Genomic DNA, 57,671 nt, shown 5'->3' on the forward strand with positions numbered 1-57,671 from the left:
GGCGTAACCAGCATGCCGGACCTATCCGGGACTTCGCGGTCGGCTCGAAGATCCGGCGCCCGGATTACCTACCCAACGTTGCTTGACGCGGCACTGGTTCCTTGCGACGTTCGTGCATGAGTGCAAGATTGCATATCGCCGCCAGATTTCCGGCGCTTGCCGCCTGGCGAAAATACTCCTCCGCTTGGTGCCCGTCTCCAGTGACGTCGAGTAGGGAGCCAATGGCATTGATAGCGGGCGGGTAGTCACCATCAGCTGCGCGTTGATACCACTCTGCGGCTTCAATGAGGTCGCCGCGAGTTTCCGCTAGACCGCCGAGCGTTGTTGCGGCGAGTGGGTCGCCACAATCGGCCGCGCTCCGATACCAACGCATGGCTTCATCTGTGTCGCCTCGTCGAAGGAGCAGCGAGGCGAGATTGTTCATCGCTAAATGCAAGCCCGTGGCAGCGGCGTCGCGGTAATACTGCTCGGCCTCGCCGACTTCTCCGGCCTGTTCCGATATCGCACCGAGGTTGTTGATCGCGAGCGGAAGCCCCAGATCCGCGGCGCGTCGGATAGCTTGTGCCGAAGCAGAGGTGTTTCCGCGTTGATACGCCGTGATCCCCACGGCAAGCACCGTGCCGGAATCTTCACTCTGGACCGCGACCTGCCACATGAAGTCCGAGATCGAGCGAGGCTTCCTTGACTGGCCATCATCCGCAGCAAGCAAGTAATCGAATGGCCGGTAGCCACGAGCGTCGCCGGTCGCGCTACGCAGAATCGGTGCGATACGGCCAACCCCAGCAGGTGGCTTCCGCGCGGCCATGATTGCGGCAACTACGTCATTGTCGGTGACGTCCAGGTCGGGCCGAATCTCGAGCAGCGTCCGCGGGACAAGCTCCGCTAGTAGGGATTCCGGAATCGGCTCTGGCCGACCCACACGCGCCCAGTCGATCACCGTCCGGATCACGGCATGTTGAACGACACCGTCGGAATCTCGCGCGTCGTCGTAGCGCTGCAGCAGTTCACGGGCGCCGGCGAGGACCTCGCCGATGCCGTGCACGGCGAGCCGCTCTTCCGGGTACAAGGCGGCCGCATTTGAGCGCTCGGTTTCATCGGCACTGCTGTGATCAAGAGATATCTCACACGACTGCTCCAGCAGCAGTCGGGTTTCCCGGTTTAGCTCACCGGCATCAGCGCGCAAGCGGTCTCGTTCGGTGGTGCGCAGTGTCGAAACCACCACGGTTCTGCCTTTCCTGGACAGAAGTCGTCGCAATAGTTTCGGAGTCAGAGGGGCGTCATGCGTCACGAAACGCTGCAGGTCATCAAGCCATATAACGAGCGGATCGGAGGAATCACTGATTCGTGGATGCTTCGCCAACTGCACTATTGCGCCAGGAAGCGGAACCACCACGCGCGCGTCGGACAGTCCACGGCGAACGACCTCGAACATCGTGCGAGTCTTGCCCGCCTTCGATGGGCCAACGAGGAGAACCAACTGGCCCAGTGCCAGCGCCGATTCCAGTCTGGAGTCAACCTGATCACCGGTACGGGGCAGGTAAGGATCGCTCTGCCCGCATTGGCCGACGCGGCCGTATGCTGTCGAAGTGGCACCGAGCACATAAGGGTCCAGTTTGCCTACGATTGGAAAATCGCCAGCCGGAAAAAACTCGACGAGTTCCTCCGGATGCGGGAGCGTTGCTGACATGCCAGGACCTGCAGGGTACTGGTGGATCGTCACGTCTTGACGGATCGTGACGTCCCGGCCTCCAGATACGGAGTGGAGGTCGGCACGAAATTCTGGCGATGCCATCGGCGGCGCGGCTGGGTCGGCGGCTACGGCCGCACCACGAAAGGGACCGGCGACCTACCGACTTTCACATCCGAGATATCGATGGCTCCTACAAACGACGCCTCCGATACCCGGACTCCCGCACCTGCAGAGTCCACGCCACAGATCCGCAACGACTCGGCATATACTCGTTTGATTCGCACGGCCACGAATTCCCGCGCCTCCTGCGAATCAGCAGAGGCCAGCAATTCCTCGACGGCTCCGCCCAATCCGTGTTCATCGGTTGCATCGATGAGAGCCCTGGCCACCTCCAGCAACTGGCGGTCACCACCTGCGCCCGCGGCAGACAGGTCTTCGGCCAGGCGATCTCGAACCTCGATTGCGCCCGGGTTCCCTTCGACTGGATCGAGGTCGACGTTGTATCGGCGATCTATCAACTGCTTCAGGTTCGTGTACGCGTCAGCGACGGCACCTTGCGCCGAGGCGGTTAATCCAGCCTTGGCCCCCACCGATATGGCCGTGACGACAACCGCGAGCAATGGTTCCACACTAATTCCCCCGTTCGTGATCCCGCCCGCGTACTCTGCCCTCCCACATAGTAGGCCACTCTTCCAGAGGAGGAAGGTCGCTTGCCTCGACGCACGAATTCCCCTTGCGCCCAAGGGCTATCCCCGGCACGTCAGTAGTGGGTACCGACCCCGTAGCCGCAATCGGGCCATCTGGTACGGCTCGCCGAATAGTGCTGGAGGAGTGTCGAGTTCAGGACATCCAGATCTCCAGGCGGCCCGTCCCGTGTGCTCGGCGACCGACCAGGGGCCCTGCAGTCGGCCACCAACGGTCCGAAAGGGTCGAGATTCAGGTGCGGTCAGCTTGTCTTACTGGCAAGATTGTGGAATGGATCCTGTGACGGCACTGGTAGTTTCGGCGATCGCAGCAGGTTCGGTGGAAGGGGTGAGTGATACGGCAGGACAGGCAGTCAAGGATGCCTACGCCTGGTTGAAGAACGTGATCTCACGCAAGTACACCAATGTGGACGTCTCTGCACTAGAGCGGAGGCCGGAGTCAGAGTCAAAGCAAACATCGTTGGCAGAAGACCTGGAAGTCGCTGGCTCGCAGGCGATGCCGAGCTTGGTCAGGCAGCGGTCGCCGTACTGAAGGCGATCCGCGAGCACGATCCACACCTCGTGATCGGCGTCGACGTCAACGGGTTGGCGGCGGGGGCGTTGAAAATCTCCGATGTTGCTTCGACTGGTGACGGCGTACGGGTGACTAACAGCGAGATCGCGGGATCAGCTGAGATCATCGGAGTGCGCGCGGGGCTCTCCGATTCGCCGGACCCTCTTATGCGCGGGGCTGATTCCCTGCGGTAGCTCCGTGCCTTCCCTCCCACCGGGACAAGCATCGCACGAACCACATTTCATGGTCCCGTCGCTTTCGGCGCGCGGCAAATGTATTCCGCGCCGCGACGGCATCAACGCGAACGCTGTCGCCAACGCCAAAGGGTCCCTGAACCGGGCGATGGACACGCTCGACCTTGGTCTTCGACCAGGGGAGAGCGCGGAGTTCGGACTGCTGCACGAGTAGCTAGGAGAGACCGGTAACGTGCTGCGGCGGTTTTGTTCGGGCTGGTCACAGCTCGGCCCCGGGATAACGTATTGGAGGATCGCTGAACGTCGGCGGTTGCATGAGCGGGTCTTGGTCAAGGTCCCCGGTCTGCCGCATTGCAACCTCGACAGCTTCAGCGATCTGGGCGCCTGATGTGGGCACATCGTGATGGGAAATGTGGTCGATGGGGCCAACACCCTCAGCACGCATCGCCGCAATCGCGGTGTCAGGCCGGGGCGGCCCGATGGAGGGGTCGGTGTCGATCCCGGCTTCGCCCAGCGCGGTCGCCTGGATCCGGTAGCGGGTCATATCGACATGGACAATCGCGCGCCATTGTTCTGTGATCTGTTCACCGAACAATCCCTGCCGAGTGATAGCGTCTGCAGCAGCCTCTACCGACTTGGCCCACCGGGTTTGGGATTCACCGGCGGTCACGTCCAGAAGTGCCGCGACCACGCATGTCCGAGTCCACAGTGCCCGCAGGTTGCGCGCGACCGTCGTCGTGGTGCCGACCTCGCCGCCGCTGCCGCCACGGGCCGCGTGGAGTACTGTCCACGACGCGAGTCGAGCCACATCGGTGTCGAGCGCGGTCAGTAGCTGTTCGCGGTCAACCGGTGCTGCAGTGCGCAGGAACATCCCCGCCCGCCACCGGATCCCGCGGGTGCCACGTTCGTGGGCCTGTGCAATCCATTCTGCCGGGACTCCCCCGGCGTGGGCCGCGGTGGCGAGTTCTGCGTGGGCCAGTCCACGATCCTGGAACTGGCGCAGTTGCCGGACCGATCGTTCCAACCCCGAGGTACGTTCACGCTCGAGCATCACCTGCACGGCCGCCGCCCCGTTCTGCAGAGCCTTGAGCACTTTCGCCTGGCTCGCGGTGGCGGCGCTCATGACCCGACTTCCGGGGCGAGGCTGCGGAAGTCAGGGCCGAAGCCGAGGTGCTCGGTCGGGATCGTGGTGCCCGGCGGCCCGAACCAGTTGACTGGGACTCTCGCCCAGGCCAGACCTGTTGTGTCGGTGTGTTGGTCGGGTATGCACCGATGTAGTGGGCCGTTGGCTGCGTCGAGGATGTAGCGCAGTTGCGGGTCGATGTGGCGCACGAACAGGGCGCTCATCGCCATTTTGTCGTCTGCTTTGACCGCTGCTTCGAAGCAGGCATGTAGCGCGGCGAATCGGACGGCGACGGCTTGGTGGCGCCACCACTGTCGACACCACGTGGACTGGCCTTCCCGGTGGTTCGCGGCGATCTTCACCGATGTGGCCGGCAGCAGCCATTGTTCGACGAACTCGGTGTAGTGGGCGAACTTCTTGGGCGGATTGTCTTGGGCGGGTGGTTTGTTGCCGAACCAGGCTGGCGGGACCGGGTCGAACGAGAGTGAGGGTGTGGCCTGGTGGTGGGTGCGGGTGCAGCGGTGCAGCGGGCCGTTGGCTGCGTCGAGGATGAGGTTGACGTGTGGGTCGAGGTGGGTGAGCAGGAAGGTGTTGAGGCTGGATCCGGTTTTGGCTCGGCGCATCGCCTCGAAAGCGCTGTGTAGGTGCGCAATACGCACAGCGACGGCGCGGTGGGCCCACCACTGGGTGCACCAGGTGAAGGTGTTTTCCCGGTTCGCTTCCGCTAGTCGAACGCTGACCGTTGGCAGCATCCAGGATTCGGCGAATTCGGTGAAATGGCGGAACTGCGGCGGTTTCAGCACCTTTGCCGCAGGAGCCGCGCTCGCGGTGCTCACGACTGCCACTCCCCCACACCAGGTTTCGGATCGGCGCGTTTATCCAGGGATATCGGCCCGTTCCCGAACCGGGCCATCGACGCGTAGACCAGTGAGGCGTATGCGGTGTCGGTCCAGGGGATTTTGCGGACCACGACTGGTCCGTGCCCGGGTAAACGGACGATGGCGCGGTCTTTGGGTAGCGCGGCGAGGGTGGCGACGTCGAGGATCGGTTCGGGACGCCAGGACAGGGTTCGTTGGATTCCGCCTGGTCCGTAGCTGCGGGACCGGTCGGCGACGTCGTGCAGGCCGGTCATCGCTGACCAGTGCTCGAGGTAGTCGGTCGCGGCGATGGATCCGCCGTACACCTCGATCGATTGGGCGCGCATCGTTTTCAAACCAGCTACGCCCCACAGGGTTTCGCCTTGTTCGAGGACCTGGAGGATGGTCATCAAGATGATTCCGCAGCCTGCGGCGTAGGTGTAGTAGGAGGGCAGTTCCGAGATCCTGGCACAGTTGGCGGCCTCGTCCAGCACACCCAGCAAGGGAATCTTCAGACGTCCGTCGGGGCGCGCTCTGGCCGCGGTCAGCGCGGCTTCGAGGACCTGCCCGACCAAAGCCGCGGTCAGGGCTGTGGCACTGTCAGGCCCGGCCATCGACAGGGCATAGAGGGTGTCGTTGGAGGTCACGAACCGTGCGGGTTCGAACTCGGGCAGATCGTGGGTCGGACCAAGCTCGGTTACCTCGACGACCACTCCGTTTCGTCCCGCGACGTCACTGGCACCAACTTCTCGGGCGCGCAGCACTTTTCGGGTGGGCGGCGTGATCATCTGGGCGTAGCCGGCGTCGGAGAGCACGTTGAGAAATCGTCGGGCCATATCGAAGAGTCCGTCGCGTTGGCGGCTGTAGAGGCCTTGGCATTCGACAATGCGGGCCGCGGGGCGGCCGTGGCCGTGGTGGCGCAGAATCAGTGCTGGGGTGGGGTCTTGGTCGCGGCCTAACCATTCCGCGACATGGTGTAGGTCCCCGCCAGTGCTTGCGGCGGCGAAGATGTAGAGCGAGAGCAATTCCTGCGCACCACCGTCGAAGTAGGAGTCGGTTTTGGCGTTCGCAATATCGCTGGCCGACCCCGCGGCGCCGGAGATGAAGAACCCGGCGAGCTTGCGGGCGGCGGGCAAGCCGGTGACCTGGGTGAAGTAGTTGACCCAGAACCCGCACTGCACGGTCCCGGTCACCGCTTGCAGGTCCGAGAGCCAGATCCGTCCGGCCTGTTCACGGCCGTACACGGTGTGCCGGTACAGATCTGGTTTGTTGCTGGTCGCCAGGCATGGGCCCCAGGCAGACAACACTGCGGGGATAGCCCAGGCGACTGTTTTGCCGGTTCGTTGACCGGCGGTGGCGGTGACGCCGAGTTCGGCGGGCACGTGCAGGGCAATGTCACCGATTACGGTGCGCCCCAGCAACGGTCCAGGATTGGTCCGCACGCGCGCGGGTGCGTCTCTGAGCAACCGAACGTTGTCGGCGATGTTATCTGCGGCGCGGGCAATGCGGATCCTGTTGGGCCGCTGCATGGTTCGTGCGGCCGCGTCGATCTCGCGACGACTGCCCCACCGTCGAAAACCCCACCCCGCCAACGCGGCTGCGACGGCAGAGAGCGCGAAGGCGATCGGGGTGGACTGCCATGGCCACCGTTGATCACCGGCGAGCACCGAAAGCAGTGCGAGAAACGGGTTCCACGATGTCGGTTGTCCGGCACACCAGCTGCCCAGTTTCAACGCGGCCCATAACAGGACAACCACGGCGAGACAGATCAGCAGGATGACGAGCAGGCCGGCCTCCTCTCCCATGCCGGACTTCGTGCGGCGGCGAGTTTGCCTGGTGGAGAACATGATTCACGTGCCCTTTCAGAACTGAGGGTCGACGGCGGGTTGGTGGCGTGGGGCGTCGATGACGCCGGTGATCGCGGGCGTGGCCCACTGCGCGTCGAGGTCGAGTTCGGGTAGGGCAGCGTCCACGGCGCCGGAGATCACCGCGCCGGCCGGATCGGCCGGGCTGTAGGTCGTTTCAGCGCCCGCGGCCACAGCGAGCCCGCTGACAGGGGCTTGGTCTGCGCCGAGCACGGTTCGCATTGCCTGGATCTCGGCGAGCGCCGTATCGCGGGCGGTGATGACCTGATCCAGTTGGCCGAGTCGAGGGGCACCTGGTTGTTGTGACCACCAGGTGCCCTCGAGTCCGGCGTGGTAGGCGGCGGTGATCTCCTCGCCGGGAATGCCGAGGGCGACGGCGTGGTCGCGGGCGTGGCGGGCGGCGTCGATCAGTGTTTCCATGCGGGCGATCAGCGACTGCCCGCCCTCGGTGGTCCCGTCGAATTCCCCTGCCAGCCGCAGGTGTTCGGCGGTCAGGTCTTGGAAGCGGCGCAATGCGGCGATCTGGGCTTTGTGGTGGGCGAAATCGGTGGAGTAGTCGTGGGTGATCGGTGCGGTCCGCTGGCTGGCGGGGATCAGTGCGGTGAGTTCATCGGCTCCGGTGTCGAGGTCCCCAGCCCGCTCTTGGGCGTCGAGGAGCTCGTCGGTGGCGGCGATGAGCGCGTCTATCTTGTCGGTGGGCAGCAGTTCAGCCGATCGGCCGCCCAGCGCGCGATCAGCGGCGCTGCCTGATCGCGGGCTTGTCGGACCGAGGTCGGGGACCACGCTCAGGTGCCGTGGTCGCCAGCGGGCACCGTCTTGGGTCGAGTCGGTGGTGACCGGTTCGGTGTGGCCGGTCAGTTCCGCGGCTTGGTACAGGGTGCGCACGTGATTCGAGTCGAGGTTCGCCTCACCTGCGGTGATCGATCGTTGGAGGCGACCGAAGCTGACCCGTGCTGATTCTGGATTGCTGTTCCAGGACTGCACCGCAGCGTCGAGTTGTTGCCACAGTTGGCGGTGTTCGTTGGAAGCGCCGTGTTCCCATCGGCGCGCGATGTCGTAAGCGTTGGCTGTGAGTTCGACAGTGCGCGACGGTGTTTCGGCTTGCGGGGCGACCTGTCGCAGCTGGTAGTACATTGCGAAATCGGCGCGTAGCCGGGCTTCGGTGTGGTCGGCGGCGTCGCGGTAGTAGTCGGGGTTGGTGCAGCTGGTTCCCCGGGTTACCCAGCTCATCGCGACTGGCTGGTCGACGAGATGTGGGTGCGCGGTGCGGGGATGGGGAGAAGGACAGGGATGGGCATCGGGGGTCCTCGCAGAGCGAAGCCATCACACCCAGGGTGAGGGGTGTGTCGAGATCCCAGCGGTGGCGGGTTCGGTCGCTTCGGTCCAGTCCCCCTAGCCGAAAGCGCCGATAAGACACGGTTTTTCGCGGGTTTTACAGATCAGGTGTGCGGTCGACTTCGAACCCGGTGATGCGCATGGTCACCGGGTCAGTTTCTGGCTCCCACGCCAGGTCGTTGCCGGAGGGCAGCGCCGCGTCGACGACCCGGGTGATCGCGGTGCTCTCTGCGGCCAGATCAGGCTCGGTGTGGGAGTACATCGAGTCCGCGAACTGCGCCCGCAACGCCGACGTCGCGTCAGCGATCATCTGCTGCGGTGAGCGAGGCACCACGATCGCCGCGTCCGTCGGTGCACCGCTGAAGGGATCGGAGGGCACGTACGGCGGCACCCGCAGCCCAGGATCTGAGCGTGCGTAGGCGTTCCACTCGGCCACCACCGACAGCTCGTCGGCTGCTTCGATCGCGACCGCGTGCACCCGACGGATGCCCTCTACCGCGCTACCCCACAGGTTTTCACCTTCCGAAGGACTCAATTGTGCGGCGGCGGCGAGCACACTGGCACGGTGGTGGCGGGCAGCCATGTTCTGCCCGAAGTGGCGCGAGGAGATCGGGTCAGCACCGAAACTCCATCGCCCGGAGTCGATGCGGTCGCGGCGCGCGGCCTCGAGACTGGCCATCCGCTCCAGATGCCACAGATCGACCTCGAGCATGTCCACATAGAACTCCTGCACACCGGTGGCGTTGCCTGGATGTTGACGCACGACGGCCAGTTCCGGCCCGCGGCTGGCACGACGGCCCAGTTCGCGGGCATCCGCGACCCAGCCCGGGTCGACTCCCGACAGCAGCGCCGCGTCCTCGGCCTGCTCTCGTTGGATCTCGAGCTGGTCCAACCGTTGCCGCCACACGGTGTTGCGGTCACCGGATATCCCGTCCTCGAAAACCTGCGGGCCTGCCTGTTCCAGGCGACGGTATTCAGCGGCCAAATGTTGGATGCGCCGCAGCTGGGAGCCTTGCCACTGCACCACGCTCTGCGGTGGTTCACTGCTGGTCATCGCTCATAGCCCCATGCCGAGATCACGACCCCGATACGCAGGCGCCGGCCCCGGCCCGCTTCGTTCGAGCTCCCAGACTGTTTCGGGATCATCAGGTAACGCCGCGTCGACCGCGGCGGCCATCGTGTGCTCATGACGCGGCTGAACGCGTTGGTCGATGTTGACCATGTCGAGCGCGGTTTCCGCGCGCTGGACCATGGCGATCGGGTCGGGCGGTCCGACCGCCAGACCCGGTTCCAGGACAAGGTTTTCGGCGACCTGGTTCGCTTGGCGTTCGATGCCCGGCCAGGCGAAAACTCGCCATCGCTCGTGAAGTTGCGCGTCGGTGTAGGACGCGGCGGTCAGCACGGCCAGCTGCTGCCACCCGGCGGAATCACGTTCCCACAGTTGCGCACGTTCTAGGTCGGTGAGGTGCACCGAAGCGGCGGTCGTGATCGCTCGGGTCCACAGGGCAGCCATGTTGGTCTCGAGCTGGCTCAGGGCAGGCTCCTCGTCGGGCAGTCGCGATTCCTGGACACGATGGAGATGTTCGGCACGAACCAAGGCCATGTGCTCGAGCTGCCACACATCCGCGGCGATACCTTCGATCCACTGAGCGCGGGTGGTCTCCTCAGGGGTTCGTAACATCAGGACCTGGTCCGAGGCCTGATCCTCGCCCCACCGAACCCCGCGCGCACCGAATTCGCGGGCATGGTCGATCCACCGTTGCGGGACACCCACCGCCGCTGCGTGCAACGCGATCTCGGCACGGTCGCCTTCCAACGCACGCAGATGGGTTCGCCAGGTCTGGACAGCCATGTCACCGGTCCCGGTGGTTGCCGACCACCGGGGATGCCCTGCAATCACCACGCGCGTGTGCTCGACACTGATGTTCTGAATTCGTTCGAGCAGACGCAATTGCCACGACGACAACTCCTCAGCTCCAGACAGAGGTGAGTTCATCGAGATACTCCAATTCTGTTCAATAGAAAGTGATTTCGAGTCGAAGGCGACGATCTACACAGCCCCGAGCAGTTGCGCCCGCGCCGGGATGGGGCGAACATCTCAGCGACCCCAGTCCGCACCTGGATCGATCCCGTTCTCCCGACTCGGCGCGAACCCCGCCGGAACGGTGCCGCCATCAGCGAGGCCAGGATCAGTTGCGGCGGTGTCGATGTCATGCACCGCGGTCGCCGAGACGGCGGTCTCGATCAGCTCACCAGTGTCGACGACCTCGGCGTCGATGACGGCATCGTCGAGATCGGTTGGGTGATCGAGATCGTCTATGCCGAAACCGAACTCATAGCGCAGGTGCGCGGCCGCGGTCAGCCCTTCAGCGAGGCCGGCGACGTCGTCGAGCCCGTTCGACCAGCTGTCCGTTACAGTGGCCGACTCTCCGGCGTCGAAAACATCTTCGGGGTTCATGCCCGTGTCGGCGGTGAACCGTTCGCGGTAGGCGTCGGCCTCGGCCTGCAGGTCCGGCGACAGACCTCGAGACGCGTCCGCGGCGGCGAATTGCGCTGCCGCGGCCATGCCACGGCCGGTGTCCTCATCGTCGTGATGCAGGGTTTCAGTGAATCCGGCCGCGCGACGGCGGATGTCGATCAGGAGCTGCTTGTACTCGAGGTCGAGGGCGTGGAGCTCGGCCGCGCGTGTCTCGCGATTGGTGTAGCCGTCGATCCGGTGTTTGTGGGTGTCAGTGCTGTGTGTTCGTTCGAGCTCGGCGGCTGACTCACGCCGCGCCAAATCAGTATCGGCCCGGATGATCTGGCCTTCTTTGTGCCGAACCTCGATCTCGCGAATCTCACCGGCACGCTCGACACGGGAACCGATCTCCTGCATCCGTGCGGCAGTCAGTTGCTGTTGCCCACCAGCGGCGACAATGCTCTGGGCAACGCGGAGCCGGTGTTCGATGTCGGAGCGTCGGTCCTTCGCCGCGGCCAGCGCCAAACGCTGTTCGGACTCGGCGCTGGACCGCGATTCGCCACCTCGACTACGCAACAGTGCACTGGTGGTATGCGCGGTCTGCAACGCCTGCACGAACCCTTGCCGGACCGCTTGGCCGCTTTCCTCGACCGGATCCCCATTCACAGCAGGACCTGGACATCGGCGAGCAGCCACGCACGTTCAGCCGACAGGCGGGTCGATCGCGCGTACACCGCGAAAACGATCGGCGTGTGGTCTGCCGGGGTGAGGCGGACCGACAGCACCCGGCTCGACGAGGTCGCGGTGTCGGGCGGATGGTCATCGTCGGTGACGCGAACATCGGTGCGCAGCGGGACCCTGCGGGCGACCCAGTCCTGCCACTGCACGGTAGTGATCGGTGCCCACATCGATACTGCGACACGAGCATCGGCAGCGAACGCTGCTCGCATCAGAGGCTCGGCTGCTTCGAACATCGACCGGGCATCCAATCCCGCGATCGGATCCAGCTGATACAGCGTCGTCACCGCAGCGTGCAGGACTTCGGGTGCCGAACACGGCGAAACCTCGGCATACGGCGGCGGAAACGGATCTGCACCGCAGCCCGGTTCGATCACACGCTCGGGATCCGTGCTGCATCCCGCTGTGGCGGCGACCAGCGCAGCAAACACGGTGGCGACAACGACACGCTTCATGACGAAGTTTCCGGTCGCTGCCAAAGTTCGTGCAGGTCAGTGGTGTACCACACCACTGGATCGGGGTGAGTGCATTGTTCGGCAGCCGGGTTGTGCACCGCGACAGTCGCCACACCGAGCACTAGGCCACGCGAGCTGGCGAAGCCATGCAAGCGGGCAAGATCCACACCCCGGCTGCGGGCCAGGTTCAATCGCAACACCCCGGCATCGCCACCCCATTCACGGACGGCGTGACCAGCGAGCTCGATCGCCTTCTCCGCCGAGACTGTCGCGGCCGCAACGCCATCCACAACCTCGTCGATATCAGCGAAAGGTTCGTGCCAGATCAGCCGACCGTTCGCGGCGCAGACAGTGAAGGCCTGCATTGTCGCGGCAGACCACACCATCATTTTCGGGCCGGTTGCTGCTTGCCGAGCAAGGTGGCCATCGTCGGCGGTGCGGGCGTTCTCGATGCGTGCCAAGCCTTCGTAGTCGATGCCGACGGCGAGCAGTGCAATTACGAAACGATCTTTCAGGTGGCCGGTGGCGAACCCGTATTCGATAGCGAGCCTGTCGAATTCGGCTGTGGAGGTGAGGTTCAACAGTTCAGCGGTGTGGTCGCGGACCATGTCCTCGGGCGTGATCGGTGCGGAAGCACCGGATAGGGGTGGGTTGGCTGTCATCGAGATTCTCCTGGGTGGGTGATTCACGGCTCGGATTCGGCGTGCAGTACCTGCGACAGACTCGGTGGTGGCAGGTCGTGTGGATCGTCGAGACCGAAGTGCGGGGCATCGTCGATTCCGGTGGCAACGATCGCGGCCCCGATCCGCGCCCCTGCGGCGGTTTCGACCGCGTGCTGGCTTTGCCACACGTTTTCGGCAGTTGCCTCGAGTAGATTCCGGGTGGGTGGCAGCTGATGCGGTGAGCCGTCGTCGACGTTGATGCCGACCACACGCATCGCCTCGACCCGGCAGCGTGCTTCGCGCACGGCGCCCGGTTGGGTGAAGGCACGCCACTGTCGACCCCGCTCGGGCTCGACCTGGGCCTGCAACAGTGCCAATCGTGGCTGCCACGTCGACGAATCGGTGGCCCACCAGCCCTCTACTTCGTTCTCGGTGACATCGAGGGCGGTAGCGACCATTGCCACGCGCAGCCACTGCGCCGTCACATGCTCGCGCAGACGCTCGACGCTGGCTCTGTGCACGTGCCCCTGGCCTCGGCGGACTGCTCCGATCGCGGCGAGGGTGTAGAGCGTGTCGACTTGGTGGCGTAGCTGGGCGACCAGCGCAATCCGTGGCACTTCGGTCGATGGCGGTAGTGGGGCTTCTGCGGTGCTCTTCTGTCCGAGGCGTCCAGCGTGGCGTGCGTGTTCGATCCAGGTCTGCGGTACGCCGATCGCGACCGCCTGCTCGTGCAGCACCCGACCGGCGAGCGACAGATCACGCACGGTCGCACGCCACTGCGGGAACCCGTCAGGCCGCTGCCTGGCCAGGACAGTGAGGTCGGCGGTGACGTTCTGAATCGCTGCCGTCATCCGCCGGTGAACCAACACCTGACCTGGACTAGAGCTGTTGTTTTCCTGCAATGCGGTCACGTGCGACCTCCCCCAGCACTGTCGGAGTTGCCGGTGGCGCCGAAGCGGCGGACGTTCATCTGCTCGCCGTCCCACGCGCTGAGCGGGGTGATCGTGACCGTCTGCCCCGTCTGCGGAGCATGTAGTAAAAGGTCACGGCCTTGCTCGTCACGCCCGTAGAACACCCCGACGTGATGAGAATCAGCGTCACCCGGTGCGGTGAAAAAGATCAGATCCCCAGGAGCGCGGTCGGCGAAGGCAACCACCTGCGCACGCGAATCATCCTGTTGGGCTTGGGTGTAGTGCGGGAGCCGGATACCACCGCCGGAGGCCTGATACACCGCGTACAACGTCAGACCGCTGCAATCGAAACCCCCGTTGGTGGGTCCCTCGGCGTCGCCGCCGCCCCACACGTAGTCGGTGCCGATCCACCGCTGCGCGTGCGCGATCACCGCGCGCCCGAACTCGCTGGCCTCCGCGGCGGTCAGCGGGACGTTCGAGTTGCTGCCACCGCAGCCCGCTGCACCGTTCGCGCCAACAGACAGGGAATTCGGGTCGATGTCAGCGAATTCGGCGTACAACGTCCGTGCCAAGTCCAGCTGTTCGGCGTAGGCGTTGGGCTCGGAGACCTCGATCAGCTGGGCGAGCTCCGCCGGTGGGATGGATTCCGAGCCTGGGATCTTCTCGGCTTGGTCGTAGAACCAGTTGATCTGATAGATCGGGTCCATCAACGTGGCGATGCCGACCGATCCCCAAATGCTGTATCGCAACTGATGCGGTCCGACGGAATCGTGATTGCTACCGACGCCGTCGTTGGCGTAGCGCAACGACTCCGGCACAGTGGAGTTGGCCAGATTCCGCAGCGAGGTCTCGGTGGCTTGGGCCGCCAGTTCGGACACGATCACCGACTCGGGCATCCCCCGCTGGATCCCGATCGCGACCCCGTTGCGCGCCAACAACAACTGCGACTCCGACAACCCCGCCACACTCGACCCCGGTGCACCCTCGACCCCGGCGGCATGCGCGGACCCCACCCCCGACGCACACGACGCTCTGTTCGAGCCTGCGCCAACGACGAGCAACAGCAGCAACATCAGCATCCCGACCGGGGTCACCAGCATCAAGGCTGCTGCGGTACGTGTTCCGGCATCCATCGCGTATCACTCGCCCGCACCGGTGTTCAGACTTTCGAACCGCCGATTGGTGTTGTGAACATCCGCGGCACGTTCAGTGGGGGTGAAAACCATCCTGAAGGGGATTCCGGGCTCTTCGGCTTCACCAGTCTTGAGCAGGAAACACCCTGTACCCGGCGGGATTTCACGCCGGGCGGGGTCGAGGTCGTCGTCGCTGGGTGGACGCGGCGCCGCCCACGACGTCACAAGGAGTCTCTCTGTGTTGGTCATCCCGGCGACCGCGCCGATCCGGCTGGCTTCTTCCGGGCCGACCGGACCGATGATCTTCGCCCTGGCGCGCTCGAAGAACCCGAGCGCTTTGGCTTGTGCAGCAGGAGAATCGAACGCGGCAAGATCCTTGATGGTGTGCGAGCACATGATCAAACCCGTACCCAGGCCGCGATTGAGTCGAGTGAGGGCATCGACACGGTCGACCATGAACTCACCGACGCCCAGGACCCGCCAGATCTCGTCCATCACGACCTCGAATGTGCGCGCCGGCTCGAGACCGGCGTCGGCGAGAGCGTGCGCGGCGGCCACGGCACCGAATCCATCCGACCAACAGGTCATCAATACCGCGGCCAGTAGTTTGGTGTCGCCTTCGGGGATGCGGGAGATGTCGACGCAAATCGCAGGACTGGCCAGATCCAGGCGCGTGCTGGTGGGTCCGTTGAAGATCGCCCCGAACGGTCCTTCCACCAATGCGCGCATCGAGCGACGCAACGCTTTGGTCGCGGCACGGTAGGAGGTCTCGTCGTCTTCCTCGGCGAATTCTCGCAATCGGTCGGACCCTTGAGAGATCACCGCCAGCAGATCCTCCAGCAACGGCGGCCGCTCATGGGTGAATCCGCCAGCGGGACTGTAGAGCTCACGCAACCCCGCCGCGAGCAACACTTCCTCGTAGTCGGCGACCCGCGCCCCGCGCACGAGCTCGATCAAGCCCGCGACGATATTGATCTGGCCGGCCTCGACCCTGGCCACGACCTGACGACGCTGATCTGCATCGGGCAGACGCTCGATCACCGCACCCAGCGCGCCGACGTCGAGGGGGTTGATGGTGCCGTGCCCGTACCCGACATCGACGATCTGACCACCGAGGTGCTCGATGAGGTCGCGGTAGTCGGGCTTGGTATCGCCCATGCACAGCACGGTCTCCCCCGCCGCGACTGCCCCGGTCACGATCCGTCGGATCAGCGAGGATTTTCCGAACCCGTTGAGTGCCAGCACAAACGCGATCGGTGCGGTGATGAAACCGCGCAGAAACCAGCTCATCGGATCGAAATGCACTGGTGCACCGGTGATGTAATGACTGCCGACTGGCACACCGACCGTGGGCGCGGTCGCACCAACGCAGAACGGCCACAACCCCGCGACCTGAACCGTGGTCGCCCGCCACTCCGGGGTACGAGGCACCACCGACGCGCGACCACCACCGGGCCCCGCATAACCACGGTCGGTAAAGGCCGGCGCGGTCAGGTCGAACCCGTCACCGACGGTTGCGTCCCGGCGCCGTGATGCGGTCGCGCGGCGATGGTCATCGCTGGACAACGTCATCCGAGCACGCCAACCCCGGAACCCACCGAGGCCAGCGGTCTCTTCCATCTGCGCCCTGCGCGCACCGGTCAGAAGCCGAATACCGTCGATCGCAACGGTTTTCGAGTTGTGACGGGCTCGCGGTTCAGCGGTGTTCATCCCGAGACCCGCTGGGAAATGGAGGCGTGTTCGGGCAAGATCAGCCCGATTCCCAGTGACGCGGCAAAGCCGGCGGCCTGGGAGCCGTAGCAGCGGCGAACCGTCAGCCGTGACGCGGCCGCCATGCCTTTCACCGACGCTTCGATCCCGGGCAGGTCCCCGTCGAGGTGATCGGTGACCGTGACCAACACCCCGAACCGGGTCAACCCCGCACCCCTGGCCTGTTCTTCGCGAGCGGCTTGGGTGTTGCCGACCCGGATCCGCGCCGACGCCGAGGAGATCCCCCGTTCGGTCTGCTCGGCCGCGACCGCGTCACGAAAGTCCGAGTCCACCAACGACGTCGCTTCCCCCGCGGAATGCAACCGATAGATGATCGCGACGCGTTTGCGTGGTACGTCCGAGCGCGGACGCAACAGATCTTCCAGGACGGTCTCCATCACCGCACCGCGTGGCGCACCGTCCATTTCCCAGGTAATCGACCTGGCACCGTCGTGAACCAGGTGATCCCACCGATCTTGATGGGCCAGCGGCCCGACCGAGTCCCACGACTGCGACTCCACGATCTGGGCGCCCGCGGCTTCGACGTCACGCTGGGAGGCGAGGTCGTATCGGCTACGGACCAGCCCCAACACTTCCCACGCTTGGAGCGGGGTGGCGGGCAAGCCGGCGCGAGCGAGCTGCGATAGCACCGACTGCAGGCGTTGGCCTATCTCACGGGCTTGTTCGGCCTGATCACGTCGGCCCTTGCCGATCGCCCGGTAGGTGATCGCGATGCGGGCCTCGATCCGGACGCCGACCCCGCCACTGTCGGCGGCGGCTTCACGCATCACCGCTTTCGCGAAATCGGGAGCCTTGTCCCGGATCAGGCGAGTCACCTCACGGGTCTGCTTGAGCCGGGTTTCGACGGTGTTGTCCAGGACCGCGGTGACCGCGATGACTTCGCCACCACGACTTTGGGAAGCCAGGAATTGACCGAAACCATCGACCCAGGAGTCGATTTGGGCTTGATCGACCAGTTCCTTGCCGCGCGGAATCACCCGAACGATCACTGTGGAGTGGTCGGTGCGCCGAATATGCAGCATCGCGAACCTTTTCCCACCCGCCGTTTCGAACTCGGTCAGACGCGAATCAGCCAGCAACCCAGGCAGTTTCGCCAAACCCGGCAGTCGCGAGAACCGGCCCGACCTATAGGTCAGTTCACCTCGGGAACGGGCTCGAGCGAACTGAACGCGCAGCAAAAGCAATTCCCAACCGGTACGCCCGCTGCGGGTCACCGCCAACGGCACGAAAACCACGGCCGCGGCGAGCAGGATCGCCCCGGCGATTTCCAGGGAGCGGGTGAGCATGAACGAGACCATCACCGCGATGATCAACCCGAGCCCGAGCAGCGAAACCCCCCACGTCAGACCGAAGAATCCCGCGCTCCTGGGACGCTCCCAGCGCCCGTACATCCGCGTTGTCACCGCCGAACCTCTCCGGGCCCCAACGTGTCTGGATCACTGTGCGTCGCCGAAGATTCGGAGGTAGCGCTTTGTGCAGCCGACGAGGCGCTTCGCAGCGCACTGACGGCCAGTTGCGCACCCAACATCGCCGCACCGGCGGGCCCTGCCGCCAGCGCACCACCCGCGGCTGCGCCCCCGGATGCTGTCGCTCCACCGGTTCCGGCTGCCGCCCCTGACATCGCCGCCCCGCCGCCGCCCGCCCCAGACGCCGCGCCTGCTGACGATGAGCCGCCGCCAGCGGACATCGGGCGCGCACCGCCACCACCGCCAGACGGTGGTGGGCCGCCGCCGGAGGACCCCGATGGTGCGGCCGAGTTTTCACCCTCCGACATCGGACGCGCCTGCGGCCGACTCCCTGCGGCCGACATCGCGATTCCCGCACCGGCTCCGGCCAAAGCCGCCGTGGCGCCTCCCCCACCGCCGAGTGTGGCGACCGCGGGCGAGATCAATCGGATCAGTGCCGGAAGCGCGACCACGCACATCAGCATCAAGATCAACCCGAGCAACATCATCTGCGGATCGGTCTGATCCTTGGTGCCGGCCACGGTAAAGGCAATCGCGTAGGCCAACGCGCCGACAGGCTTCCACAGCACGAATGCCAGCGACCACGCTAGAAGTCGTTTGTAGGCTTGTGAACCCGGCCCGGTTCCCGATGCTGCCGCAGCCATAGGGATCACCGCGACGACCACCACCAGTAGCGCTTGCCTGATCACCAGCATCACCAGTTGGATCAGCATGCTGATCACGCCGAGCACGCCTACGACCAGCAATATCCCAGGTCCGAGATCGCCCATGATGTCGCGGTCGAGCAGCCTGCCGACTGCGGTGTCGAGGTCTCCGCGAGTGGCATCGAAGATCACCCAGTTGGCGAACTCGTCGCCGGCATTGGTCCCGACGGTGACCAGCGTGGCGAAGGTCATCGCGGCGAAGATCGCGCGGGCGAGCATGAGGAAACTTTCCTGCGCTTCTGCCGCGACGCCGCCGCGCTTGGCCAGTGCCAGCCGTGCGGCGGCGAACATGATTCCCGCGGTCAACAGCACGACCTGCAATCCGGCGGTGTAGTCGCGGATCTGTGCGAGCACCGGTGCCGGTTGACCACTGGCCGTGGACAATTGAGGTGAGGGGAACGCCGTCCACCAGGTCATCCCCATGCGCATCAGCGTCGCCAGGCCGGACAGAAGCGAGTTGACAAGGCCATCGATCACCGAGTCGCCGGCTTCGGTCACAGCCGCATCAGCGAACAGGCAGGCTTCGCGGACTCCGGGTAGGACGGTGCATGTGATGTCGGGGATCTGAGTCCGCATCGGGTCAACCGCTGTGGGTGCCACCGCGTGTAGTTCCGTGTTCATGATCGCGCCTTCCAGTCACCGAATCCGCTCAGCGAGGCGACGGGAGTCGCTGGGCGCCACAGGCTTTCGATGTCATCGGGTACGCGGATGCGCCAGTCACCCTCGACCCACACCATCGGCCAGGTCGCGATGGCGTAGCCGCTTGTAGAGCGCACCGCGAGCTGAACCACTGCCAGGTCGACACGGAATCCGGGTTGGACCCGCACGCCTTCGGGGACGGTGACGAAGCGCGCGACGCCCGGCGTGTTCGCCCTGGATCGTGCGAACTTGTCGACCAGGACTTCGCCGCCGCCGTAGAACCGGTCCCGCACCACCTGCTGCCAGATGTGATCCGGGGCGGCGTGAACGCGCCCGATCGCGTCCATCGCCGCCACCGCCGCACCCTGCGGGGTACGCGCGAATCCCGTCGCCACGCCGTCCTCGATCCGGGTCGGCCCGTCACCACCCGATACCGGGACTGCGGCGCCTCCCCAGATTCGCTGCCATTGCAGCCGCGCCGGGACCGCGGTGAGATAGTCCGGTCGTGCGGGGTCGATCCTGGCATCGGCCGCTTGCGGCAGGATCGCACCGGCCTCATCGGCAGGTACTTCGAGCCGGTTGCCGAACATGTCGACCGTCGGTGGCTGTGACAGGGTGACAGAGGGTGAGACGGTCGTCGACGGTTCGCCGAAGCCTTGTGAAGGCTGCGGGGTGTCGACCCCCTCGTCGCTGGTGATTGTCGCAACGAACACGACGGTGACGATCGTGGCAAGTATGGCGAGCAAGACCAAGAGCAGGCGAAGCGAGCGCATCACAGGTGTCCTCACGGGCGTTTCAGGATGACCAGGGCGGAAGGTGCGGAATCCACTGCAGTGACAGGGTTTTCGGTCACCACCTCCGGCAGATGTAGCCGCCATCCGTCGGCGCTCCACACGACGGTGGCGATGTTGCGGGTGATCGAGCGATCCGGATACGTGGAGTAGGTCTCGATCCGTGCCTCGGTGTCGGTATAGGCGGCGATGACGTAGCCGAGAATGTGTGGCGCGGTTGATGTCGCGGGTTCGGTGATCGAGACTTGGGCCCGCGCTGTCGCCCACTTGTCGCGCCCAGGGCCAGGTGCGAGCATGCGTTGTCCGACCAGCGCCCACTGTCGGTCCGGTGCCACCGACATCCGCACGGTCGCATGAATCGCGGCCAGCGCGGCACCGGCCGGCGACCGGTCGAAGTCCGCAGCGACCGCGCCTTCGATCAGGCGCGGACCTTGCGCGGCGACGGGTAGTTCGATGCCCTGCCAGCTGCGCCAACTCACTGCGCTGGGCGCGATCGGCACGGGTCCTGTCGAGACGTCGGACACGTGGTCGGCGCCGTCGCGGCCAGCACAGCCAGCGGCCGCGGTCGAGCACACGGCGAGCATCATCAGGCACCCGAGTGCTCGAGCGGTTCGAATCGAATATGGTTGTGGCATAAGAGTTCCCGTTGTCTCAGGTGGGGATGATGGCGATCGCCAGCGCGCTGGCCGATCCGAGAAGAGCCGCGGCAGCGAGGGAGCCGATGAAGCCTTCGATGGCTTCGTCGCGATGGATACGGATGGCCAGTTGTCCGGCGACCCAGGTGGCGCGGCAGATACACACCAGCAGCACGAACCAGGCCAGCCAGTTCAGCAGTTGGGTCAGCGGCGAGAGGACCTCGGAGGGAAGAGGTTTGGCGATCACCATCCACCACCGAAGACACCGCGGTCATGGACTGCTTCGAGCGCGGCGACGACGGCGTCAGCGACTGCTACGGGGTGGGTGAACAGCAGGCCATGGTCAGCGTCGTCGACGATGATCAGCTCTGCCCATATCGTGGCCGCCAACTCCTCGATCCGCTCGCAGCCAACGACCGGGTCGCGCGCCCCGGCCACGATCCAGGTCGGGATCGCGCGCAGCATGTCTTCCACGACCGCTAGATCGGCACCGCAACGGCGATACGCTCGCAGCACCTGCCGTGCGCAATCCGTCGCTCGTTGGTCGTTAATCCGGTCTCGGGAGCCCAGCGCGGTGGTCAGCTGGCGAATGAGTTGCGCGCCTGCGTCATACGCCGATTCCATGGGACGTGTGGTCAGCACACCCGCCGTGTCGGGCAGTTCCGCGACCGGACCGACCGCAACGATGGCCCCGACCCGTGGTTGCTCGTACCGATGACGGTAGAGCCATTCCTGCGCCAGGATCGCCGCCAGGGAATGCACCACCAGCACCACTGAGCCGCTGGCTCGGTCGAGTACCACCTGTAGGTCATCGACCAGTTGGGCCATCCCCACGTTGCTGACGCCGCCGAGATCGGATCGGTGGCCTCGCTGGTCATAGATCAGCTGAGCGATACCGCCGGCGAAATGCTCGTCCAGCTGCGCTATCAGCGGTGAGAAGTGCGACGAATCGCTCAACGGCCCAGGGACGTAGACAACGGTTGCCGGTGCCGTGGACATCCCGTACCGGGTCGCGGTCAGCGCGGTGCCGTCCGTGGTCGTAACGGTTAAACGCCCGGATCGCATAGTGCTGCTTCGGGATTCGGCCTTGCCGTGCTGACCCCGCATCAGGAGCCCCCGGAAACTGCGGCGTTCATGATGGCCCCGGCGGAGGTCGCGATGATGCCGCCGACGAGCGCGGCGAACACGATCTTGGGCGACTCGACCGCGCCGCCGTGCCAGCGTTCCCATCCGAACTTGCCGCCGGCATAGATCAGCGCCAGGACCCCGGCCAAGATCACCAACCAGGACAGATAGTTGGCCAGGTTGATCAGTTTGTCCCCGCCTGGCGGACGAGTCGGGGTGATCTTGATTTCCTGGGCCAGCACGGTCAGGCTGTCTCCCACTGCCGATAAGGTGGACATGGCTATCTCTCCGAATCCTGTTGATCACGGGGGCTTTTCATCAGGTGAGTCAGTACGTCGACGAGCTCGCTGCCAGCGGAATGCACGTCGGCCGGGACCGCCTCCGTTACGCGACGCCGTCGGGAAGGGGCGGGGTCGAACGGGAAGAACTCCGCCAATTCGGTGAGTTCGCGTTCCACCAGCTCGTCGTGCCACCCGATTTCCCACACCACCTCGGTCAGGTCCTCGATCACGGCGCGATAGCGGCGCACCGATCCGGGCACTCGGCCCGGTCGGGCCGCACTGAGGACGACCCCGACGACCTCGACTCCGTCGGGTGCCAGGCCGGCGTGCCATTCCCGCAGCCGTTCGGCGCAGGCGATCAATCCGGGCAGACACAGTCGTGCGCTGACCACGACCCGCTGGGTCGTTTCCGGTGACCCTGGCCAGCACTGGCCGCAATCCACCGCCGGTGCCCACCATCGCGCCAGGGTGGAAGTGGCGGCACCACCATGAGCACCGACGATCGCCACCAGCGGTGGATGTGCACCGATGGTCGGAAGAGGATCAGCGCGGACTTCAGCGCGATGGTTCGGGCTGTTCACGGTGTCCGGTTCCAGCCGCCGACCGCGCAGGATACCGAGCGGGTCGCGAGGCGTCACGGCGTGCATGTCAGCTGCCTCGCTTCTGGATATTGGTGATAACCAGCCCGGATGCGCCGGGGCCGACGTTGATCAGCTGCAGGTAGTCGAATCGGCGACCGTCGGGACGCAGTTCGGCCAGGTGCACCTCGGCGATGTTCTCCGCGACCGCGGTGATGCCAACGCAATGCGTGGTCCCGACGGGCAGCGCGGTGATCGCGGCGGCGAGCGGATCATGGGCAAGACCCGCCTCGGGGCCCACCATCGTCAGGGCAGCCTCGGCACTGCGCTGCACGTAGTAGGAGTGTTCGAACCGGGCGATCACTCCCCCGATGGTGGTGGTGTCACCGGGTCCGGACGTCACAATCTGCGCGGTCACTCCCACGCAAGTTCGCTCGCCGGAAGGCTGCGCCGACGTGGTTGTTGCCGGTTCCGCGCGTGTGGTGCCGGGGTCGTCCCCGTCGGTCACTACGGTGACGCCAACGGCCGCTGCCGATCCGGTGAGAAGTCCCGATGCCAGCGCGGCGATCACGACAATGTGGGATCGACCTGATCTGTTCCGGCCGTTCTTCGCCGATCGGGCGCGAAATCGCCTGTCCGGCTTATCGTTCGCGTTCGTCGGATGTTCGGTTGTTGCTGGCTTGTGTAGCCAGGCGGCACCGTGGTCGGGGATCAGGTCGTGGTTGGGCATGTGGTTCACCTCCTCGTTCGGGTGGGAATCGGTTGGTCTGGCCCTTCGGAGCACGCCGCTGGAAGAGCCACCGACCAGGGGGATGGGCGTGGGACTCGCTTCGCGCTCCGAAGGGGTTCAGGGGCGCGGTGTCGAGGACACCGCGTGCGGGCTGGTCGCCGTGGTCGGCGCCAGCGATGGGGTGGTCGGCGGGTTCGGGTTCGTCGCGGAGGTCGGTGCCCGAGTGGTCGTACTACTCGACGTCTGCGTCACCGAAGTTGTTGTCGCGGTGGCGATGTCGTTGGCGAGGGCGGTGAACCACGCGGCGGTGGCGATCAGGGGTGACTGGCCGGTGGTGGTGGCCGCGACGTTGCTATAGGTGCTCCGGCGCCCCGTGGAATCGCTGTACTGCGCGGTCGCCGCGGTCGTGTGGAGATCCTGGGTGTCGGTGACAGTGCTGGTGATCGCTTCGAACGCGTCGTTGACCCAGGTGCTGACTGATTGCGGTGGCACCAGATCCACTACGGCCTCAGCGACTTTCACGCCCAACGAGGCGACCGCGGCCCAGGGGTTGGCCAGTCCGACCGTCGCGAGCTCGGCCACCGTGGTCGCGGTAAAGACCTTCTGCGCCACCGAGGCCACCGCGTTCAACCCGATCGTGCCGATTTTGAACAAGGCCGACAGCGCGTCGGATTCGGTCGCGACGGTGGCGCTCGGCGAGGAAGCTTCGGCCAGACGCTGGCCGAGCGTTTTCGCTGGCGCGTAGGCGAGTTGGTCGAGGCTGGTGCCGGAGATGTCGTCGTTGACCACGCCGACCGCGGTGGTGAAGGCGGTAGAGACGAGAGCTTGTGCGACGGTCGTGATCGCGGCGACCGGGTCTTTGCCCTCGCTCTGGGCCGAGATGTTGGCGACCGCCGTTATCAGCGGACTGCCGGATTGGACATCGCAGGTCGCGTCACCGGCGACGCACAAGTCGGCAACTCGACCCACCAGGTCCCCGTAGTTGGTCGGCATCGCGGCTGCGGCGATCCCCGCACCTGACAATCCGGAGTTGGCCAAGCTGATCTTCGACACGTTCGTGCCGTCGGTGCCTGTTGCCGCTGACGGAGTGCTGACATTGTCGGTGCCGGGCAAAGCCGTGGTCGCGGACCGACGGGAAGGGTTGGCCAGCAATGCAATTCCCGCGATACGGTCGGCGGGAACCAGCGCCTTTCCGCCGCCTGCCTTTTCCGCGAACGCCGAAACGGCAGCGGCGCCTTGGGCATAGCCCGCGACTGCAATCTGCGTCGATGGGCATCGAGCGACTACTTCGCCTGCCGTCTGCTCGATCTGATTCGCCGCTGCGCTCACGGCTGCGGGGTAGTCGGTCGAACCGGTGTCGGCCCCGAAAACGATGTAGGACCGGGCGATGAAACCGTCTGTGGCGCTGGACATCCTGCCGAATGCTTGTCCGAGGATCCCCGAATCGCCGGTGTCCACGGTCGTGGTCGCGCCTTCCTCCCCGCCCTGCACACCGAAGACGTGAAGGCCGGGGCAGGCGGACTCCGGTGGTTTCGTGGGTTGTGCGGTAGCCGGCGTTGATCCGACGAGGAGCGCGGTCGCCGAAAGGGCGGCAATCGCGGCCGCTGACCAAGCGCGCTGTGGTCTGTTGTTGTTCATCGGATTCGGCCTCCTTCGGCATCTGGGATGGTGGGGTGCGTACGCATCGACGTCAGGTGACTGCGGGAGATCCGCCGCGGTCCGGTGGGCGCGCGAACCCCGCACGCAGGGCTTTGAGAGCGTCCGGGAGGCCAAGGGCGGCGGCGCTGAGGTGCGGGACGTCATATTCCGACCAGGACACCCGCACACCTCGGGAGATGTACTCAGCGAAGATCGTTCGAGCCGATTCGATCGGAACGAGAGTGTCCAGTAGTCCGTGATAAAGATGGACTGGTGCCAAAGGTGTTTTAGCCCCGAGGCATTCGTGGCTCAGCACGTGTCGCCAGACCGGGTCGTTCCAGGGGTCGGGGCGTTCACACCACACCGATAGTGGGGCTAGATACTCCACCAGCAGCCTCGTGAGATCGAGTTCGGAGGCCTCGGTAACCGCGCGAACCCCGACGTCGGTCAGCAGGTGATCGACCGGCAGATGGCTGTAGGCGCGCGCCAACCCAACCATGGCCGCGAACGCCATTCCCGACCACGGTCCGCCGTCGAGTCCGGTGATCAACGCACCCGGATCGCGGATGACCGCACCGGCGGCGATGGCCCGCAAATCCAGCTCCGGCGCGTACGACGGCTGTAGTTCGCCTGCGGCTGCGGCGATTCGGCCCCCGTCGGCATAACCCCATACCGCTACTGGCGCACGGTTGAGGCCGTGGGTGCAGACGGCACGAGCCAGGTCCAGCGCGGCGTGCGCGCCAGCGTGGGCAGCAAGGAAATGGTGGGGTCCCGCGCCGGTGATGCCCAGCCCGATACCGTCGGGGACTGCGACTTTCCAGCCTTGTGCCAGCGCCGCGGCGATGCCGCGGGCATCGGGCTCGGTGCCGGCGACCAGGAGTTGCGACGGGGCGCACCTGCCACCGAGTCCGTGAAATGTCGTGCAGTACACCACGATCGGCCGCGTAATCGCGCCGTTGCAGATCGCGGGGTTGGGTTCGAGGACGATGCCTGAGGCTGTGACGGGGTTCCCGAAGGTCGTGGTGGTCGTGTACACCAACTGCCAGGCCCTGCCCAATCCTGGCATGTGGGGTACGACGACGTCGCGTGTGCGCAGGACCGTGCCGTTGGCACCGCCGGGCTCCAGTTCCGTGTTGTCGTAGAACTCGTCGAAGACGTTGTCGTCGTTCATCGCTGGGCTCCCGCGAGGTCGTGGGCCAACGCGATCATCCAGGCGACACCCGAATCCATCTGCCCGGTGACGGCGTACGAGTTGTGGCGTCCGACTGTGTCGGCGAAACGCACCCACACGCCCGGATTCACCAACTCGGTGTTCTCCGCCGCCAACTGCGCCCAGGCTGCGCCGAGTTGCGCGATCAGCTTCGGCAACACCACCACCGGATTGGCGAACGCGGTGGCAACAATCTCGCCCCACCGCGTACCTGCCGCGGTGGCATCCGCACCAGGTACACGGGTGTCGCCAGCGGCTACCAAACGGTCACCGAGACCGGCTTGCGGTACGTAGTCGACATCGCCGTTGACTATCCGGAAGTCGTTGAGGATCACTGTGTTCCACGTGTCACCCAGCGCTTCCGAGAGCGCGGTGTTCAGCGTGGCGATCGCGCCGAAAGGGTTGGTCAGGTCGGCTTGGGCGAAGATCTGCGCGCCCAGGCGCAGCAGCGCAGCCTGTCCAGGTGCCGAGCACGCGAGGTCGCCGTCGCTGCAGATATCAGCCACTCGCCCCGTCAAGTTGCCGTAACCGTCGGGGTCGGTCGCGATCCCCGCTCCCCCAGCAGGTGCGGCCAGCACCTGCACTGCCGACACCGCGACACCCGAAGTGCCGGGTGCCGGGTCGGGCACCGTCTGGCCGGGCCGTCCGGGGAACACCGGTTCGTGCTGGCGTCGGCCGGGGTTAGCGAACAGCGCGATCCCGGCGACACGATCAGCGGACACCGGGCCCAGACCCGCACCGACGTCGCGTGCGAACTCCGAAACCGCTTGGGCACCTTGGCTGTAGCCGATACCAGCCAACATCGTGTTCGGACACGCTTCGACGATTTGCGTCGCCGCGGCATCGAGGTTGGTCCGCGCACCCGACACTGAACGCACGTACGGATCGGCACCGCCACCAGGAACGATGCCACCGAACCCAGCTTCATAGGCAATGTAGGCCCGCTGCACCAGCGTCGGGACCGTCGCCACCACCGGGCCGATCAACGATCCGACGACACCGGTATCAGCGAGGGGGTCTGCGGTCGGTGACGACTGGCCGGTGCCCTGGACGCCGAGGATGAACAGGGCAGGGCAACCATTGATCGGCACCGCAGCCGCCGGTCCGGTCGGTACGGCGGCGGTCAGTACCGCTGCCCCCACCATCGCCGCAGCCACAGCGACGGTGCGGCTCCCGGTCACTGGCCGACTCCGACCCCGGCACCGAAGCCAGCGCCGATCGTCCCACCAACAGCCGCGCCGACAACACCGGCCGGCACACCGAGAATCGCCGCACCAGCCGCAGCCCCGGCAGCAGCACCGAGCGCAGTACCCGCGACACCGCTGGTGGCTTGGCCGATGATCGGGACGGGGATCACGATTCCCAGCGCGGCACCGGCGATTCCACCGACGGTGCCCCCAACTAGTGCGCCGACAGTTGCACCAACCGCGGCAGCTGGTGCGCCGAGTACAGTCGCGCCAGCCGCACCGCCCAGTCCGGCACCGCCCAGGACCGCGCCGCTGACGCGATCGGAGCGTCCCGCCGGAATGCCGACCGAGTCCAACGCCGTCGCGACCTGCGCCTCGGCTCCTGCCGCGGTGTTGTTGATGGTGTCGCGGACTTCGATCGGCATCCAGTCAGGGCTCGGGGTCTGCCACTCCCCGATCCGAATCGTGTTCTCCGGCGGGGCAATCGGTGCGACAGGTTCGACCGGCTCTGGAAGGTGGAGCTGGTCGATCCGCACCGGCTCGACCGGTGCGGAGACGCTGGGCGCGGGCCGTGATGGGCCGTTGCGCACCTCGGCAGGCTGTTCGTAGTACGTCGGCGGGTTGGGTTCTGGTTGTGGTTCGGGTTCGACCGATGGTGGGGGCGTGGGGGTTTCGGTCCCGGGCTGTGGTGGGCTGGTGACGCCGCCTTGGTCTGCCACGGTGGCCAATGGACCACTCGCATGGGCCGGACCGGTTGCGCCCAGGGCGATAGCGACCGGGATCGCCGTGACCAGCAGCAAGACGTTGCCGCGACGGACGCCGGGAATGCGGTGTCGACCGCTGGTGGCAATTCCGCGAGTTGTGGGAGAGATTTCGGGCATGACGGGTAGACCCTTCTCGAAGGGTGAAGCAAAACGGGGATGCCGCAGCAGAATTGAAATCAGTGTGCGGCGAAACGTCGGATCGGTGCTTCCGGGCACCGCCGGCCAGGCAAGGCTGGAAGCGGCGGTGCCGTTCGGCGAGACGTCAGAGGAAGGCGAGCGCCAGGTGCAGCACCTGGTTTGCGAGGGCAGCGCCGTTGGCCAACAGTGCCAGTCCGGCGTTGACGTAACTGGCGATCACGATGGGATCCACAGGGTTTCCTTTCTCGGTGGAATATCTTTCCGTTCCATCCAATCCCCGAAACGCACTGCAGCGCTATAGCGTTAGTCGCTCACGTTTTGAGTGCTCATTAATGAGCACCTTAATACCCACCCCGAGCAGGAAATTTCCTGTTAAGTGCTCAAATATTTGGTCATTGATAACACCCACGGACAGTCCCGGTAGTGATCCCTACCTCATTGAAATTCAACCGTTTGACACCATTTTTGATGAACGGCGCCGTACGCGGAGCTCATTACTGCCGCGAACTTGCCGCACGAAATACCCTCTGGTAGAACCGATCTCATCACCAGCCAGCACGCTCCCAGCTCAGCATCCATATTGTGACCCGCGCCACGATTCTCCGGGGGGAGATATGACAGAGGGATTTTCAAGGCCACAACCACGCCGACGCCGACGCCGCGAACCAACCCGACCTCATGTGTCAATTCCGACGCTAGCCACCACCTGCCTGTGGATTCGACAGGACCAGGACCTCACCCGCGAAGAAGCGCAAAAACTGCTCGGATTCAGCATTTCTCACCTAGCACGCATCGAAAACGGATTCTCACCGCACCCGAAAACTCTCGAATTGCTCATCCGCGGGTACCGCCTGAACCAAGCGATGGCCGCCCACCTCCGAGACCTCGCCGCACCAGACGTCCCGCTGGCACCGACCCAAAGCCTGCGCACCTACGTCGCCACCGACCCCACCCTGACCATGAACCTCGACCGGCTCCAAGCCCGAGGCCTACTCGCCGCCTACACCGACCCGCTGTGGAATGTCCTGGCGCGCAACGACTCCTTCACACGCACCGTACGCGGAATCGACGAGAGCGAATCCATCGCATCGTGGATGTTCAGCCCCCACAGCCGCTCCATCCTCGTCGACCCCGAGGCCGAAAAGGCTTGGACCGTAGCCACTTTGAAAGCAACCATGGGCAGGTACCGAACCTCCCAACAAGCCCAGACCCTCGTCTCAGAACTGGGCCCCAACCCAGACGCCCAGCGACTCTGGGCCGCCAGCCTCAACGCGACCTCCGGCCGAGACACAACCAGCCCCCTACACACCGTAAACGCGTTCGGAAGACCGATCTCCTACCAGATCAACTTCTCAGATGGCGTTCGCGCTCACCACATCCAACTGATTACAGCCACGCCAGAGCCATACTCGGGTCCACCGGTCCATGCTGGCGACGGCGAGCGTCGATAGCTGGTGGATCGCGTCGTAGTCAACCGGAACCGACGGTGGCGGGCTGAGCCGTCCCAGATTTGATGCGCACCAGCTATTACGTACGACCGATCGATTGCGTGCAGCAGTCGCGCGGGCCAAGGGGTGGATGACCTGCGCGAACAGGTCCCGCCACAGCTGCGCGCTCGGGCCGCTCTCCAGCCGCCGACTAGATCACGTCTCCCCATGGGATTTTCGGTTCACGGCAGGTAGTCCGTCGGGTCGGGCATCATGTTCGCCGTGGCGGCTATCGGCAATCGAACCAGGTCCTGACGGACAACATGGAGGAAGTTCTGGAGCTGCTGTTGCCGAAATTCGGTGGCCGCGTAGTCACAATTTCTCCAAAACCACGGGAGCGTGGAGAGATATTGTTCCCGGTAGCAGACCGGAATTCCTTGGCAACCGGCGCTGATCGACGGCGAGCCCGTTGCGGAGCAGTGCCTGGTTGCTTAGATTCTCGCCCGAACCGTGCGGCCCGGCGCAGCGGAGATAGGTGAGGGTGTGGGTACAGGTGTTGAGATTCTCGCCGTGCCGCGAGGCTCGCTTCAGGATGACTGTCCTGTCTCAGCGAATCTGGCCAGGAACCGATCCCGCGACCTGCGGTTTGACCAGCTTTGGTGAGACGAGCGATGTGCAGTCGTGTCAGCGAACTTGGCCAACGTGGAATCCGGTCGGCGCTGACAGGGAATTACAACCTGCTTGGTAGAGGTTTCCGTGTTCATCTGCGCCGAATCGGTCGACGACCTCGGTACGGGTTCGCGCGAGTTCCGACTTCGGGCAGCGCTGCGCGATCCGGTCCTCGTCGATACCCAATTGGTCACACAGCTGCTGCATTCGAGGCGGACCGGAGGCGCCCCACCCGGTGACTAGCCCAAGGTCCGAAATGGTGTCCCAGTAGGGATTCCTTCGTGCTGGTGCATCATCCGAACCAGCGAATCGCAGTCGAAGTCTGGGCTCGGCGGCCACGCGCCGCAACAGGGCCAACGACGTACTCTTGGAGGTCCCGTAGCTCACCAGCATGTGTGCAGCGTCAGCGCGCACCGCACTGACCTGCACTAGGTATGTTCGGCGATCTGTCCATCGGTCATCACGCAGGCGATTGCTTCGAACAGCAGTCGGTAGTCCTGTTCGCAACACCAGCTGCCTTCTTGTTTGGCCGTCGCGATCATAGCTGAATGATGCACGTGGGCAACGACATCTAACCGAAGCCGCCGCACCGCTGACGATGCTCGGCTTTCCGCCAGCTGTTTCGCTGCGTAGAGTGCGGTAGCCATGGGGCTGGACCAGTTCATTTGCGCCGAGCACGGGTGGCTCTCCCATGTCGCTGTTCACGAAGCCGCTCACGCGGTGATCGCCCATGCGCGGGGGATCGAGTTCGTCGACATCACGATCGCCCATCCGGCCGCGCTTGCGGAATTGCTCGGCGGCGGGCCCGCGGTTGCCGGTGGCCTGCGACTGACCACCGCCGAGCACAGGTCATGGATGCCGCGACAACCCGACAGCGCACTCGACACACTGATGGCCGGTCACGTCGCCGAGAAGCTGGCCTTCCAGCACTACCTCCCAAACGGGCACTCCGGTGACTTGAAGATTTTGGCTATGGGAATGGGCTGGAGCCCCGATACCGACCCGGCGATTATCGATGTTGCCCTGCAGAACTCACGGGGGCGCCTGGAGCCGGAGATCGTCCAGCGCTACGCGGCGATAAAGCGAATCGTGGACGAGATAGGCCGCAGACTCGAGGTCGACCAGTACGGCAGCGACACCGGTTTCAACGCCGATCTGCGACTTCACGCCGAGGAAGTCATCGCCTTGATCGAGAACCCGTAGGCATGTGGGACGGTTGGGGCCAAACTGCGAAAAGTCACGCTATGGCGGTTGCCTCAAATAACGACTAATTATCTGTGGCAGACGGGAAACTGGGCTTCTGAACAGCGACCTGCCGCACGCATGTCCCCTCGTCACGGTAGAACTTACCCATGACCCGCGTCGAAGAGACCCTGCATCGATTGCTCGAGTGGCGACAGGGCCAAGCACCTTCCGAGCGCCTGGCCTCTCAAGTTCTCGCGACGGCAGGATATGAGGATATCGATCCCTCTCATCCACAAGGAGGTAAGGATGGAGGACGCGATGGCACCTGCACCAAAGACGGCAAAGCCTGGATCTACGCCGTCTACTTTCCCCGCGGCGAGCAGACCTTCAACGACATCAAGCAGAAGTTCGCCGGTGACCTCACCTCGGCTGCGAAGCATTCCCCCCACGGCCTGGCGTTCGTCACCAATCAGGAGCTCAGGCTCTCCCAACGCAACGAGCTACGTACCCTCGGCGAGGCGGCCGGCCTCGCAATCGATCTCTACCATCTCGAGCGGATCGCAACGATCCTGGACCGCCCTGCTATGGCCCCGGTCCGCAAGCAATACCTCGACATCGATCCAGAACCACACCCGGTAGAAATCGAGGTCGAGATCGCAGGGCAAGTGCGGTACTTCGTTCGCGATGATGTCGACGAGCTGCTTGGCGGCTGGCTCGAGTTCGGCGCCGAGAAGGGGCGAGAGCGGGGTGCTTCCGAACGGGACATCGACCAGTGGCGGGAGACCACCATCGAAGAGTGGCCCGCGCGCTTGGATGATCTGGCGGCACGGGCCTGGCCGGGGGTCCGGCTCGGCGTGCGCAACGTCGGAGCGGTCTACCTCACCCACGTGGAAGTCATAATCGCGATCCCCGGCGTCCGGGTTCTGGATTGTCTGGATCCGAACTTGTTCAAGGAGTCCAAGCTCCTGGTGCCTGTTTCAGCGAGCAAATCCCAGAGCGGCTCCTGGGGTGGGCTGGACTTCTCAGGCGTCGGCTACTCCGCCGATTTCGACTTCGAGATTCCACGCCTGAAGGACGATCCCGTCGACTGGGAGCAGGAAGGCGACTGCGCCATCATCAAGGTCAATCTTGAACGGCGGCCACCCGGACCCGGGTGGAAGAACGGCGACAGGGACTTCGTACTCGTACTGACCGATCCGTCCACGCCAACCGAGCTGACCGCGACATGGACAGTGACCGCCGAGGGTTTTGGTCGTGTCTACGACGGAACAGTGACGATCCCCACGCAAGGGCGGACGGTCAGCGACAGCTTTGGCGAACTCGAGCGCGCCTAGTCGAACGTGCGAATCGGGCGGCCCGAGCTTGCGCCCGTGCCGATCGCCGGGGCTGGCCGGAACCAGCCGCTCGGTGGGGATATGGGGTCGAGGAACATTCGCGCGGAATGCACAGGTGGCCGGGCCTCGGGGGTTGGGATTGTAGATCCAACCGACGGGCGAATCGTCCCTGCAATCGATCTGGGAGCCCAGCCACCCACTCCGCGCCTGGCCGCGCCGCGGAGCGCCTCATAGCTGGTGCCAGAGAGATCGGCTAACCTGCATAGTGTTGGGGACGTATCGTTTGCTACACGTAGCGATATCGCCACGCACGAGATGCGTAAGGTGCGTAAGGCCCTGCCAGAGACACGGAACCCCGGTCGCGAAGGCGACCGGGGTCCGAGACTGCGAGACGGACGCTTTCCTAGGGCGTCGATCCGTCAGCCGCAGTGGTTAGCGTGTACCGACTCGGCCGGTCCGGTCGGGTCGGTACACGGCTGCTGGGGCGCCAACCAGAGGGTCAGCAGCACCGGCAGACATGAGACCGTGACGGCCTGACCGAACCGAAACAGCCAGAGCAACTTGCTGTTCGGCCGGTCCTCGCTGGGGCCCGAAGGCCCGTCCAGTTTGTCCTCGCACATCGAAATTCTTCACCTCCTCCATCGCGCTCGTTTGGGATATTCCGCGTAGGAGCTGGGGGTGGTGCAGACTCTCGCCTGTGCCCGGTCTTCCTGGACGATCAATATCCTACTGAGGGAACAACTTACAAGCCGATTAGCCCAGGTGGATGGCGAGTCGCGCGGCGGACCGGGACGGCCAGGAAGCCATCACAGCCCAGCGGGGTCGACGATGCGCCAGGGTCCGCCACCGGGGACGGTGGTGATGACCCCGGTGCCGATCTCGTCATGGCCACGCAGGTCGGGGTCGACGACGAACCCAATGCCGCCGGTGAGCCGGATCATGTCGCGGGGCCAGAAGATCGTGTCGTGGGTGGTGACGCCTTTGACGCAGCCCATCAGAGGAAGCTTCCGCTCGATCACAGCTTTGGCGGTCGCCTCGCTGATGTTCCAGGTGCACACGATCGCCCGGGCGCGCTCGGTCGGAGTCAGGCCAGCAACGTTGAGGTAGTCGTAGCCGGCGTAGCGGCTGAACAGGACCGGTGGCAGGGTAGATAGATCGTAGACAGGCTCTACACGCTCGGCGAGAGGGCCGAGGGACACCCCGAGGTAGGCGACGGGCCGATCCGGCCGATAAGGGTAGTTGGCTAGGAAGTCGGCGACCTCGTCGGCGTCGAACCGGCGGTGGTGGCCGGTACTGCGGTCGGGCAGCAGGTTGGACGCGGCGACCCCCGGACCCACTCCGGGCCCCAATGTGGAATGGGTTCGGGCCTGAACTGACCCGTGACCAATCACGGCGGTTTCCGCCAGCAGGGGGAGTTGGTGATTGGTGTGTCCCGCCTCAGAAAATCCCGCGACGCTACGTGCTTGATCCGCCAGAATGGGGAGTCGTGACCCAATTCGACGACCCGGTGCGCCCGGGGCTACTCGCGGTAGGACAGCTGAAACAGGCACTGACGCGCGATCTCCGCGACGACGTTGTCGGGTTCACGTGGTGGGTCGGATACTCGATGCCGATCGAGGCGCGCGGGTGGTTGTCGCACTATCTCACCAACGCCGTCGGGACGGTCGGCACCAATCTCCGTGACGCGGCCGTGCACTTATGGAGCTACGAGGAGGCGGTGCAAAAAGAGAACATCTATTTTGCCCGCCAACGGCGCAAGTCGGCAGGGCCACCAAACCTGGTAGAACGCAACGGCATGGATTGGCGACGTCTCGCGCATATCGATGCTGAACGCGCCGGCTTCTTCCGTGCCGTGGGCTCGGTCCTCGACACGCTGGCCGCGGTGGTCGTTGGGGTCGGCGCGATCAATGTCAACATCGTCAAGGCAGATTGGGGCACGCTCAATACCATTGATACAGCACCCACCTATCCCCGTACATCCGGACAAAACGGTCGCGGCGGCCAGCTGCGAAAGCGCCTCGCCGCCGAACAGACGGAGGGAGGGCTCGCCCAAGACCAGCTGCTTCGCTCAGCACGGGGTGCAGCGGCTGCTGCGGGTCCAGCTGGGTGGGAAACCTGGGCTCAGGCCACGCGCAACGGATTCGTGCACCGAGCCCGCTGGACCGACTTCTTGGTGCAAGTCGACAAGCGCAAGCCCGAAGCCGGGACCTATTCGTTGCTGCCTCGACAGCCCGAACTTGTCCAAGGCTTCGAGTTGCAGCGAGTCGACGCACTCCCCGATGTCTGCTTGACCGAGGATGCCTCGATAACGATGCATGGCGTGCTCGGGTCTGTCACACCGGTTGTGCAGGCGGTGACTGCTGAGTGCCAAAAGTTGTGGGACAGGCGCCAGATGAAGCCAGCGATGCTGCCCCAGCCCCATGCTGACAACTGGCTGCCCGCACCGGCGCCACCGTTCGCTGGTTATGACCCGGGAGCTGCGAATGCAGCCCTTGCCCAAGCGAAATCAGTGCATATGGGCCCTGGTGAATCCAAACTGCTCAACGCGCTCCATCGACCGCAACAGCCGGGGCGCTAGCAGCCTCGGCGAGTAAGGCGGGCGGTATGAGGTTGTTCGTGAGGCAAAATGTATTCCCAAATCCGTTGCAGGCCAGCAGGTTCGTAATTCACTTGGTCGACACGGAGAGGTGTGCATTACCGCAGCTGTGGCAGTCCGGCTCGCGACTCTAGTTCAGCATTGTGACCTGACCAGCGATCATGTGAAGCTGAGAAGCCGTGCGGGAAAATTCCCTGCCGTGTATCGCATGCTCGCACGTAGTATCCGGGCGTGACCAGCGATGCCGACTACGCGCGGCAGATTCGATCGACCTTCGCGACGCTCGAGCTGTGGCGGAGCGCGGCCGCAACCGTGTTCAGGCCCGAGCCGGGCAGCCAGCTGCGTGTCGACGACCTCGACTGGCCGCCTGCGCCGGTTTCGGCGGTTGCGCATCAGGGTCTGTCGGTTGCGGTGACACATCTGCAGGCGATTCGTGCTCACCTGGATCCGGAGTCAGGGCAGGGACAGCTGTTTCCGCTCGCGCAGGCCACGCTGTGTCGTGGTGGCTGCTGTCGCTGCGGGTGTCGGTGTTCGGGCTTTCCGTGACCGGAATATGGCCGATCTGTCGGGGCGTGTCGTGGTCGTTGGTGATTCTCGGTCCGAGGAGGGCGGGGGCTGTTCGGTCATGGTCGGTGGGCACCCGCTCGGGGTTGATGCCGTCGTGGCGTTGTACACGTTGGTGGACAGCGACACTGTCGGAGACCGGGTCACGAGTACCAATCTGCCCGCAGGCATGTACGCCCGTGGGCTCGGCGGGATGGTATGCGCATTCCCGTTCATACTGTCGCGACCTGATCGCACGGCTGAGAATTATCGGCTGACAGTGACTACTCGACTAGGAAGTACGGATGTGACCACGCACTTTTGGGATCTCCCGGCCGATAAGATCTTCGGCGCCCCGATCGAGGTAGAACTGTGAGCCGCGACGAGATGACAAAATCACAATTGGCAGTGGTACAGGCGTTGTTCACGGTCGGGGTGTTGTTGTTGCTGTCCGGGATCGGCGTGTTCGCGCTGGTGTCGATGCTGCTCGGCGTTGCGATAGTGGTTATCGGTGCTGTCACGATGGTGGGGACGGTGGTGGCATGGTCAGCGTTGGAGCCGCCCAAGACCGCCGAGGAGGCAGCTCAGAGTGCTGCGATGACCAAACGTGGTTGGCTGCCATTCTGGATCGGCATCGCCGTACTGTTCGTAATCGTGATGGGCGGCGGCGCGATCCAGGTGATGCTGTCGTGACGGTGGTGACGGTTACCCTCGGCGCCTGAATTTCGAGGTTGGTGCGCGTGTGCGGCGTAGACGACGCTCATGGTGCCGCGTGCAGACAGGCTTGATGCAAGGCACCGATCGCCGCCGATCTCCTCTCGGCCACCGCCACCGCCACCGCCACCGCGTTCACCGGGATCGGTCCCTGCGCTCACCCAGACCTTCAACACCGCCACCACCGGGGTCGGCACCACGACCGCCACCGGCGATCCGGCCCTCCGGAACGACCACGCAGCCGTGTACCTTGCCACCGGCTACGACAACGGCCGCCCCATGCAGACCGACTGGATCGACGAGGCTATCGACCGCACGAAGTAGCCAGCGCGACAAAGTCACCCACAGCCAACAGCGCACCGCCCGGTGGTGTCGAGCGAATTGCTCGGCACCACTGGGCGGTGCAGTCGGCCAAACGGGTCAGCAGATCTGCGGCGGCCCAACGGCTTACGGGTTGAACACGGTCCGTTCGGTACGCCAATCTGACAGTTCGAGCGCCGTCGTCAAGCCCTGCTACTGCACCTCACAATTTCCTGGCTGGCGTCCGGGGTCGTGTCGACCGTGCGATATCAGCTGACCATGCCGACGGACGCGTCTATCGTGTAAATGGTGCCTCCGCTGTCGGAGACTGAGCCCTCGAGCGGTTCGAGCCACGGCAACGTCACTGACTCTCGTATTATCCGCCCGGTCCGTAGATCGTATTGGGTGAAGGTTGGAGTGCCTCGATGGTTGATCGCGGAGACGGTATTGCCCGCGACTGACGCTGATGTTTCCTCGCCGAGGTCGGGCAACCTCCACTCTTTGTTGACTTTCGATGATCCATCCAAACCAACCGACAGCACCTCATTCTCGTGGGTGATCCAATAGAGTCGATCTTCGACGATCGTGAGCGCCCCCGGCCGCGTGTTCCAGGCGTACTCAGGCATGTCCAATGGCGTTTCAGTCCGTGAACCGTTAGTGGTGTCGATTCTTACCAGGGTCGGACTGAGGCCTCCACTCTTGTTGGTGATCAACTCTTCGGACCCATAGAGCACCAGCATTTCTCCTCGATCAGTGCAGGTCGCCGAGGATATCGGCCTATATCCTGGATCATGGCGCCATTCACTTACTGCGACAGCGTCGCCATTAGGCGGGATTGCGTAGAGCCATTGCTGTGTCGGGGCCCCCGAGGAACCTACATACGACTGGCGGACCACTGCAAAGTGCTTGTCCCCGCAGTATCCAGCCGAGCCGACGATGCCGGGTACGGATCCGACGCGCGATGTGTGGTCGGGGCCAATCGATACGTATCGGTTGGTGTATTGGTCATCTATCACCCCGCTGTTGAACCAAATGGTCGCCGCGCCTGTACGAGGATCATTGGCAGCGGCCTGGACGATGAGTTCCGCATCGATCGGCACTGCGAAACGACCGGCACCGTCGAGCGTGGTTACCGAGCTCCCGGCAACGGTGATCAGCCGCTGCCGGGAGACCAGTAGCCGGTTGTTGGCGATCGCGACACCATCCAACCGCGAGACTACTTCGCCCTTCGCATCGAAGAGGAAGACCCGTGTGCGGTCCTTGTCTCCGATGGCGTCCCAGCCGTTTGGTCCGACCGAAACAGCTCCCACGACCTCAGCCCCCAGCGTGTCTGACGGGCCTCCTGGATACTCACGCTGCGCGCACGAAGCGACAGCCAGGAGGGTCACCGTTGAGGCCAGTACCCGCGCCAGCGGACGAAGTTTTACCATGAGCGACAGCCATCCTTGCAATAGGCAGTGTGAGAGTTTGATTTGTTCCGGCCGGATCGCTCAGTAGCGCGTTAGCCAGGACGATCTAAAGACCTCTTTTGGATACACTCCGGTTGATATATGTTTCGCTACCGGATCTCGCAGGTCTACGTCTTCGTTCGATGCATGCATATACGATGCCCAGACGATTTGCGCGCAATGGTATTGCTCATCTTCGATGTTGTCACTGAAGGCAAAGTTGTTGTTGTACCCTTTGCCCTTCTTCGAGAGGGCGAATGCGACGGCCTTCGCGCGAATCTCGTCGGACGTGTTGACCCACGCGAGCTTGGGGTTGCGCATTTTTCTCCGCACGCCCGTGGGTCCGGCTGGGGAATTATCGATCTCGAAGACGCCCTTCGAATTGTTGGACTCGACTGTGTTCGTCTTCGAAACGAAGATTGCCATATGACCGTGATTGATCCAACTTACGAGTCCGCTTTCCAAGCTCGAGTCGGCGTAGAAGATATCGCCGGGGCCGCGCGCGTCAGGAACGTCTTGCATATCGTCTTCTGATGGAGTGTCGCTGGTATTGCCGATCTCCGTGTACTCCCTGCCTTTTCGCAGGGTCTCATTGAGCACATCGATGACAGGCTTTGCCATCCGCTGAGCCCACGCTTGTGCCTCGGCGATCATCTGCTCGGCAGTAGTGCCAGGATTGAGGTAGGCGAGCTCGGTGGCAGCAGGACCCGGAGCGGTGATCAGTCCACCTTGAAACTGCTGCTCCACAGTGACGTTGGCGTCGCGACTGGTTTGATCTCCGATCGGGAAGCCATAAGTGCCGCCTTCGTACCCCGATTTCGCCCACTTGTCGAGGACACCACCGACCACAGGATGGGCACCACCCGCACCTGACCAGTAAATGACACCTCGCTCGAAGGTGTTGAATCGTCCGCCGCCGACTGCCGTGCCGGTTTCGTCGCTGCTCGGATACCCGAGAAAGCCACCTTCCCAGCCGGTTTCGCCCCACTTGTCACGGATGGCACCGGCGACGAAATACGCCTCGTTCAGCCGCCAGTAGACGGTACCGCCGTCGAAATACTGGCGACGCCCTATCCCGTCCCCGTTGACGAATTCATCAGAGGTCGGGTAACCAAGAATACCGCCTTCCCAACCGTTGCGCTGCCACGCAGCGAAGAAGTGGTTCGCCACCGGATGCGCACCACCCCACGGAGACCAGTAGATCGGCCCGTTGGTGAAGGTATTTCTCCTACCAACACCGTCCGGGTTGGTCAGCTCGTTGCTGGTCGGCCAGAGCAGAAAGCTGTTCGGACCGCCGAGCTCGTTGTACTTATCGCGGATCGCGCCACACACCTCATACGGAGCGGGCCAATAGACTTGACAACCCGGCGCGACCATCACCGTTGCCCCACCCTCGGTCGAATCCGCCGACTTCACTGCGGCTTCCATGGTTTCGGCCTTGTCGGCTTGTTCCTTGGTGAACCCGCCGGGGACCTCCTCGCAGTCCGACCGCATCTTGCCCGGTGTGACCTTGCGGTTCGGATTCTTTGTCGGTGCCCACTTTTCGGGCTTGTTTCGCTTGCCCGGCGTCTCCGAGATGCACCCGACCGGTTCTGGTTCGGTCAGGGTTACCGGCGGCGCGGAGGTGACAGTCGTGGTGGACGGCGGCGCGGAGGTCGTCGTGGACGGCCGTGCTGTCGGCCGTTCGGTGGTCGTAGGCGCGTCCGCGGGTTCGGTCGTAGCCGAAGACGATTGAGCGGGCTTCGATGGCGTTGCCTGCGGTGTGCTGGTTGTGGTGGTCGCCGACGGTGCTGCCGAGGTCGGCGGCGTAGTCGATGGGGCATTCGGGTCGCCCCACGCGGTCGCTGTCGACATCACGACCGCGCACACGATCATGGTGGCCAGTGAAGACACCGCGACTGTTGTTGGTCGCCCTCGCGGAGGGCTCGTATTCGGAAACCATTTCATACCAATGCCTTTCGATCCGGAGGAGCATCTCAGCTGGGTTGCTGATCGGAAGCTCCAGTCCCCAAACCGGGCGTAACAGGCGCCCTGTTACAAACCATGAAATACATCACTCTTTGAACGGCTTGGTCCGCGCGTATCGATGAGGTCTGGCGAACACCGGAACTATCGCCTGGACGGCCGTCGAAACCCTCGCCAAGGGCGACCCCGTCGCCGCGTTCCTGGCGCTGACCGAGCTGGCACCGATCGCCGCCGACCTCCTCTCGGCCACCGCCAGCCTGTTCACCGGGACCGGATTCCCTACCCTCACTCACCTACAACACCGCGACCAACACCACCAGGACAGGCGTTCCGACCCCCCAGAACAGCGACGGGGCGCGGTTCGACACCACCGGCTACGACACCGCCGCGCCCGCGCTGACCGAGTGGATCGCCGGGGCTATCGACCGCACGTAACGCCGGTGCAGAGATCGCGGTAGAAGCAGCCGAGGTCGAACGTCGGGAAGTGCAACCCGGCATGCACTGCAAACATCCGCGGAACTGATCGACACCTCTCCACGACACCGACCCTTTCCCACACGCCCGAAGCTGTGTCGGCGTAGCCGCGCTCAAGGGCTACCTCGCCCAAATCACCTCTAGCGCTGCTTAAGCCGCAACCAACGAGGCAAATGAGTTCACCAGAACGCCGATCGAACTACTCGCCGCCCCACTGCCTGCTCCGACAGCCGGTTCGAGACATCTACCGACGGCCAGAACGACCACCGATGCTCCGGCCAAGCATTCGGTCTGCCGACCGCTCCCATCCTGCTCGCCCAACTCGACATCGAAATCACCGCGCCCGGAACGAACTCGGGCGACCGGAAGCAAGCCCGTTGCGAGACCCCGTACCGCTACGGGCCCGATACTCAGCGCTTCCGCAGGTCAACCACTGTGGATAGCGAGTGTATCCCCCTCCGGACACGCACGATGGCCCTCAGGGTTCTCCGTGTTGACACTCCGTGCGCACCGCACTCTCTGCCACCCACAGTGGTGAGCCTTGGCGACGCCCGCTACTCACTCATGCAATGCCCCGGACGCTTTGCCATCGACACCGCCGAAACGCAGGTACGGCGAAGGCCGCGTGCGCAGCACTCGAACCAGCGCAACCGAATAACAGAAACTGCACATCTACGATCGGAATCAGTGGGCAGCGATGGGAGGGTGCCAGTCGCTCGCACTTGGGCCGAGCCCGTACCGGCGGAAGATCCGCCAGGTGGTCCGGAGATCAGTCGGAGCGAAGAATTCAGCCTTGCCAGCGATCGGAAACAGGCTGCTCAGGACCCCACCTGGGCCGATTTTCGTGATTTGCATCACATAACGATGCGCGGCGGCCCCTAGTGGGCGAAACCATGGGTTTGAAGGCCTTTCAGAGGCCGCCAGATGGGCTGGTTGAAGCTTTTAGTGTGCAATATGTGTCCATTTGGACCCAAACGTTGCAGGTCTCCAGATACAGAAGAACCCCCTCCGACCGAGGTCAGAGGGGGTTTCACTGTCGGGCTGACAGGATTTGAACCTGCGACCACTTGACCCCCAGTCAAGTGCGCTACCAAGCTGCGCCACAGCCCGTTTCTTGCCCCCGTCTCCGGGTGCTCGAAAAGATTACCCCACCTCTGACCGAAGGTACTAATCGGCTGGTAGAGGCCATTTTTCCGTCGATGTGGAGGCGCGATGCGGACGGATCGACCAGTTGGTCGTCCCGCCCATGCCGAAGGCGCGGATGTGAACGGCACGGGTGGGCCGGACGGCTACGAACACCATGTCGGGTGAGTCGTCCGGGCCACCGGGGGCGAAGTCGTTGAGGTCGTAGTCGAATACCCCGTTCCACAGGCCACGCTTGGTGCTCACGTCGGCGTAGATCTCGGCCTCGCCCCACACCTCGACGCCATCGCCGGCCGCGTCGATCTGCCAGTGCATGGCGACTCGAGGGTGGTGAGAGATGTTGCGGGCCTTGACCGATAACGCACCGGTCAGAAACCAGATCGTGTCGCCCTGCCACGCGGGGTGCACGGGAGAGACGTCGGGGTCGCCATCTCGACCCACGGTCGCCACGTGCGCCCATTCGCTCAGGACGGCGGTGGCCTGTTTGATCTCGGTGAGGTCCATGAGCCCAGCCAACCGTCTCCCCCTACGGGACAGTCAACCCCTACCGGGCCAACACCTTCGAGCTCTGGTCACGCGGTCGATCGACGACCTCACCATCACCCAACGCAGACACCGAACTGGTGAGCAGAAGCCCATCCGACCGCCGCCGGTTGCGCACAAACCACCACTGCAGCGCGCCGATCCCGGTCACCCCGAGCGAGAAGATCGCGATCCCCAAATACATGCCCGGCGGTCGCCACGTGACCTCGAGCTGCGCGTTCTCGGTGCCCGCAGGAACGATGACGGAGACGAAGATGTCGTCGACGGCTTCGACGTCGAGGTCGCGGCCGTCGAGCGTGGCGCGGTAGCCGGGCCACATCAGGCGGGCGAATGTCACGCGGCCGCCGTTCTCGGACGAGACTCGGGCGGTGCTCGTGTAGCCGGATTCGGTGAGGGAGACCGCGTCGACGCCGTCGGCGGTGGCGGCGATGCGGCCGTTGGTGGTGGAGATCGGGCCGCTGTCGCGTTCGAGGACCCAGATCCATTTGTCGTTGGGTGGGTAGTCGACCCAGTGCCAGCCCGCGGGTGCGGGGTGCCAGCGGACGTCGGGGTAGACCAGGCGCATCAGGGTGATGCGGTCGACCTTCATCAGGTCGACGATGGGTTTGCCGGTTTTCGGTTCGATCTCGAAGATCTTGCCGAGGGATTCGGCGCAGGTGCTGCCCTCCCAGAACATGCAGATGCGGTCCGAGAACGCGCGGTGGCCGATCGGGGTGTAGCCGTTGACGTATTCGACACCGGGGACCTCGGCGGAGAAGCCGACGACCAGGGAGGTGTAGACGCCGTCGCTGTTCTTGGCGTCACCGGGGAAGGCTTGGCTGTTGCCCAGTTGCAGGGTGGTGCCGTCGAAGTCGGGGAATCGGGCGGCGGCCTCGGAACGGCTTTCGGGCAGACTCCACGACATCGGATGCGGGAACGACTCGTCGACTTGGTAGTACGCGATCGGCGCGATGGTCGCCAGCAGTGCCGTGCAGGCCGCTGTCGGTCCCCATTTCGCGTACAGCAGCGTCACGACCGCGCCGAGCGCGATCACCACGAGTGCCGCCGCCAGGTGCACCTGAATCCGGTCGTAGGGCGCGGAGGCGACCGCGCGCACCCACAGCACCGCGACCAGCACGACCGCCACCGCGCCTCGCGTGCGCCAGTTGGCGAGGCTGCCGTGCCTGCTCAACAGCACGCACCCGAGCAGCAGCAGGGCGAGCGCGACCATGGGCAGGACGCGGGCGGGCCAGCGCAGGGGGCCCAGTGTCGCGGGTCCGGCGGTCCAGATCAGGGTGATCGCGGCGAAGATCGCGATGCCGCTGATCTCGCGCGCACACTTCGCCGCCGCCTTCCAATCCACGAAGGCCAGGCCGGGGATGAGGAACCAGGCGATGTAGACGATCGGGAACGGTTGGATCAGTCCGAACCAGGAGTTGAACGACGGCAAGTTCGTGGGCAGGCTCGCGCTCAGCGATTCCGACCACGGCACCGTCATGAAGCCGTCGTTGCGGATCGAGTTGTCGGCCACGCGCCAGGTGACTTCCGAGGACAGCAGGCTCGGCAGATAGGTGATCGCCCCGGCCAGCCCGGCGCATCCGGCGGCCAGCAGCAGCCGCAGCGACGGCCACGGCGAGCGCTGATACAGCCACTCCCCCGCCGCCACGGCCACGATCATCAGCGCCGCTTCGACACCCGGCCACACGTAGCCCACGGTGATCGTGAAGAACAGGAAAACGAACACCGGGATCGGGCCGCTGCGTCCTCGCGCGTAGCGCACTGCCGACGCCCACGCGTGCGCCAGCCAGGCGGTTCCGGCCAGGCCCAGCACCCATGTGGCCTGATCGAGAAACAGCAGCCACCCGGAGAAACAGATCGCCACCCCGGCCACCGCCGCCCACTGCGGCTGCGCGCGATAGGCAAGGCAGATCCGAAAAACGCCCAGCGCGAGGATGATCGAATACGCGAGCTTGACCACCGTGGCCAGCACGACCATGTTGTCGAACGAGGGCGCGATCGCCGCGACCAGCAGCTGCGGCGGATTGAACAGGCTGGCCTGACCTTCGATCAGGTAATTGCCTGCCATCCAACGCTCGGGCTCCAGCCCCGGAAACACCCCGTTTCGCAGGTGCCGCCCGACTGTCAGCCACAGCGGAACATACTGCGCCTCGGTGTCGTCGGTGTAGAAGTGCCGGGCATTGGCCAACAGCACCCCCACGTACCCCACGATCACCCCGAGCACGGTCACGCCGGCCCATCCCGCCGTAATCCGTCGGGTGCCCCGCATACCGTCGTCTTCCACAGCTCCGGGACATTACTTGGCGCCCTACGTGCGCGCATCTTCCCCCATGCCGATCGACGATCGTGCAGGGTTGTCGGTGAGACCAGGACGCAGATCTGAGAGGAAGCCGATGACAAGGCAGTATTCGGGCCCGATGTCGGGTAGCCGCCCGACAGCCGGCGTGGCCGAGACAGATGCCACCGCGACGGCCGACATCGAGGCACTGTTCCGAACGCTGGAACAGGCGTTGGTCGCCAAGGATGCCGCCGCCTTCGATCAGGCATTCACCGACGACGTCGTGTTCATCACCCCCTCGGGGGCCATCTTTCGCGGCTGGGAGGAACTGCACTCCTACCATCGAGAACGCCTCGGCAGCGCTCCCGACGCCCGCGCCCACTTCGAACTGCTCGTGGTCCGCTTCCTGACACCCGACCATGCCGTGGTCAACGTAGAGCAGACGCTGCGCACACCGGAGTTCTCCGTCACCAATCGCGGAACGTGGGTGCTCGTCCGGCGCGATGGGTCCTGGTGGGTCTGTTCGGTGCACAACACCAACGTCGCCGGGTCGATCGGTTAGCGGACGAGCTTTCCCAGAATGTCGCGCAGCGCGGCGCGCTCTTCATCGGTGAGTCGGCTGAAGAAGTCGTCGGCGTCCTTTGTTCGGGCGTCGGTCAGGGTGTCGAGGGTTCGCTTGCCCGATGCGGTGACTGTCACGAGGATTGCTCGGCGGTCGGTCGGGTCGGGGTGGCGGGTTACCAGGTCGGCTTCCTGTAAGGCGTCGACTACTTCGGTGGCTGAGCGGGGGCTGATGCGTAGTGCGTCGGCGATGGCCGAGAGGCGTAGGCCGTTGTGTTCGCCGGTGACGCGCAGGGCTCGGGCCTGGTGGGGGGTGAGTCCGATCGGGGCGTATGCCGCTGACCAGCGCCGACGGAGCGTTCTGGCTACCTGCATGAGCAGGTCGCTGTCGTTGTCGGGCATAAACTCGCCTCTCGGTTTGTTCACCTAACCAGATAGTGAGGTAACCTCAGCATACTTGCACAGCCCAAGGGGGTTGCATGAAAGAGAAAGACTCCGCCGGCGGACGCACCCGTCGCCTCGACCCGGCCGACCGCGCGCAACTGCGCGAGTCGCCGGTTTCCCTGCGTCGGATCGTCGCGCTGTTCGCGCCGTACCGGCTGCAGCTCACCGGGCTGACCGTGTTGATCGTGGCGGCTTCGACGATCGGTCTCGCCTCGCCGTTCCTGCTGCGGATGATCATCGATGACGCGCTGCCGCAGCAGAACGTGTCGCTACTTCTGTGGGCCGTGGGCGGGATGCTCGCGGTGACCGTGCTCACCGCGGTGCTCGGCGTCGGCCAGACGCTCATTTCGACCACCGTCGGGCAGCAGGTCATGCACGTGTTGCGCGCCGACGTATTCCGCCATCTGCAACGGCAGTCGCTGGCGTTCTTCACCCGCACGCGCGGGGGCGAGGTCCAGTCCCGACTGATCAACGATGTCGGCGGGATGCAGTCGGTGGTCACCAGCACCGCGACCTCCATCGCCAGCAATGTCACCACCGTGGTGGGTACCTCGATCGCGATGACCGTGCTGTCGTGGCGGTTGTCGCTGCTGTCGCTGGTGGTCCTGCCGCCGGCGATCTGGTTGACCCGGCGCGTTGCCCTGCTTCGCCGCACCATCACCGCCCAGCGCCAACGTCACCTCGCCGACCTGCACGGTCAGGTCGAGGAGGGGCTGTCGGTGAGCGGCGTGCAGCTGGGTAAGACGCTGGGCACCGGGCCGCTCGCGTCGGCGACCTTCGAGAAGACGTCGCACGACCTGGTCGATCTCGAAGTGCGCGCGCAGCTGGCCGGGCGCTGGCGGATGGCCACCATGAGCATCGTGTTCGCGGCGATTCCCGCCCTGCTCTACCTGGCCGCCGGACTCCCGGCGACCAGCAGCGGCATGACGATCGGCACCTTGGTCGCGTTCACGACCCTGCAGGCCGGGCTCTTCCGGCCGCTGATGGCGCTGCTCAACGTGGGTGTGGAAGTCACCAGTTCGATGGCACTGTTCAGCCGCATCTTCGGCTACCTCGACCTGCCCGTCGAGATCGATGAGCCCGCGCAGCCGATCGACCTCGACCCGCGCGATGTCGTGGGCGAGGTCCGGTTCGAGGACGTCAGCTTCCGCTATGACACCGAGGGCCCCGCTGTCCTCGACGGCATTTCCCTCGTCGTCCCGCCGGGGTCGACGCTGGCCCTGGTCGGCGAGACCGGCTCCGGAAAAACCACCCTGGCCTCGCTGGTCGCGCGACTGCACGACGTGACCGACGGTCGAGTGACCATCGACGGCGTCGACGTGCGCGACCTGGAACTGGGCACCCTCGTCCGCATCGTCGGCGTGGTGTCCCAGGAGTCCTACCTGCTGCACACGACCATTCGCGAAAACCTCCGCTACGCCAAACCCACCGCCACCGACGCGGAGATCGAACGCGCGGCCCGCGCCGCCCAGATCCACGAACTGATCGCCGCACTCCCCCACGGCTACGACACGGTGGTCGGGTCGCGCGGTCACCGCTTCTCCGGTGGCGAGAAACAACGCATCGCCCTGGCCCGCACCCTGTTGCGCGACCCACGTGTGCTGGTGCTCGACGAAGCCACCAGCGCGCTGGACAACGAGACCGAACGCGCGGTGCAAGCCGCCATCGACGTGGTCGCGCAGGGCCGCACGGTCATCACCATCGCCCACCGGCTCAGCACGATCCGCGACGCCGACCAGATCGCCGTGCTCGACCACGGGCGGGTCGTCGAACTCGGCGACCACTCGACCCTGATCGACGACGGTGGACGTTACGCGCGACTCAACGGCGCGGCCGAGGTTGTGGCCGCCTGATCAATCGCAGTTCAGACGAGTGGTACAGGTGATGCGCACGGTCCTGCCGGGCGCGACGGTGAGCGTCCTGACCCGATCGAGCGCTTGACCCTGACACAGTGACAACGTCTTCACTGGAGGTTGGAGGTGGTTCCGACATGAACTCGACATCAGGACAATCGGTGGATCCGCGGCTGCTTGCCGCGCTGAGCGCGCAGGATGCGTCGACCCGGCTGCAGGCCGCGCTGGCCGCGGGCACCCATGCCGACCCGGCGCTGCTGGGTCCGCTGGTGGACCGCTGCGCGGTGGAGGCGGACTTCTTCGTGCGCGACATGCTCACCTGGGCGCTGACCAGACTTCCCGCTGAGCTGACCGTGCCCCGGCTGCGCGCCGAGCTGGAGTCCGACGGCGGTCAGGCCCGGAGCCAGGCGTTGCACACGCTATCCAAGATCGGCGATCCGACGGTGTGGCCGGCGATCACCTCGGCGCTGCTGCGCGATCCCGATGATGACGTGGCGCGTAGCGCGTGGCGGGCCGCGGTTGTCCTCGTGCCGGACGCCGAGCGCGAGGCATTGGCCACCGAGCTCGCTACCCAATTCGCGCGCGGTGATCGGGACGTTCGGCGCAGCTTGAGCCGCGCGCTGACCGCGCTGGGCGAGGTGATCGCCCCGGTGTTGGATCGGGCGGCGACCAGTGCCGATCCCGAAGTGCGGGCGCACGCGTTGGCCACCGAGCAGTTGCTGCGTGACCCGGATGCCGCGTTCGATCTCGACATCGACGCGGCGAAGCGGGTCGCTGCGCTCGACGGCGCCCCGTGCTGATCGGCGAGGTGGCGCGGCGTTCGGGAGTCAGTACCCGGATGCTGCGCCACTACGATTCGCTCGGGCTGGTGCGGCCCACCGGGCGCACCGTCGGCGGGTATCGCCAGTACTCCGATGCAGATATCCGCAGCATCTTTCACGTGGAAAGCCTTCGGACGCTTGGCCTCTCGTTACGCGAGATCGCCCGGATTCTGGCAGATCAGTCGTTCACGCCGCGAACTCTGGTGAGCGATCTCATCGAACGCACGGAGCATCGGCTGGTGCGGGAGCGCGAACTGCTCGATCGGCTGCGCGCGGTCGAGAACGCCGAGCCCGACGACTGGCGGGATGTGCTGCGCATCGTCGAACTGGTTCGCGCGCTCGGCTCGGCCGACCCGCACAACCGTTTGCAGGCGGTGCTGAACCCGGCCGCGAACGAGCCGGTGCCGACGGGCCTGCTGGCCGCGGCGGTGCTGGCCGAGACCGAGCCCAATATGGCGGGCGCCCTGCGCTGGGCGCTGTCGCGGGCCGGCGGCGACGGCCTGGTCGCGGTCGCGCCCGGACTGGCCTCGGTCGACGTCGAGGTTCGGCGGCGGGCGGTGCTGGCGGTGGCGGAGATTCCGGGCGACGCCGCGACCGAGTTGCTCACCGCCGCGCTCGACGATCCGGACTCCGGGGTCCGTGGTCACGCGGCCCTGTCCGCCGGTCGTCGTGGCGTGACCGCGGCCGAGCCGGTCCTGGTGGGGATGGTGGTCGCGGGGGTCAACGATGTCGACGCGAGCGAAGTGCTGGGCGAGCTGTCCGGTGATCCGGAATCCGCCGATCGAATATTGCGCGCGCTGACCGACGCGCTGACCGCACACGCCAACGACGCGGGCATCCGAATCCGGCTCATCCAGGCATTGGTGGAGCTGCCCGGCACCCGCGCGCTGGCGGCCCTGCGGCCACTGAGCGCGGACCCCGATCATTCCGTCGCCCTCGTTGCGAAGGCCTTCACCGCACTGGTGGCCTCGCGGGCGACCAGCCAGGATCACTGATCGCGCAGCTCAGTGCATTCGACCGCCCGCTAGACGACCTTGGCCTCGATCAGCAAGTTCCAGATTTCGCCCTGGTCGACGACCTCCACGCCGAGTTTTTCCGCCTTGGCGAGTTTGCTGTCGCCGACGCCCGCGCCGGTGATAAGCATGTCGGTGTTGGCCGAGACCGAGGAGACCGTGGTCGCGCCCGCCTGTTCGCACAGTCGTTGGAAGGTCGGGCGGGCAACCTTTTCGCCGGAGCGGGGGTCGCTGATGGCGCCGGTGATGACGACCGTTTTGCCCGCGAGGGGGGCGCCGGCCGCGACGACCGGGGGGAGGTCTTCTTCGCGCACATCGAGATTGACGCCTGCGGCTCGAAGGCGTTCCAGTTCTGGACGCAGGCGAGTGAGGTGAGCTTCGAGGGAGGCAGCGACCTTGGGGCCGATGTCTTCGACTGCGACCAGGCGTTCTTCGCCCGCGTCGGCGACTTCTTCCAGGGAGCCGAAGCCGGAGCGGGCCAGGCGGGCGGCGGTGCCGTCGGAGGCCATGGGGATGGCTAGGCCGATGAGGGCGCGGCGCAGGCCTACTTGGCGGCTGGCGTCGATCGAGTCGATCATGCGGGCAGCGGAGATTTCGCCGATGCGGTCGAATTCGAGGAGGCGTTCTTTGGTCAGGGTGTAGAAGTCGGAGGGGTTTTCCAGGATGCCTGCCTCGGCGAGGCGTTCGATCCAGACTCCACCGATGGCATCGATGTCCGCGGCTGCTCGCGAGGCCCAGTGGATGAGACGGCGCACTGTTTGCGCGGGACAGGAAACGTTGGTGCAGAACAGTTCTCGGCTATTGCCCTGTTCGGTGACCGGTTGGCCGCAGGAGGGGCAGGCGGTGGGCGAGATGATGTCGATTTCTTCGCCGGTGCGTTTGGAAGCGTCGAGAACGCCTGCTACGAACGGGATTACGTCGCCTGCTCGGCGGACGAGGACGGTGTCGCCGACCTTGATGTCGCGGGCGCGGATCACTTCCTGGTTGGCCAGGGTTGCCTTGGTGACGGTGGTGCCGCCGACGAAGACGGGTTCGAGCCAGGCGACGGGGACGATTTTGCCGGTCTTGCCGACATCCCAGATGACTTCGCGCAGCAGGGTGGTCTTTTCCTCGGCGGCGAACTTGAAAGCGAGTGCGCCGCGAGGAGAGTTCGAGCGAGTTCCGGCCGCCGCGTAGGCATCTCGGTCGGCCAGGCGTAGTACAGCGCCGTCGATGTCGTAGTCCAGGTCGTTGCGGCCTGCCTCGATGTCGGTGATCGCGGCCTGTGCCTGCGCGGCGTCGGCGCACAGGCGCATCTCCGCTCCCGCGACGCCGATGGCGCGCAGCCCCTCCCCCAGGTCGTGGGCGGCGTCGTCGGCGGAGGCGTCCAGGTCGAAGCCGAAGAATTGCAGGCGACGGTCGGACACGGTGGACGGGTCCTTCGAGCGCAAGGTGCCCGCTGCGGCGTTGCGGGGGTTGATCAGTGGCTTGTCGGGGTGCGCGACGTTGTAGGCGATGAAAGTGGATCGCAGCATGACCGCCTCGCCACGCACCTCCACGCGCCCCGGCAGGTCGATCCGCTCGGGAACCCCGTCGACCAGAGCGCGAACCAGCGGGGTCACGTCGTCACCGGTGGTGCCGTCGCCGCGGGTGACCGCGCGCATCAGCCGCCCGTTCTCGTAGACGATGGCCAGGGATAACCCGTCCAGCTTGGGCATGACGACCACCGACTGTCCGGGGAAGCGGTTGAAGAACGCCTCGACCTGCTCGGGTTTGGTCGACTTCTCGAGCGACAGCATCGGTCGCGAGTGCCGCACCGGCGCGTGCAGTACCGCGGGCGCACCGACCTGCTCGAGCGGGTTCGGGTCAGGCGTGAGCTCGGGATTGGCCTCGATCAGCGCGCGCAGTTCGTCTTCGACCGCGTCGAAGTCGGCGTCCGCGACCAGCGGCGTGCCCTGGTAGTAGGCGTCGCGCAGCTCCACCATGCGGTCCGCGAGCTCTTGGATTCGTTTGCCTGTTTCCACGCCACGAACGCTACCGAAACCCACCGACAGGAACGGCAGGGACGCGGCCACAATGGCTCAGCGGGCGATGCGGTAGGTCAGGTGGGTGACTCGCGGCGACGGACGGCAGTCGGTTCGCTGCCACACGGTCGGCACGCAGCCCTCGAACAGGCGGGTGCCGCCGCCGAGGATGAGCGGGGCGAGGTGCAGGGTGAGGGTGTCGATCAGGTCGGCTTCGAGGAACTGGCGGATCACGTGGGCGCCGCCGCGCACGGCCACCGCCTTGTCGCCTGCGACGGCGCGGGCTCGGCGCAGGGCCTCGGGCAGGCTTGTCACGTACTCGAAGCCGGACGGCAGGTCGTCGGTGACGCGGGAGGTCAGCACGAAGGCCGGCGTCGAGAAGGGGTTCTGGTTGCCCCAGCGGTCGCCGGCTTCGAACATGGTGCGCCCGACGATGACCGCACCGGTTTCGGCGTCGAGCTTCTCGACGAAGTCCGCGTCGGCGCTGTTGGCGGGATCGGTCAGGTCGCCGAAGATCCAATCATGGAGGGGTCGGCCGCCGTCGCCGAGCCCGTTGCCGGGGCCCGCGTGGGGACCGGCGACGTAGCCGTCGAGGGAGAGGGTGATGTCCGCGTGAATTGAGGTCATGTTCGATTAGACGCCCGCGCCACGCGAAACTCATCGCAGCCCGATGCGACCTATTTCGCGTCGCCGTAGCACTGCACCACCGCGGTGGTGAAAGGGAACCGAACTGGGGTGTGTCCGAAGGCGATTCGGCCCGCGGTGTTCGCGGCGGTGGCGATCGCCGCGGCGACTGTTTCGGCTTCGTCGGTCGGGCAGTGCACGATCACTTCGTCGTGTTGGAAGAAGACCAGTTCCGCGCGCAGGTCGCGCAGCGCGTGGCGCAGGCCTGCCAGGACCAGCAGAGCCCAGTCGGCGGCGCTGCCTTGGACCACGAAGTTGCGGGTGAAGCGGCCGCGGGCCCGGGCGGCGGAGTTGGTGCGGGTGTCGGGGGGCGGTTCGAAGTCGTCGGGCGGCACCGACAGGGGTGTGCAGGTGCGGCCCAGCCAGGTGCGGACCAGGCGGCCTTCTTCGCCGGCGTGGGCGGCGTCGTCGACGTAGGCGACGGCGGCGGGGTAGCGGCGGCGCAGGTTGGCCATGTGGGTGAGGGCGTCGCCGGAGGTTTGGCCGTAGATGGCGCTCAGCAGGGCGATTTTGGCTTGGTCTCGGTCGCCGCCGAAGCCGCGGGCGGCCAGGTCGGCGTAGAGGTCGTCGCCGCGGCCCGCTACTTCCATCAGGCCGGGGTCTCGGGAGATGGCGGCGAGTACTCGGGGTTCCATCTGGTCGGCGTCGGCGACGACCAGGGACCAGCCGGGGTCGGCGCGGATGGCACGACGGATCACCTTCGGGATCTGTAGTGCGCCACCGCCATTGGTTGTCCAGCGGCCGGATACTGTTCCGCCGGGCAGGTATTCGGGGCGGAAGCGGCCGTCGTGGACCCATTGTTCGAGCCAGGACCAGCCGTTGGCGGTGTACAGGCGGTACAGCGATTTGTAGGCCAGCAGGGGGGCTACGGCGGGGTGGTCGATGTTCTGGATTTCCCATTTTCTGGTGGAGGACAACAGGATTCCGGCGCGGCCGAAGGCTTTGATGATGTCGGCGGGTAGGTCGGGGCGGACTCGGAACCCGAATGCCTGGGAGACTTCGTCGGCCAGTTCCGCCATGCGGCGTGGTTCCGAACCGCCGGGAAAACGTTCGCCGAGAAAGGAATCCAAGAGTTCCCGGTGGACGTCGGCATGCCACGGGATTCCGGCGAGACCCATTTCCGTCGCGACGAGCATTCCCGCTGATTCCGCGGCGAGCAGCAGGCGCATACGGTCGGGATGTTCGGTGCGGGCTGTGCGGGCGATCTGTGCGGCGTAGACCGCGAGCAGGGCGGTGAACTCGTCAGTGCCCGCGGGGAGCGGCACGGGGCCGGAGTCGAACAGCGACGGCTGGGTTTCGGCGGCGCGCAGAGGACCATCGGGCGGAACGGGCAGGTTGTGCAGGCGTGCCCATGCGGCGGCGAGCGAGCGGGGTTGGCCCGACTGCCCTTCTTCGTGGCCGATCAGCAGCGATTCGGCTGCCTGCACGTCGTAGCAGCGCTGCACCCACACACCCGCCGCGAGCAGGGGCCGATAGATCTCCGCGGTGGATCGCCACACCCACCTGTCGACGTCGGGTCGCGAGCGCACCGCCTCGATGAGCGAGGGTTCGTCGACCACGGGCCCGGCGGGGTGTCCGTCCTGGTCGAGCGGGCACAGGCGAGCGCCACCGTCACCCGTCTCCGCTATCGCCCATCGCACCTGCCAGAGTCTGGCACCGGGGTACGACAACCTGCGGCGACGCCACACGAGACTCCGGCAACCGCGCGAGACCCGACGCTTCACACAGCCACAGCAGCAGCCTGTTCTCGACGCGCACGTGACGGCATCGCCAACGTCATCACCGCGAGAACCAGCGCAACACCGGCGATGGCCCCCATCATCATGATGCTGCCCCCGAGCGTGTGCGATCGGAAGAACACCGTTGTCAACACCGCCAAACCCACCGCATTCCCAACCTGTTCGACAGTGGGCAGCACCCCCGAAGCCTCAGCCATCCGCGCCGAATCCAGCCCGGACAACATCATCGGCTGCAACTGCACCCCGAACACCCCTACCCCGAACCCGGCGGCGAACACCGGCCCGGCACACAGCAGCGCGCTCGCCACCCCATCGACCAGGTACAGATAAACCCCACCCGCCCCGATGCACCCACCGAACAGCGCGATCCCCCCGGCCAACGCCCAGATATCCCAGCGCGGAACCAAAACCAGCGACCCGATGGCCCCCGCACCAGCACCCAGCGCGAACAACGTCATCACCATGCCGGTGAGCAACGGCGAGTACCCGAGCACATCCTGCATGGTGATCGAGGCCGCGAACACGAACGCGGTGAACAGTCCGAAGAATGCCCCCACCAGCACCGACCCGATCCGGAAGCCGTGATTGCCGAACAGGTCAAGCCGCACGAGTGGGCTCGCACCCCGCGCGGTGCGGCTGCGCTGCTGTGCGAGGAACACCCCGACGAGCACGACCCCGGCACCGACCACCGCGAGCAGGTCCAGTCGCCACCCGTGTTCCTGAATCTGCGCCATCCCGGCGATCAAGGCGAACAATCCGAGCCCCGACAGCGCAGCCCCGACCAGATCGAGCTGGTGTCCCCCTTCGGGCTTACTCCGGTCCAAAAACTTCCAGGCCAGCGCGAACGCGAACACCCCGATGGGCAGGTTGATCAAGAACACCGACCGCCACCCCCACCCGCCGATATCGAGGGTGAGCAGCACCCCGCCCACGATCGGCCCGAGCATCCCGGCGAACCCCGCCACTCCCCCGTACAGCGCGAACACCAACGGATGCCGTTCGCGCGGAAAGCCAGCCGTGAGAATCGCGATCGTCTGGGCCGCCATCCCCGCGCCCGCCGCACCCTGCACCACTCGCGCGATCACCAATTCGGTTGCGCCGTCGGCCAATCCACACCACACCGACGCGGCAGTGAAAGCAACCACCGACACCAGGAACATCCTGCGCCTACCGACCATCGCACCGACCCGCGCCGCAGTGAGTAACGTGCACGCGAAAGCCAACGCGTATCCCGAAATCACCAGCAGCTGAGCGGATCTGGATGCACCGAGGTCGGCGGTTAGATTCGGCAGCGCGGTATTCACGATCGTCACGTCGATCATCTGCATGAACACCGCGATCAGGCACGCACCGAAGGCCAGCCACGCACCGAGCTCACGCGTGTCGAGCTTGACGGTCATGACACCAACTCCATCGTGGCGCGCGGGGCCGACATCGACATCTGCGTCGGGAAGCTGACCTGCACCAGCCGATGCGGTTCCGCGACCTCGAACAGCGCGAGGAACGGCGGCACGACGGAGCCGACCATCTTGTCCAGCATGGGGTTCACCTGGTCGAATCCCGGCCGCATCCGCACCTGCCAGCAGGGAAACACCCCGGCGGGCCCCGCGAACACGACCTGTTTCTCCACCCGGACCAGCAGCGGCCAGTGCACGGAGAACGACAGCCACGCGTCGACCGTTTCGACCAGCCCGTCGGCGAATTCCAGCCCGCGCAGCAGGGTGAGCCCGCCGGCGATCGGCATCACGTTCGCCGGGAACGGCTCGGGAAGGCCACCGAACTGCAGGTGCACGGTGTCGGCGAAGTTGGCTTCTTCCCGCGACACCACCGTGGTTCCCGACAGTGTTTGCGCGCGATAGGATTCCGCGTGCAGGTATCCGTCGATGCGGCCTATCCGCTGCTCGATCGTCATGGACAGCCCGCGCTGACCCGAATCTCCGGAGCTCACTTCGAGTGTCGTGTGGTAACCGCCGCGGGCGTGCACCACGACGTGCGACACGTCCAGGCTTCCCGGTTGTCCGGCGATGCCGACGCGGTACGTCGACTTCTCGCCATCGGGGATGAAAGGATCACGAAAGATGCTGGGTTCGAACTCTTCTCGGATCACTGGTTAGCCTCGCCGCTGTCGATAATGGCTGTGAAGACCGACTTCATGGTGGTGAGGTAGCGCGACACCGAGTCCTGGGCGATCTCGGTGTCGGGGAAGATCACGCTCAGTGAGGTGCGTCCCGGCAGCCGGTTGATCCAGATCAGTGCTTCTTCGGAGGCGGCGCGGTTGGCGAAGACGCCGGCGTTCAGGCTGTCGAACAGTTCGTTGCCGAGGAAGTCTCTGGCGTCGATGAACGAGATCATCGGCGTGACCCAGCCGGGTTCGGCCTTGATCTCGGAATCGGGCGGCAGCAGTTCCAGCACCCGATGGAAGGAGGTGGGTGCCATCAGCAGGCCGCTGTCGTACGCGCGTTGGGCCAGGGTGATAGCGCGGCCGATGGTGGTGCGTTCGCTCAGTGGAAACGCGACCGGGACCAGCGTGACGTACCAGCCGACCGAATTGTTCTCCGCCGCTGTGGTTCTGGTGCTGATCGGGGTCATGCCGAAGTAGTAGTCCGAGCCGACCAGTTCCCGTTCGGCCAGTGCCGCCGCGGCGAATACTCCGCCCACGAAGTCGGCGCCGTTGGCACGACAGACCTGTTCGAAGCGGTCGGCCTGCTCGTCGTCGAGCAGTTCGATGCTGCGGTGGGCGCTGCGGTGGTAGCCGTCGGTCTTCTTGCCCAGGTCGAGCGGGAAGACCGGCAGTCGGTTGTCGTTGCCCGCCAACAGCGCCAACCATTTCCGTACTCCGGGCGAGGACAGGCTCTGCTGGTCGCTGACGAAACGTTCGTTGCGGCAGTAGTCCAGGTAGCTGGCCGCGGGGGCGAGCGGTTCGGCGTCGGCCCACAGTTGCGCGGCATAGAGCTGGGCGAAGTCGGCCGCGGACAGGTATTGCCCGAGTCCGTCGGTGTGCAGGTGGTCCACGGCCAAGTAGACCGTGGTGGAGTGTTCGTGTTCGATCGCGCCGAAGGTGAAACAGTCCCATTGGAACGGGCCGGGGGTGGTCTTCTCCACGTGTCGACAGATCGCTTCGGGGTCGTCGATGTAGCCATAGTCGACGGGGATGAACTCGACATCAGTCTCGGGGACCAGATGCCTGCGCACCGTGCCACCGGGTTCCACGGCGAACCAGGTGCGAAAGGTGTCGTGGCGCAACAGGAATGCGTGGATCACGCGGGTGATGGCGTCGCGGTCCAGGGCACCGGTGGGGATCTCGGCGGTGACCAGGCACAGTCCGGAGAACCGGAAGTCCGCGCCGGAGTGCCGGTCGGCCAGGCGTAGATACTGTTCCTGCTGTAGCGAGGGCGGCGACGGATGCACCGGTGCTCTCGCCGCGCGCGCGACCGAGTCCGCCGAGGCGAACCAGGTCACCAGGCGGCCGGGCGAGGGCCGCCATTCGTCGATCAGGCCGAAGTTCACCATCAGTGCGATCCCGCCATCGAGACGTCCGCGGGTCGATCGACGGTCCAGTCGGTCGACTCCTCGGCTTGCGGTGAGGATTCGGGTGTCGGAAGT

52 protein-coding genes and 1 tRNA gene (1 of these 53 running past the window's edge) are annotated in these 57,671 nt (G+C 65.3%); 12 read left to right on the forward strand and 41 right to left on the reverse strand.

Annotated elements, in window-relative coordinates; translation table 11 throughout:
• Window positions 1-64: 64 nt before the first annotated feature.
• Together ACFWVD_RS21655 and ACFWVD_RS21660 are read right to left on the reverse strand one after the other, a co-directional pair.
• Window positions 65-1,687: a tetratricopeptide repeat protein gene (locus tag ACFWVD_RS21655; protein ID WP_379245477.1), complete on the reverse strand. Its 1,623-nt coding sequence runs from the start codon at window positions 1,685-1,687 to the stop codon at window positions 65-67.
• 128 nt (window positions 1,688-1,815) lie between these two features.
• Window positions 1,816-2,319 carry a hypothetical protein gene (locus ACFWVD_RS21660; RefSeq protein ID WP_379245479.1) on the reverse strand — a complete coding sequence of 168 codons (504 nt, stop codon included), beginning with the start codon at window positions 2,317-2,319 and terminating at the stop codon, window positions 1,816-1,818.
• Between the two features lie 346 nt (window positions 2,320-2,665).
• Here ACFWVD_RS21660 and ACFWVD_RS21665 point away from each other — a divergent pair, with 346 nt between their 5' ends.
• Complete coding sequence (locus ACFWVD_RS21665; protein WP_379245481.1) at window positions 2,666-2,926, forward strand: hypothetical protein; 261 nt, start codon at window positions 2,666-2,668, stop codon at window positions 2,924-2,926.
• A 264-nt stretch (window positions 2,927-3,190) separates the two neighbouring features.
• Window positions 3,191-3,355, forward strand: a complete 165-nt coding sequence (locus tag ACFWVD_RS21670) for a hypothetical protein (RefSeq protein WP_379245483.1) — start codon at window positions 3,191-3,193, stop codon at window positions 3,353-3,355.
• Window positions 3,356-3,400: 45 nt separating this feature from the next.
• Here ACFWVD_RS21670 and ACFWVD_RS21675 read toward each other — a convergent pair whose 3' ends face one another.
• From ACFWVD_RS21675 to ACFWVD_RS21795, 25 genes are all read right to left on the reverse strand, one after another.
• Window positions 3,401-4,012: a hypothetical protein gene (locus ACFWVD_RS21675; protein ID WP_379245485.1), complete on the reverse strand. Its 612-nt coding sequence runs from the start codon at window positions 4,010-4,012 to the stop codon at window positions 3,401-3,403.
• A 248-nt stretch (window positions 4,013-4,260) separates the two neighbouring features.
• Entirely contained in the window at window positions 4,261-5,100 is an 840-nt protein-coding gene (locus tag ACFWVD_RS21680; RefSeq protein WP_379245487.1) for a DUF4913 domain-containing protein, read from the reverse strand.
• On the reverse strand, window positions 5,097-6,926 hold the full coding sequence (locus ACFWVD_RS21685) for a type IV secretory system conjugative DNA transfer family protein (RefSeq protein WP_379245489.1): 1,830 nt from the start codon (window positions 6,924-6,926) through the stop codon (window positions 5,097-5,099). The genes ACFWVD_RS21680 and ACFWVD_RS21685 overlap by 4 nt, the downstream gene beginning before the upstream one ends.
• A gap of 57 nt (window positions 6,927-6,983) precedes the next feature.
• Window positions 6,984-8,216: a hypothetical protein gene (locus ACFWVD_RS21690; RefSeq protein WP_379245491.1), complete on the reverse strand. Its 1,233-nt coding sequence runs from the start codon at window positions 8,214-8,216 to the stop codon at window positions 6,984-6,986.
• A 202-nt stretch (window positions 8,217-8,418) separates the two neighbouring features.
• Complete coding sequence (locus ACFWVD_RS21695) at window positions 8,419-9,375, reverse strand: hypothetical protein (RefSeq protein WP_379245493.1); 957 nt, start codon at window positions 9,373-9,375, stop codon at window positions 8,419-8,421.
• Window positions 9,376-9,378: 3 nt separating this feature from the next.
• Complete coding sequence (locus ACFWVD_RS21700; protein WP_379245495.1) at window positions 9,379-10,317, reverse strand: hypothetical protein; 939 nt, start codon at window positions 10,315-10,317, stop codon at window positions 9,379-9,381.
• Window positions 10,318-10,419: 102 nt separating this feature from the next.
• The gene (locus ACFWVD_RS21705) at window positions 10,420-11,304 is read right to left on the reverse strand and encodes a hypothetical protein (protein ID WP_379245497.1); all 885 of its coding nucleotides are present in this window, start codon (window positions 11,302-11,304) and stop codon (window positions 10,420-10,422) included.
• A gap of 137 nt (window positions 11,305-11,441) precedes the next feature.
• The gene (locus ACFWVD_RS21710) at window positions 11,442-11,972 is read right to left on the reverse strand and encodes a hypothetical protein (protein ID WP_379245499.1); all 531 of its coding nucleotides are present in this window, start codon (window positions 11,970-11,972) and stop codon (window positions 11,442-11,444) included.
• Entirely contained in the window at window positions 11,969-12,634 is a 666-nt protein-coding gene (locus ACFWVD_RS21715; protein ID WP_379245501.1) for a hypothetical protein, read from the reverse strand. The genes ACFWVD_RS21710 and ACFWVD_RS21715 overlap by 4 nt, the downstream gene beginning before the upstream one ends.
• A gap of 23 nt (window positions 12,635-12,657) precedes the next feature.
• Entirely contained in the window at window positions 12,658-13,485 is an 828-nt protein-coding gene (locus ACFWVD_RS21720) for a hypothetical protein (RefSeq protein WP_379245503.1), read from the reverse strand.
• 56 nt (window positions 13,486-13,541) lie between these two features.
• Window positions 13,542-14,678, reverse strand: a complete 1,137-nt coding sequence (locus tag ACFWVD_RS21725; protein WP_379245505.1) for a C40 family peptidase — start codon at window positions 14,676-14,678, stop codon at window positions 13,542-13,544.
• Window positions 14,679-14,684: 6 nt separating this feature from the next.
• Entirely contained in the window at window positions 14,685-16,250 is a 1,566-nt protein-coding gene (locus tag ACFWVD_RS21730) for a hypothetical protein (RefSeq protein ID WP_379245507.1), read from the reverse strand.
• 134 nt (window positions 16,251-16,384) lie between these two features.
• Window positions 16,385-17,851 carry an SCO6880 family protein gene (locus ACFWVD_RS21735; RefSeq protein ID WP_379245509.1) on the reverse strand — a complete coding sequence of 489 codons (1,467 nt, stop codon included), beginning with the start codon at window positions 17,849-17,851 and terminating at the stop codon, window positions 16,385-16,387.
• The gene (locus tag ACFWVD_RS21740) at window positions 17,848-19,239 is read right to left on the reverse strand and encodes a hypothetical protein (RefSeq protein WP_379245511.1); all 1,392 of its coding nucleotides are present in this window, start codon (window positions 19,237-19,239) and stop codon (window positions 17,848-17,850) included. Before ACFWVD_RS21740 ends, ACFWVD_RS21735 begins: the two co-directional genes overlap by 4 nt.
• Window positions 19,236-20,030 (reverse strand): hypothetical protein, encoded by a 795-nt coding sequence (locus tag ACFWVD_RS21745; RefSeq protein ID WP_379245513.1) that lies wholly within the window; start codon window positions 20,028-20,030, stop codon window positions 19,236-19,238. Before ACFWVD_RS21745 ends, ACFWVD_RS21740 begins: the two co-directional genes overlap by 4 nt.
• Window positions 20,031-20,041: 11 nt before the next feature.
• Window positions 20,042-20,572 carry a hypothetical protein gene (locus tag ACFWVD_RS21750; RefSeq protein ID WP_379245515.1) on the reverse strand — a complete coding sequence of 177 codons (531 nt, stop codon included), beginning with the start codon at window positions 20,570-20,572 and terminating at the stop codon, window positions 20,042-20,044.
• 127 nt (window positions 20,573-20,699) lie between these two features.
• On the reverse strand, window positions 20,700-20,930 hold the full coding sequence (locus ACFWVD_RS21755) for a hypothetical protein (protein ID WP_379245517.1): 231 nt from the start codon (window positions 20,928-20,930) through the stop codon (window positions 20,700-20,702).
• Complete coding sequence (locus ACFWVD_RS21760) at window positions 20,927-21,682, reverse strand: alpha/beta fold hydrolase (protein ID WP_379245519.1); 756 nt, start codon at window positions 21,680-21,682, stop codon at window positions 20,927-20,929. Before ACFWVD_RS21760 ends, ACFWVD_RS21755 begins: the two co-directional genes overlap by 4 nt.
• Before the next feature lie 107 nt (window positions 21,683-21,789).
• The gene (locus ACFWVD_RS21765; protein ID WP_379245521.1) at window positions 21,790-22,086 is read right to left on the reverse strand and encodes a hypothetical protein; all 297 of its coding nucleotides are present in this window, start codon (window positions 22,084-22,086) and stop codon (window positions 21,790-21,792) included.
• A gap of 2 nt (window positions 22,087-22,088) precedes the next feature.
• Window positions 22,089-22,736, reverse strand: a complete 648-nt coding sequence (locus ACFWVD_RS21770; protein ID WP_379245522.1) for a hypothetical protein — start codon at window positions 22,734-22,736, stop codon at window positions 22,089-22,091.
• A 1-nt stretch (window position 22,737) separates the two neighbouring features.
• Window positions 22,738-23,085, reverse strand: a complete 348-nt coding sequence (locus ACFWVD_RS21775; RefSeq protein WP_379245524.1) for a hypothetical protein — start codon at window positions 23,083-23,085, stop codon at window positions 22,738-22,740.
• Between the two features lie 429 nt (window positions 23,086-23,514).
• Complete coding sequence (locus ACFWVD_RS21780; protein ID WP_379245526.1) at window positions 23,515-25,035, reverse strand: cutinase family protein; 1,521 nt, start codon at window positions 25,033-25,035, stop codon at window positions 23,515-23,517.
• A gap of 52 nt (window positions 25,036-25,087) precedes the next feature.
• On the reverse strand, window positions 25,088-26,206 hold the full coding sequence (locus ACFWVD_RS21785; RefSeq protein ID WP_379245528.1) for a lipase family protein: 1,119 nt from the start codon (window positions 26,204-26,206) through the stop codon (window positions 25,088-25,090).
• Window positions 26,203-27,426, reverse strand: a complete 1,224-nt coding sequence (locus ACFWVD_RS21790) for a cutinase family protein (protein WP_379245530.1) — start codon at window positions 27,424-27,426, stop codon at window positions 26,203-26,205. The genes ACFWVD_RS21785 and ACFWVD_RS21790 overlap by 4 nt, the downstream gene beginning before the upstream one ends.
• Window positions 27,423-28,313 carry a hypothetical protein gene (locus ACFWVD_RS21795; protein ID WP_379245532.1) on the reverse strand — a complete coding sequence of 297 codons (891 nt, stop codon included), beginning with the start codon at window positions 28,311-28,313 and terminating at the stop codon, window positions 27,423-27,425. Before ACFWVD_RS21795 ends, ACFWVD_RS21790 begins: the two co-directional genes overlap by 4 nt.
• Before the next feature lie 701 nt (window positions 28,314-29,014).
• Between ACFWVD_RS21795 and ACFWVD_RS21800 the strand changes: the two genes are divergently transcribed.
• From ACFWVD_RS21800 to ACFWVD_RS21810, 3 genes are all read left to right on the forward strand, one after another.
• Complete coding sequence (locus ACFWVD_RS21800; protein WP_379245534.1) at window positions 29,015-29,785, forward strand: helix-turn-helix domain-containing protein; 771 nt, start codon at window positions 29,015-29,017, stop codon at window positions 29,783-29,785.
• A gap of 1,290 nt (window positions 29,786-31,075) precedes the next feature.
• Window positions 31,076-31,633: a hypothetical protein gene (locus tag ACFWVD_RS21805; RefSeq protein ID WP_379245536.1), complete on the forward strand. Its 558-nt coding sequence runs from the start codon at window positions 31,076-31,078 to the stop codon at window positions 31,631-31,633.
• Between the two features lie 149 nt (window positions 31,634-31,782).
• Window positions 31,783-32,949, forward strand: a complete 1,167-nt coding sequence (locus ACFWVD_RS21810) for a hypothetical protein (protein ID WP_379245538.1) — start codon at window positions 31,783-31,785, stop codon at window positions 32,947-32,949.
• A gap of 806 nt (window positions 32,950-33,755) precedes the next feature.
• Here the strand turns inward: ACFWVD_RS21810 and ACFWVD_RS21815 are convergent.
• Window positions 33,756-34,286: a hypothetical protein gene (locus ACFWVD_RS21815; RefSeq protein ID WP_379245540.1), complete on the reverse strand. Its 531-nt coding sequence runs from the start codon at window positions 34,284-34,286 to the stop codon at window positions 33,756-33,758.
• Between the two features lie 149 nt (window positions 34,287-34,435).
• On the opposite strand from ACFWVD_RS21815, the gene ACFWVD_RS21820 reads away from it, so the two are divergent.
• The 3 genes from ACFWVD_RS21820 (at window position 34,436) to ACFWVD_RS21830 (ending at window position 36,781) form a co-directional block, all read left to right on the forward strand.
• Window positions 34,436-35,527 carry a hypothetical protein gene (locus tag ACFWVD_RS21820; RefSeq protein ID WP_379245542.1) on the forward strand — a complete coding sequence of 364 codons (1,092 nt, stop codon included), beginning with the start codon at window positions 34,436-34,438 and terminating at the stop codon, window positions 35,525-35,527.
• A 249-nt stretch (window positions 35,528-35,776) separates the two neighbouring features.
• Complete coding sequence (locus tag ACFWVD_RS21825; RefSeq protein ID WP_379245544.1) at window positions 35,777-36,091, forward strand: hypothetical protein; 315 nt, start codon at window positions 35,777-35,779, stop codon at window positions 36,089-36,091.
• 369 nt (window positions 36,092-36,460) lie between these two features.
• Window positions 36,461-36,781 (forward strand): hypothetical protein, encoded by a 321-nt coding sequence (locus tag ACFWVD_RS21830; protein ID WP_379245546.1) that lies wholly within the window; start codon window positions 36,461-36,463, stop codon window positions 36,779-36,781.
• Window positions 36,782-37,371: 590 nt separating this feature from the next.
• On the opposite strand, the gene ACFWVD_RS21835 is transcribed toward ACFWVD_RS21830, so the two are convergent.
• From ACFWVD_RS21835 to ACFWVD_RS21855, 5 genes are all read right to left on the reverse strand, one after another.
• Window positions 37,372-38,532, reverse strand: coding sequence for a hypothetical protein (locus ACFWVD_RS21835; RefSeq protein ID WP_379245548.1), 1,161 nt, complete (start codon window positions 38,530-38,532; stop codon window positions 37,372-37,374).
• A gap of 60 nt (window positions 38,533-38,592) precedes the next feature.
• Complete coding sequence (locus tag ACFWVD_RS21840; RefSeq protein WP_379245550.1) at window positions 38,593-40,443, reverse strand: hypothetical protein; 1,851 nt, start codon at window positions 40,441-40,443, stop codon at window positions 38,593-38,595.
• Window positions 40,444-42,025: 1,582 nt separating this feature from the next.
• Window positions 42,026-42,099: transfer RNA gene (locus ACFWVD_RS21845), tRNA-Pro, on the reverse strand.
• A gap of 57 nt (window positions 42,100-42,156) precedes the next feature.
• On the reverse strand, window positions 42,157-42,648 hold the full coding sequence (locus ACFWVD_RS21850; protein ID WP_379245552.1) for a pyridoxamine 5'-phosphate oxidase family protein: 492 nt from the start codon (window positions 42,646-42,648) through the stop codon (window positions 42,157-42,159).
• Between the two features lie 28 nt (window positions 42,649-42,676).
• Complete coding sequence (locus tag ACFWVD_RS21855; RefSeq protein ID WP_379245554.1) at window positions 42,677-44,956, reverse strand: hypothetical protein; 2,280 nt, start codon at window positions 44,954-44,956, stop codon at window positions 42,677-42,679.
• A gap of 109 nt (window positions 44,957-45,065) precedes the next feature.
• Between ACFWVD_RS21855 and ACFWVD_RS21860 the strand changes: the two genes are divergently transcribed.
• Window positions 45,066-45,512, forward strand: a complete 447-nt coding sequence (locus ACFWVD_RS21860; protein WP_379245556.1) for a YybH family protein — start codon at window positions 45,066-45,068, stop codon at window positions 45,510-45,512.
• Here the strand turns inward: ACFWVD_RS21860 and ACFWVD_RS21865 are convergent.
• Entirely contained in the window at window positions 45,509-45,913 is a 405-nt protein-coding gene (locus ACFWVD_RS21865) for a MarR family winged helix-turn-helix transcriptional regulator (protein ID WP_379245558.1), read from the reverse strand. The two genes, ACFWVD_RS21860 and ACFWVD_RS21865, sit on opposite strands and share 4 nt — an antisense overlap.
• 77 nt (window positions 45,914-45,990) lie before the next feature.
• Between ACFWVD_RS21865 and ACFWVD_RS21870 the strand changes: the two genes are divergently transcribed.
• The 3 genes from ACFWVD_RS21870 to ACFWVD_RS21880 all read left to right on the forward strand — a co-directional run bounded on the left by ACFWVD_RS21870 (window position 45,991) and on the right by ACFWVD_RS21880 (window position 49,624).
• A complete protein-coding gene (locus tag ACFWVD_RS21870) occupies window positions 45,991-47,808 on the forward strand; it encodes an ABC transporter ATP-binding protein (protein ID WP_379245560.1) in 1,818 nt (605 codons plus the stop codon).
• A gap of 137 nt (window positions 47,809-47,945) precedes the next feature.
• Window positions 47,946-48,608: a HEAT repeat domain-containing protein gene (locus tag ACFWVD_RS21875; protein WP_379245562.1), complete on the forward strand. Its 663-nt coding sequence runs from the start codon at window positions 47,946-47,948 to the stop codon at window positions 48,606-48,608.
• A gap of 8 nt (window positions 48,609-48,616) precedes the next feature.
• The gene (locus ACFWVD_RS21880) at window positions 48,617-49,624 is read left to right on the forward strand and encodes a MerR family transcriptional regulator (RefSeq protein ID WP_379245760.1); all 1,008 of its coding nucleotides are present in this window, start codon (window positions 48,617-48,619) and stop codon (window positions 49,622-49,624) included.
• A 29-nt stretch (window positions 49,625-49,653) separates the two neighbouring features.
• Here ACFWVD_RS21880 and ligA read toward each other — a convergent pair whose 3' ends face one another.
• From ligA to ACFWVD_RS21915, 7 genes are all read right to left on the reverse strand, one after another.
• Entirely contained in the window at window positions 49,654-51,645 is a 1,992-nt protein-coding gene (ligA, locus tag ACFWVD_RS21885) for an NAD-dependent DNA ligase LigA (protein WP_379245564.1), read from the reverse strand.
• A gap of 57 nt (window positions 51,646-51,702) precedes the next feature.
• On the reverse strand, window positions 51,703-52,272 hold the full coding sequence (locus tag ACFWVD_RS21890; RefSeq protein ID WP_379245566.1) for a dihydrofolate reductase family protein: 570 nt from the start codon (window positions 52,270-52,272) through the stop codon (window positions 51,703-51,705).
• A gap of 50 nt (window positions 52,273-52,322) precedes the next feature.
• Entirely contained in the window at window positions 52,323-53,969 is a 1,647-nt protein-coding gene (locus tag ACFWVD_RS21895; protein ID WP_379245568.1) for a bifunctional 3'-5' exonuclease/DNA polymerase, read from the reverse strand.
• Between the two features lie 80 nt (window positions 53,970-54,049).
• Complete coding sequence (locus ACFWVD_RS21900) at window positions 54,050-55,468, reverse strand: MFS transporter (protein WP_379245570.1); 1,419 nt, start codon at window positions 55,466-55,468, stop codon at window positions 54,050-54,052.
• Window positions 55,465-56,175, reverse strand: coding sequence for a hypothetical protein (locus tag ACFWVD_RS21905; RefSeq protein ID WP_379245572.1), 711 nt, complete (start codon window positions 56,173-56,175; stop codon window positions 55,465-55,467). Before ACFWVD_RS21905 ends, ACFWVD_RS21900 begins: the two co-directional genes overlap by 4 nt.
• On the reverse strand, window positions 56,172-57,578 hold the full coding sequence (locus ACFWVD_RS21910) for a condensation domain-containing protein (protein ID WP_379245574.1): 1,407 nt from the start codon (window positions 57,576-57,578) through the stop codon (window positions 56,172-56,174). Before ACFWVD_RS21910 ends, ACFWVD_RS21905 begins: the two co-directional genes overlap by 4 nt.
• On the reverse strand, window positions 57,578-57,671 hold the end of the coding sequence (locus tag ACFWVD_RS21915) for a type I polyketide synthase (RefSeq protein WP_379245576.1). Its footprint extends 6,311 nt past the window's final position; only the last 94 of its 6,405 coding nucleotides appear in the window; its start codon lies off the right edge, out of view — the gene reads right to left on this strand; its stop codon occupies window positions 57,578-57,580. The genes ACFWVD_RS21910 and ACFWVD_RS21915 overlap by 1 nt, the downstream gene beginning before the upstream one ends.

Origin of the sequence: Nocardia sp. NPDC058666, from assembly GCF_042714895.1 — a bacterium.
Classification (GTDB): domain Bacteria; phylum Actinomycetota; class Actinomycetes; order Mycobacteriales; family Mycobacteriaceae; genus Nocardia.

What these genes read in the sequence shown, in the direction of transcription:
- ACFWVD_RS21655 (WP_379245477.1), bottom strand. Translation starts at nt 1,687, where the DNA reads ATGTCAGCAACGCTCCCGCATCCGGAGGAACTCGTCGAGTTTTTTCCG.
- ACFWVD_RS21665 (WP_379245481.1), top strand. Translation starts at nt 2,666, where the DNA reads ATGGATCCTGTGACGGCACTGGTAGTTTCGGCGATCGCAGCAGGTTCG.
- ACFWVD_RS21670 (WP_379245483.1), top strand. Translation starts at nt 3,191, where the DNA reads ATGGTCCCGTCGCTTTCGGCGCGCGGCAAATGTATTCCGCGCCGCGAC.
- ACFWVD_RS21675 (WP_379245485.1), bottom strand. Translation starts at nt 4,012, where the DNA reads ATGTTCCTGCGCACTGCAGCACCGGTTGACCGCGAACAGCTACTGACC.
- ACFWVD_RS21685 (WP_379245489.1), bottom strand. Translation starts at nt 6,926, where the DNA reads ATGGGAGAGGAGGCCGGCCTGCTCGTCATCCTGCTGATCTGTCTCGCC.
- ACFWVD_RS21690 (WP_379245491.1), bottom strand. Translation starts at nt 8,216, where the DNA reads ATGAGCTGGGTAACCCGGGGAACCAGCTGCACCAACCCCGACTACTAC.
- ACFWVD_RS21695 (WP_379245493.1), bottom strand. Translation starts at nt 9,375, where the DNA reads ATGACCAGCAGTGAACCACCGCAGAGCGTGGTGCAGTGGCAAGGCTCC.
- ACFWVD_RS21700 (WP_379245495.1), bottom strand. Translation starts at nt 10,317, where the DNA reads ATGAACTCACCTCTGTCTGGAGCTGAGGAGTTGTCGTCGTGGCAATTG.
- ACFWVD_RS21710 (WP_379245499.1), bottom strand. Translation starts at nt 11,972, where the DNA reads ATGAAGCGTGTCGTTGTCGCCACCGTGTTTGCTGCGCTGGTCGCCGCC.
- ACFWVD_RS21715 (WP_379245501.1), bottom strand. Translation starts at nt 12,634, where the DNA reads ATGACAGCCAACCCACCCCTATCCGGTGCTTCCGCACCGATCACGCCC.
- ACFWVD_RS21720 (WP_379245503.1), bottom strand. Translation starts at nt 13,485, where the DNA reads ATGACGGCAGCGATTCAGAACGTCACCGCCGACCTCACTGTCCTGGCC.
- ACFWVD_RS21725 (WP_379245505.1), bottom strand. Translation starts at nt 14,678, where the DNA reads ATGGATGCCGGAACACGTACCGCAGCAGCCTTGATGCTGGTGACCCCG.
- ACFWVD_RS21730 (WP_379245507.1), bottom strand. Translation starts at nt 16,250, where the DNA reads ATGACGTTGTCCAGCGATGACCATCGCCGCGCGACCGCATCACGGCGC.
- ACFWVD_RS21740 (WP_379245511.1), bottom strand. Translation starts at nt 19,239, where the DNA reads ATGAACACGGAACTACACGCGGTGGCACCCACAGCGGTTGACCCGATG.
- ACFWVD_RS21745 (WP_379245513.1), bottom strand. Translation starts at nt 20,030, where the DNA reads ATGCGCTCGCTTCGCCTGCTCTTGGTCTTGCTCGCCATACTTGCCACG.
- ACFWVD_RS21760 (WP_379245519.1), bottom strand. Translation starts at nt 21,682, where the DNA reads ATGTCCACGGCACCGGCAACCGTTGTCTACGTCCCTGGGCCGTTGAGC.
- ACFWVD_RS21765 (WP_379245521.1), bottom strand. Translation starts at nt 22,086, where the DNA reads ATGTCCACCTTATCGGCAGTGGGAGACAGCCTGACCGTGCTGGCCCAG.
- ACFWVD_RS21770 (WP_379245522.1), bottom strand. Translation starts at nt 22,736, where the DNA reads ATGCACGCCGTGACGCCTCGCGACCCGCTCGGTATCCTGCGCGGTCGG.
- ACFWVD_RS21780 (WP_379245526.1), bottom strand. Translation starts at nt 25,035, where the DNA reads ATGAACAACAACAGACCACAGCGCGCTTGGTCAGCGGCCGCGATTGCC.
- ACFWVD_RS21785 (WP_379245528.1), bottom strand. Translation starts at nt 26,206, where the DNA reads ATGAACGACGACAACGTCTTCGACGAGTTCTACGACAACACGGAACTG.
- ACFWVD_RS21795 (WP_379245532.1), bottom strand. Translation starts at nt 28,313, where the DNA reads ATGCCCGAAATCTCTCCCACAACTCGCGGAATTGCCACCAGCGGTCGA.
- ACFWVD_RS21805 (WP_379245536.1), top strand. Translation starts at nt 31,076, where the DNA reads ATGGGGCTGGACCAGTTCATTTGCGCCGAGCACGGGTGGCTCTCCCAT.
- ACFWVD_RS21810 (WP_379245538.1), top strand. Translation starts at nt 31,783, where the DNA reads ATGACCCGCGTCGAAGAGACCCTGCATCGATTGCTCGAGTGGCGACAG.
- ACFWVD_RS21835 (WP_379245548.1), bottom strand. Translation starts at nt 38,532, where the DNA reads ATGGTAAAACTTCGTCCGCTGGCGCGGGTACTGGCCTCAACGGTGACC.
- ACFWVD_RS21860 (WP_379245556.1), top strand. Translation starts at nt 45,066, where the DNA reads ATGACAAGGCAGTATTCGGGCCCGATGTCGGGTAGCCGCCCGACAGCC.
- ACFWVD_RS21865 (WP_379245558.1), bottom strand. Translation starts at nt 45,913, where the DNA reads ATGCCCGACAACGACAGCGACCTGCTCATGCAGGTAGCCAGAACGCTC.
- ACFWVD_RS21870 (WP_379245560.1), top strand. Translation starts at nt 45,991, where the DNA reads ATGAAAGAGAAAGACTCCGCCGGCGGACGCACCCGTCGCCTCGACCCG.
- ACFWVD_RS21875 (WP_379245562.1), top strand. Translation starts at nt 47,946, where the DNA reads ATGAACTCGACATCAGGACAATCGGTGGATCCGCGGCTGCTTGCCGCG.
- ACFWVD_RS21890 (WP_379245566.1), bottom strand. Translation starts at nt 52,272, where the DNA reads ATGACCTCAATTCACGCGGACATCACCCTCTCCCTCGACGGCTACGTC.
- ACFWVD_RS21900 (WP_379245570.1), bottom strand. Translation starts at nt 55,468, where the DNA reads ATGACCGTCAAGCTCGACACGCGTGAGCTCGGTGCGTGGCTGGCCTTC.
- ACFWVD_RS21910 (WP_379245574.1), bottom strand. Translation starts at nt 57,578, where the DNA reads ATGGTGAACTTCGGCCTGATCGACGAATGGCGGCCCTCGCCCGGCCGC.